General features: G+C 36.4%; 48 protein-coding genes, 5 tRNA genes and 2 rRNA genes (1 of these 55 running past the window's edge). 21 read left to right on the top strand and 34 right to left on the bottom strand.

Annotation, left to right across the window (positions count from 1 at the left end; translation table 11 throughout):
• The 7 genes from AC0INN_RS00275 to AC0INN_RS00245 all read right to left on the bottom strand — a co-directional run.
• Positions 1-479: the 5' portion of a TatD family hydrolase gene (locus AC0INN_RS00275; protein ID WP_172276600.1), read on the bottom strand. The gene continues 286 nt to the left of window position 1, outside the view; the window shows 479 of its 765 coding nt (coding positions 1-479); it begins with the start codon at positions 477-479; its stop codon lies beyond the left edge, outside the window.
• A 4-nt stretch (positions 480-483) separates the two neighbouring features.
• Positions 484-1,008 carry a DUF4269 domain-containing protein gene (locus tag AC0INN_RS00270; RefSeq protein ID WP_273650912.1) on the bottom strand — a complete coding sequence of 175 codons (525 nt, stop codon included), beginning with the start codon at positions 1,006-1,008 and terminating at the stop codon, positions 484-486.
• A complete protein-coding gene (locus tag AC0INN_RS00265; RefSeq protein ID WP_172276597.1) occupies positions 1,008-1,961 on the bottom strand; it encodes a GSCFA domain-containing protein in 954 nt (317 codons plus the stop codon). The genes AC0INN_RS00270 and AC0INN_RS00265 overlap by 1 nt, the downstream gene beginning before the upstream one ends.
• Positions 1,962-2,044: 83 nt before the next feature.
• Positions 2,045-3,016, bottom strand: a complete 972-nt coding sequence (locus AC0INN_RS00260; protein ID WP_172276595.1) for a polyprenyl synthetase family protein — start codon at positions 3,014-3,016, stop codon at positions 2,045-2,047.
• A 103-nt stretch (positions 3,017-3,119) separates the two neighbouring features.
• Positions 3,120-4,262 (bottom strand): inorganic phosphate transporter, encoded by a 1,143-nt coding sequence (locus AC0INN_RS00255; RefSeq protein ID WP_172276592.1) that lies wholly within the window; start codon positions 4,260-4,262, stop codon positions 3,120-3,122.
• 15 nt (positions 4,263-4,277) lie between these two features.
• On the bottom strand, positions 4,278-4,916 hold the full coding sequence (locus tag AC0INN_RS00250) for a DUF47 domain-containing protein (RefSeq protein WP_172276589.1): 639 nt from the start codon (positions 4,914-4,916) through the stop codon (positions 4,278-4,280).
• Positions 4,917-5,067: 151 nt separating this feature from the next.
• Positions 5,068-6,762 (bottom strand): DEAD/DEAH box helicase, encoded by a 1,695-nt coding sequence (locus AC0INN_RS00245; RefSeq protein ID WP_172276587.1) that lies wholly within the window; start codon positions 6,760-6,762, stop codon positions 5,068-5,070.
• A gap of 488 nt (positions 6,763-7,250) precedes the next feature.
• On the opposite strand from AC0INN_RS00245, the gene AC0INN_RS00240 reads away from it, so the two are divergent.
• The 3 genes from AC0INN_RS00240 (at position 7,251) to AC0INN_RS00230 (ending at position 10,374) form a co-directional block, all read left to right on the top strand.
• Positions 7,251-7,916 carry a DUF2461 domain-containing protein gene (locus AC0INN_RS00240; RefSeq protein WP_172276584.1) on the top strand — a complete coding sequence of 222 codons (666 nt, stop codon included), beginning with the start codon at positions 7,251-7,253 and terminating at the stop codon, positions 7,914-7,916.
• 175 nt (positions 7,917-8,091) lie between these two features.
• Complete coding sequence (locus AC0INN_RS00235) at positions 8,092-8,886, top strand: FkbM family methyltransferase (RefSeq protein ID WP_273650911.1); 795 nt, start codon at positions 8,092-8,094, stop codon at positions 8,884-8,886.
• Positions 8,887-8,895: 9 nt separating this feature from the next.
• Entirely contained in the window at positions 8,896-10,374 is a 1,479-nt protein-coding gene (locus AC0INN_RS00230; RefSeq protein WP_273650910.1) for a lipopolysaccharide biosynthesis protein, read from the top strand.
• On the opposite strand, the gene AC0INN_RS00225 is transcribed toward AC0INN_RS00230, so the two are convergent.
• The 4 genes from AC0INN_RS00225 to AC0INN_RS00210 form a co-directional block, all read right to left on the bottom strand.
• Positions 10,367-11,407 (bottom strand): glycosyltransferase family protein, encoded by a 1,041-nt coding sequence (locus AC0INN_RS00225; protein WP_306611134.1) that lies wholly within the window; start codon positions 11,405-11,407, stop codon positions 10,367-10,369. The genes AC0INN_RS00230 and AC0INN_RS00225 overlap by 8 nt on opposite strands.
• A gap of 22 nt (positions 11,408-11,429) precedes the next feature.
• Positions 11,430-12,278, bottom strand: a complete 849-nt coding sequence (locus AC0INN_RS00220) for a glycosyltransferase family 2 protein (protein ID WP_306611132.1) — start codon at positions 12,276-12,278, stop codon at positions 11,430-11,432.
• Positions 12,279-12,362: 84 nt separating this feature from the next.
• Positions 12,363-13,763 (bottom strand): aspartate ammonia-lyase, encoded by a 1,401-nt coding sequence (aspA, locus tag AC0INN_RS00215; protein WP_172276572.1) that lies wholly within the window; start codon positions 13,761-13,763, stop codon positions 12,363-12,365.
• 72 nt (positions 13,764-13,835) lie between these two features.
• A complete protein-coding gene (locus AC0INN_RS00210; protein WP_273650908.1) occupies positions 13,836-14,861 on the bottom strand; it encodes an N-acetylmuramoyl-L-alanine amidase in 1,026 nt (341 codons plus the stop codon).
• Between the two features lie 136 nt (positions 14,862-14,997).
• Here AC0INN_RS00210 and AC0INN_RS00205 point away from each other — a divergent pair.
• From AC0INN_RS00205 to AC0INN_RS00195, 3 genes are all read left to right on the top strand, one after another.
• A tRNA-Ser gene (locus tag AC0INN_RS00205) sits at positions 14,998-15,082 on the top strand.
• A 24-nt stretch (positions 15,083-15,106) separates the two neighbouring features.
• Positions 15,107-15,181 (top strand) — tRNA-Pro (locus tag AC0INN_RS00200).
• Between the two features lie 47 nt (positions 15,182-15,228).
• Positions 15,229-15,302 (top strand) — tRNA-Arg (locus AC0INN_RS00195).
• A gap of 244 nt (positions 15,303-15,546) precedes the next feature.
• Here the strand turns inward: AC0INN_RS00195 and AC0INN_RS00190 are convergent.
• The gene (locus tag AC0INN_RS00190) at positions 15,547-15,906 is read right to left on the bottom strand and encodes a winged helix-turn-helix transcriptional regulator (RefSeq protein WP_306611129.1); all 360 of its coding nucleotides are present in this window, start codon (positions 15,904-15,906) and stop codon (positions 15,547-15,549) included.
• A 157-nt stretch (positions 15,907-16,063) separates the two neighbouring features.
• On the opposite strand from AC0INN_RS00190, the gene AC0INN_RS00185 reads away from it, so the two are divergent.
• On the top strand, positions 16,064-16,798 hold the full coding sequence (locus tag AC0INN_RS00185; RefSeq protein ID WP_273650906.1) for an SDR family NAD(P)-dependent oxidoreductase: 735 nt from the start codon (positions 16,064-16,066) through the stop codon (positions 16,796-16,798).
• A gap of 61 nt (positions 16,799-16,859) precedes the next feature.
• Here the strand turns inward: AC0INN_RS00185 and AC0INN_RS00180 are convergent, their stop codons facing one another.
• Positions 16,860-17,696, bottom strand: a complete 837-nt coding sequence (locus AC0INN_RS00180; protein WP_306611127.1) for a helix-turn-helix domain-containing protein — start codon at positions 17,694-17,696, stop codon at positions 16,860-16,862.
• 160 nt (positions 17,697-17,856) lie between these two features.
• On the opposite strand from AC0INN_RS00180, the gene moaA reads away from it, so the two are divergent.
• From moaA to AC0INN_RS00155, 5 genes are read left to right on the top strand one after another with little or no spacing between them, the layout of a single operon-like run.
• On the top strand, positions 17,857-18,843 hold the full coding sequence (gene moaA / locus AC0INN_RS00175) for a GTP 3',8-cyclase MoaA (RefSeq protein WP_273650904.1): 987 nt from the start codon (positions 17,857-17,859) through the stop codon (positions 18,841-18,843).
• A 2-nt stretch (positions 18,844-18,845) separates the two neighbouring features.
• Complete coding sequence (locus AC0INN_RS00170) at positions 18,846-20,045, top strand: molybdopterin molybdotransferase MoeA (RefSeq protein WP_273650903.1); 1,200 nt, start codon at positions 18,846-18,848, stop codon at positions 20,043-20,045.
• A gap of 8 nt (positions 20,046-20,053) precedes the next feature.
• Positions 20,054-20,530, top strand: a complete 477-nt coding sequence (moaC, locus tag AC0INN_RS00165; protein WP_273650902.1) for a cyclic pyranopterin monophosphate synthase MoaC — start codon at positions 20,054-20,056, stop codon at positions 20,528-20,530.
• Positions 20,511-21,113 carry an NTP transferase domain-containing protein gene (locus AC0INN_RS00160; RefSeq protein WP_172276553.1) on the top strand — a complete coding sequence of 201 codons (603 nt, stop codon included), beginning with the start codon at positions 20,511-20,513 and terminating at the stop codon, positions 21,111-21,113. The genes moaC and AC0INN_RS00160 overlap by 20 nt, the downstream gene beginning before the upstream one ends.
• A gap of 18 nt (positions 21,114-21,131) precedes the next feature.
• Positions 21,132-22,172 (top strand): HesA/MoeB/ThiF family protein, encoded by a 1,041-nt coding sequence (locus AC0INN_RS00155; protein WP_172276550.1) that lies wholly within the window; start codon positions 21,132-21,134, stop codon positions 22,170-22,172.
• 8 nt (positions 22,173-22,180) lie between these two features.
• Here the strand turns inward: AC0INN_RS00155 and AC0INN_RS00150 are convergent, their stop codons facing one another.
• From AC0INN_RS00150 to AC0INN_RS00105, 10 genes are read right to left on the bottom strand one after another with little or no spacing between them, the layout of a single operon-like run.
• Positions 22,181-22,726 (bottom strand): DUF488 domain-containing protein, encoded by a 546-nt coding sequence (locus tag AC0INN_RS00150; RefSeq protein ID WP_172276547.1) that lies wholly within the window; start codon positions 22,724-22,726, stop codon positions 22,181-22,183.
• 20 nt (positions 22,727-22,746) lie between these two features.
• Complete coding sequence (locus AC0INN_RS00145; protein WP_172276544.1) at positions 22,747-23,664, bottom strand: bestrophin family protein; 918 nt, start codon at positions 23,662-23,664, stop codon at positions 22,747-22,749.
• The gene (locus tag AC0INN_RS00140) at positions 23,664-24,905 is read right to left on the bottom strand and encodes an L-lactate MFS transporter (RefSeq protein ID WP_273650901.1); all 1,242 of its coding nucleotides are present in this window, start codon (positions 24,903-24,905) and stop codon (positions 23,664-23,666) included. Before AC0INN_RS00140 ends, AC0INN_RS00145 begins: the two co-directional genes overlap by 1 nt.
• A 6-nt stretch (positions 24,906-24,911) precedes the next feature.
• Positions 24,912-25,400: a molybdopterin-dependent oxidoreductase gene (locus AC0INN_RS00135; protein WP_273650900.1), complete on the bottom strand. Its 489-nt coding sequence runs from the start codon at positions 25,398-25,400 to the stop codon at positions 24,912-24,914.
• A 37-nt stretch (positions 25,401-25,437) separates the two neighbouring features.
• On the bottom strand, positions 25,438-27,831 hold the full coding sequence (locus AC0INN_RS00130) for an FdhF/YdeP family oxidoreductase (protein ID WP_306611119.1): 2,394 nt from the start codon (positions 27,829-27,831) through the stop codon (positions 25,438-25,440).
• 27 nt (positions 27,832-27,858) lie between these two features.
• Positions 27,859-28,209: a DUF7009 family protein gene (locus AC0INN_RS00125; RefSeq protein ID WP_273650897.1), complete on the bottom strand. Its 351-nt coding sequence runs from the start codon at positions 28,207-28,209 to the stop codon at positions 27,859-27,861.
• On the bottom strand, positions 28,206-29,081 hold the full coding sequence (gene fdhD, locus AC0INN_RS00120; protein ID WP_306611117.1) for a formate dehydrogenase accessory sulfurtransferase FdhD: 876 nt from the start codon (positions 29,079-29,081) through the stop codon (positions 28,206-28,208). The genes AC0INN_RS00125 and fdhD overlap by 4 nt, the downstream gene beginning before the upstream one ends.
• 45 nt (positions 29,082-29,126) lie before the next feature.
• The gene (locus tag AC0INN_RS00115) at positions 29,127-29,543 is read right to left on the bottom strand and encodes a molybdenum cofactor biosynthesis protein MoaE (RefSeq protein WP_172276526.1); all 417 of its coding nucleotides are present in this window, start codon (positions 29,541-29,543) and stop codon (positions 29,127-29,129) included.
• 5 nt (positions 29,544-29,548) lie between these two features.
• Positions 29,549-29,791, bottom strand: coding sequence for a MoaD/ThiS family protein (locus AC0INN_RS00110; RefSeq protein ID WP_273650895.1), 243 nt, complete (start codon positions 29,789-29,791; stop codon positions 29,549-29,551).
• Positions 29,792-29,807: 16 nt separating this feature from the next.
• Positions 29,808-30,596, bottom strand: a complete 789-nt coding sequence (locus tag AC0INN_RS00105; protein ID WP_273650894.1) for a sulfite exporter TauE/SafE family protein — start codon at positions 30,594-30,596, stop codon at positions 29,808-29,810.
• A gap of 349 nt (positions 30,597-30,945) precedes the next feature.
• Here AC0INN_RS00105 and AC0INN_RS00100 point away from each other — a divergent pair.
• The 3 genes from AC0INN_RS00100 to AC0INN_RS00090 all read left to right on the top strand — a co-directional run bounded on the left by AC0INN_RS00100 (position 30,946) and on the right by AC0INN_RS00090 (position 32,214).
• A tRNA-Pro gene (locus AC0INN_RS00100) sits at positions 30,946-31,020 on the top strand.
• 9 nt (positions 31,021-31,029) lie between these two features.
• Positions 31,030-31,103, top strand: a tRNA-Arg gene (locus tag AC0INN_RS00095).
• A gap of 286 nt (positions 31,104-31,389) precedes the next feature.
• Complete coding sequence (locus AC0INN_RS00090) at positions 31,390-32,214, top strand: 5'-nucleotidase, lipoprotein e(P4) family (RefSeq protein ID WP_273650893.1); 825 nt, start codon at positions 31,390-31,392, stop codon at positions 32,212-32,214.
• 75 nt (positions 32,215-32,289) lie between these two features.
• Here the strand turns inward: AC0INN_RS00090 and AC0INN_RS00085 are convergent, their stop codons facing one another.
• From AC0INN_RS00085 to AC0INN_RS00050, 8 genes are all read right to left on the bottom strand, one after another.
• Complete coding sequence (locus AC0INN_RS00085) at positions 32,290-33,126, bottom strand: SH3 domain-containing protein (RefSeq protein ID WP_306611113.1); 837 nt, start codon at positions 33,124-33,126, stop codon at positions 32,290-32,292.
• A gap of 17 nt (positions 33,127-33,143) precedes the next feature.
• Positions 33,144-33,971: a 50S ribosomal protein L11 methyltransferase gene (prmA, locus tag AC0INN_RS00080; RefSeq protein ID WP_172276514.1), complete on the bottom strand. Its 828-nt coding sequence runs from the start codon at positions 33,969-33,971 to the stop codon at positions 33,144-33,146.
• 112 nt (positions 33,972-34,083) lie between these two features.
• Entirely contained in the window at positions 34,084-34,797 is a 714-nt protein-coding gene (locus tag AC0INN_RS00075) for a 3-ketoacyl-ACP reductase (RefSeq protein WP_172276511.1), read from the bottom strand.
• A gap of 143 nt (positions 34,798-34,940) precedes the next feature.
• On the bottom strand, positions 34,941-36,524 hold the full coding sequence (locus AC0INN_RS00070; protein WP_273650890.1) for a calcineurin-like phosphoesterase C-terminal domain-containing protein: 1,584 nt from the start codon (positions 36,522-36,524) through the stop codon (positions 34,941-34,943).
• Positions 36,525-36,567: 43 nt separating this feature from the next.
• Entirely contained in the window at positions 36,568-38,019 is a 1,452-nt protein-coding gene (locus AC0INN_RS00065) for a SusD/RagB family nutrient-binding outer membrane lipoprotein (protein ID WP_273650889.1), read from the bottom strand.
• Positions 38,020-38,030: 11 nt separating this feature from the next.
• Positions 38,031-41,003 carry a SusC/RagA family TonB-linked outer membrane protein gene (locus tag AC0INN_RS00060; protein ID WP_273650888.1) on the bottom strand — a complete coding sequence of 991 codons (2,973 nt, stop codon included), beginning with the start codon at positions 41,001-41,003 and terminating at the stop codon, positions 38,031-38,033.
• Positions 41,004-41,354: 351 nt separating this feature from the next.
• Positions 41,355-42,101 carry a glycerophosphodiester phosphodiesterase gene (locus AC0INN_RS00055; RefSeq protein WP_172276502.1) on the bottom strand — a complete coding sequence of 249 codons (747 nt, stop codon included), beginning with the start codon at positions 42,099-42,101 and terminating at the stop codon, positions 41,355-41,357.
• A 64-nt stretch (positions 42,102-42,165) separates the two neighbouring features.
• Positions 42,166-45,240, bottom strand: a complete 3,075-nt coding sequence (locus AC0INN_RS00050) for a TonB-dependent receptor (RefSeq protein WP_172276499.1) — start codon at positions 45,238-45,240, stop codon at positions 42,166-42,168.
• A gap of 242 nt (positions 45,241-45,482) precedes the next feature.
• On the opposite strand from AC0INN_RS00050, the gene ligA reads away from it, so the two are divergent.
• From ligA to AC0INN_RS00030, 4 genes are all read left to right on the top strand, one after another.
• Positions 45,483-47,489: an NAD-dependent DNA ligase LigA gene (gene ligA, locus AC0INN_RS00045; protein ID WP_172276496.1), complete on the top strand. Its 2,007-nt coding sequence runs from the start codon at positions 45,483-45,485 to the stop codon at positions 47,487-47,489.
• Between the two features lie 107 nt (positions 47,490-47,596).
• A complete protein-coding gene (locus AC0INN_RS00040; protein WP_306611106.1) occupies positions 47,597-49,879 on the top strand; it encodes a DUF7619 domain-containing protein in 2,283 nt (760 codons plus the stop codon).
• Between the two features lie 91 nt (positions 49,880-49,970).
• Positions 49,971-52,523 carry a DUF7619 domain-containing protein gene (locus tag AC0INN_RS00035; RefSeq protein ID WP_273650886.1) on the top strand — a complete coding sequence of 851 codons (2,553 nt, stop codon included), beginning with the start codon at positions 49,971-49,973 and terminating at the stop codon, positions 52,521-52,523.
• 114 nt (positions 52,524-52,637) lie between these two features.
• Positions 52,638-53,285 (top strand): MgtC/SapB family protein, encoded by a 648-nt coding sequence (locus AC0INN_RS00030; RefSeq protein WP_172284681.1) that lies wholly within the window; start codon positions 52,638-52,640, stop codon positions 53,283-53,285.
• Between the two features lie 24 nt (positions 53,286-53,309).
• Here AC0INN_RS00030 and AC0INN_RS00025 read toward each other — a convergent pair whose 3' ends face one another.
• A complete protein-coding gene (locus AC0INN_RS00025) occupies positions 53,310-53,792 on the bottom strand; it encodes a copper resistance protein NlpE (protein WP_172284679.1) in 483 nt (160 codons plus the stop codon).
• Positions 53,793-53,952: 160 nt separating this feature from the next.
• Here AC0INN_RS00025 and AC0INN_RS00020 point away from each other — a divergent pair, with 160 nt between their 5' ends.
• Both AC0INN_RS00020 and AC0INN_RS00015 read left to right on the top strand, forming a co-directional pair.
• Positions 53,953-56,091: a S46 family peptidase gene (locus AC0INN_RS00020; RefSeq protein WP_273650885.1), complete on the top strand. Its 2,139-nt coding sequence runs from the start codon at positions 53,953-53,955 to the stop codon at positions 56,089-56,091.
• 175 nt (positions 56,092-56,266) lie between these two features.
• Positions 56,267-57,061, top strand: coding sequence for an MBL fold metallo-hydrolase (locus AC0INN_RS00015; RefSeq protein ID WP_273650884.1), 795 nt, complete (start codon positions 56,267-56,269; stop codon positions 57,059-57,061).
• A 231-nt stretch (positions 57,062-57,292) separates the two neighbouring features.
• Here the strand turns inward: AC0INN_RS00015 and rrf are convergent.
• Together rrf and AC0INN_RS00005 are read right to left on the bottom strand one after the other, a co-directional pair.
• Positions 57,293-57,401 (bottom strand): 5S ribosomal RNA (gene rrf / locus AC0INN_RS00010).
• 160 nt (positions 57,402-57,561) lie between these two features.
• Positions 57,562-57,671, bottom strand: a 23S ribosomal RNA gene (locus tag AC0INN_RS00005); the annotation flags it as partial.

The following is a 57,671-nucleotide window of genomic DNA, read 5'->3' as shown; positions in this document are numbered from 1 at the left end:
AGGTTACCGGAAAAACAATGAAATATTCCTCTCAATTTCGGATGCTTTTTTCTTTCCAAGACTTCAAAAGTTTCATCAAAACTTTCCCTTGTATGGATTACAATAGGCAGATCCATCTCAATAGCCCAGTCGATTTGTTGTTCAAAAGCCTTTACCTGGATATCTAGAGTTGATTGATCCCAATAGAGATCAATTCCTATTTCCCCGATGGCAGGAAATGCTCTTTTATCAAGATATTCTTTAACAATTGCCAGTTCTTTTTCCCAGGATTCGGGTTTTACGTAGCAAGGGTGCAATCCCATCATTGAAAAAACCTGTCCAGGATATTCAGCTTCCAATTGAAGCATTTTTTCATGAGACTCAGAGTCAATAGCAGGAAGATAAAATTCCGTAATTCCTTTGTCTAAAGCCCTTTGAATAACCTCCTTTCTATCTTCATCAAATTCTTCAGCGTATAAATGTGTATGGGTGTCAATCATAATTTTAAAATTTTAATAGATCTTCATAAGGGTTTTCTAAATTCATTAATACACCGAAAGCCGGTTCCGTTTTTATCCCTTCCTTCTTAAGTTCTATAATCTGTTGTTTAAATTCCTCTCCTTTCTCCTGTAATATTGTGTACTCTGCTACCATATGGCGATAAGCATTTTGTTGCGTCGTCGGTTTATCTTGACCAAAAATCTCTATGGGAAACTCTTCGAGATTAAAATTGATCACAATAGATTTTTCCCCTTTTATCTCAATCTTTTCTACTGTGAAATGAATTCCTGGTGGAATAAGTTGAGAAAGGCGGATCGTTTCCAAAAAGAAATCTTCATCTTTAACTTCACAAATGATATCCAGATCGCTTCCGTCAATATCAATTTCAATAGGAATAGTTCCTGCAAGCAAGGGTGAGAAATCTTTTAGTTTTTCCAGGATCTGATATTTTGTAAGCACCAAGTGAGCCCTTTGCTGCCTCTGGTTACCGCTTTCCAAATAATCAATCTTTGTAAAGTCTGTTATCATTACTGGAATATCTTATGTTTTACCTTTTTCTGTTGAGCTTCAATTCTTTGCTTTAATTTTTCTCTAAAATCAACATATTTAGGATCTTTTTCATCTGCTGTCCTGTGTTGCAGGGCTTTATGGATTTTAAAATTTTCTTTGATAAACTCCTTTGTGTCTTCCGCAAAATAAGCAGCTCCAAATTTATCAAAGATATACTGAACAGCCTGAGAATTGGGATGAATCATATCTTCTTTATAAAAACGATAATCCCTTAAATCATCCATCAATATTTCATAAACGGGTAAATAATGACAGTTCTCAATCCCTGAAATAGCTTCATGTACTGCAGATATCAATTTTGATTTGCTTAACTGATTTTCCATCATACCGTCTTTGGTATGTCTTACGGGAGAAACCGTAAACAAAATCTGAACATCTTCTTTACAGATATCTTTCAGGCTAAAAATGGTCTGATAAATAGAATCTGTGATTTCCTGATGGGTTAGCAACCTTTTGTTAAAGAATTTTTGTGGAATTTTGTGACAATTGGCTACCAGCTTGTTTTTAGGCTGAAATTCATAAATAAAGGAGGTTCCATAGGTTATAATAACCCAATTAGTATCCTGCAAAAAGAGATTCCCTTCTTCTAAATGGCCATTGATCTTATCCAGTGTCTGATGAATATACCTTGTATCGAATTTCGTATGATGGTCAAGGGAAATAAATTCGTCATTAAACGTGATTAAATCTTCTTCTTCATAAAAGTGTGAATCATGAAGCCTTTGTATTGCGTTATTGATCGAAAACGGATTAAACAGGGTTCCAAACGGATTATTGACCGTCTGAAGCTGTCCCTGGTGAAGCAGATCCGACATCTCTGAGGCAAAACAGGAACCTATTGAAAATATTTTATCTTCAATTTCAATCTTTTTTGCAGATTCTTTGATGTCAACTTCGGTTCTGAATTTCATTGTAAATATAAGAGGCTAAAGCTAAAGGTGGAAGAAGAAGCCTAAACAACTCCTTACCAAAACCTTTAATAATCAGCGACTCATTAGCTTTCCCTTCTTAAAAGATAATTAGCGAGTTCTATGAATGGCTTTTTCTTTTCTTCAGGAATATTAATTTTTTTAAGATAACTCTGCCCTATTTCATTGTGCTTTTCAATTAAACGCAATGCTTTTTCATCTACTTTTGTTCTTCTGAAGATCTTTTCTACTCCGTACACCTTATCGATATTATCGGTTTTTTTAGAGTACCAGTGATCCAATTCTTTTCTTTCTTCCTCCGTGGCGTGTTCTCTTGCCAGAAGATAAAGTACAGTCTTCTTATTTTCATAAATGTCACCTGCATGTTTTTTTCCAAACTGAGCCTGATCTCCAAAAACGTCCAGGTAATCATCCATGATCTGGAAAGCAATTCCTATATGTTTTCCAAAATTAAAAATGGATTTGGCATCTTTAAAATTAGCTTTAGCAATTAAAGCTCCGATCTCAAAAGATGAAGCACTTAATACTCCGGTCTTATAAGTAATCATTCTGATGTAATCATCGAAAGTCACATCTTCCTGTGTTTCGAAATTAATGTCGTACTGCTGTCCTTCACATAATAGGAGCCCGGTATGGGTAAATATTCGGATACAGGCTTTAAATATTTCCGGTTCAAGGTCTTCAAAAAATTTATACGCCTTCAGCATCAGCCCGTCTCCGGATAAGATCCCTACATTAATTCCATGTAAAGTATGAATAGTAGGCTTATTTCTTCTCAGAGGAGCTTCATCCATAATATCATCATGAATCAATGTGAAGTTATGGAAAAATTCAATCGCCAAAGCCGGCTTAATAGCCTGTTTAAGATCACCACCAAATAAGTCACAAGCCATCAGAACCATAATAGGTCGCAGACGTTTTCCACCATGGGAAATGATGTAATTCATCGGTTCATATAATTCCGCAGGTTTGTCTTTAAAAGTGTACTTGGTAATAGCGTCAGCAACCAGCTGTTGGTACTTGTCTAAAAATTCCATAAAATCCAATAATTTCCAACAAAAATACGATTTTTCAAATCTTTATAAAACAAAAAACTTTGCCCATTTGGACAAAGTTCAGTATTGTATTTTAAATTAATATCTAGGAAAGAAAAGCGACCAAAAGATAAGTAACTGCCGCTACAATAGCAGAGATAGGAATCGTCAATACCCAAGCCCAAAGCAAGCTTACTGTAATCCCCCATCTTACCGCTGAAATCCTCTTCGTTAATCCAACTCCAATAATAGACCCGGTAATCGTATGTGTGGTAGATACCGGAATACCAAAATGATCGGTAATAAATAAGGTAATAGCTCCTGCAGTTTCAGCACTTACACCTTCCAGCGGGGTTACCTTTGTAATCTTGGTTCCCATTGTCTTGATGATCTTCCATCCACCACTCATTGTTCCCAAACCTATCGCCAGGAAAGAAACCAAAGGTACCCAAAGATAATGTTCTGCAAAATAATCAAATCGTCCGGCAGAAGGTATATTTAAGTATACAGGATCCTGTAAAATCTGTACATGGTAATAAATTAAAGCCGCACCGATAATTCCCATTACTTTTTGTGCATCATTCAGACCATGTCCTAGACTAAAGAGGGCTGAAGAAACAAGCTGTAATCTTTTAAAAGACTTATCTGCTTTATGAGGGTTTGATCTCTTATAAAGATGAACGATAATCAATGTGATAATGATTGAAATGACCATCCCGATAACGGGTGCCATAAAAATAAACAGGAAGATAGGAATTACTTTATCAAATTTAACCACACTTTGTGTTGTAACCTGATAAAATGCCTGTTTGAAAGTATCTATAAAACCCAGATTGGGCTGAGCAGCTGCTACATCATGATAATCCAGGATGAAAGCATGCATTAAAGCCGCACCTAAGAAACCACCAATTAGGGTATGTGATGAAGAAGATGGTATACCAAACCACCATGTTAAAAGGTTCCAGGCAATAGCTGCCACAAGACCTGAAAATATTACCTCCAGGGTAATAAAGTTTTCATTAACGGTTTTGGCAATCGTATTACCAATTTTAAATTCTCCAATGATGTATGCTGCGATAAAAAAGGCTGCAAAATTCCATAGTGCCGCCCAAAGCACAGCCTGAAAAGGAGTTAAAACTTTTGTAGAAACAATAGTAGCAATTGAATTGGCCGCATCATGAAAACCATTAATATAATCGAAAATTAAAGCTAAAGCAATAATAACCGTAAGTAAAATCGGAAATTCCATTTTTTGTTATATTGTTTATGCGTATTTGATCATAATGTTTTCAATAGTATTAGCTACATCTTCAGCCTTGTCGGTTACTATTTCAAGATAATTAAGTACAGATGAAACTTTGATGATATTGATAGCGTCGTTTGTTTCAAACAATTCTACCATTGAGTTGGAAAGTAAGTCGTCAGCAATATTCTCAATAGAGTTTACTTTGATACAAGCTTCTTTCACCTGATCCATATTTTTGAATCCTTTCAGGTTTTTCATTGCATTCTGAATTTCAAGACATGCCTTATGAATCAACAATGAGAAGTCTGCATATGCCTTCATTAAAGGCGATTTATATAAGAAAATATATTTTGTTGAAGCGTAGATATAATCTGCGATATCATCTAAACCTGTGGCCAAAGTGTGAATATCTTCACGGTCAAAAGGAGTTATAAAGTTTTTTCCAAGCTCAATAAAGATTTCGTGCGTAAGCTCATCATTTTTGTGTTCGTAGTCGCTCATTTTCTTCAACATAGAGTCGTCATTAAGGTCAAAATCTTTCACCCCGTTGTTGAACTCTTCAGACATTGCTACTAGATTTTCAGTTACTTTTTCGAAAAGCACGAAGAAGATTTTATCTTTAGGCTGAAAAGCGTGGAAAATATTACCAATTCCCATTTTTAAGTATTTATAATTCGTCTGCAAATTTCCTAAAAAAGCACCTTACCAAAAAGTATATAACATTAAGTTTTGTTAACATTGGTTTAAGTGCTGATTATCAAACAAAAAAACCGACTATAAGCCGGTTTATATTATATAAAAATGAGTTTTAATTAGCTTCTTCAGCTCTCATATCTTTTCCTCTGAATTTCATTGAAGAAATATTATTCAAAAGCTCTCCCTTAAATGATTTCTCAATTTCAAAGAATGAGAATTTCTCTAAAATTTCAATATCACCAATTTCAGCTCTCTTTTTACCATTTCCGGCAGTTGCTTTATTGATAATATCCAAAACATCCAGTTTCTTCAATTGATCTTTCTTTCCAAGGTTGAAGAAGAATCTTACCATATCTTCATTCTTTCTTCTAGGTTTTCCTCCACGATCTCTTCTGTCTCCACCTCTGCTATCACGGTCTCTTCCTCTGTCTCGGTCACGATCTCTTCCTCTGTCTCTTCTTGAGTAATCATCATCTCTGGTACTGAATTTCTGTTCAGCAAGATCATGCTTATCTTTATAGTACAATGCAAGATCTTTCAACTGGAACTGCAGTAACTGATGTACCAATTCTTCTTTCGTGAATTTGCTAAGATCCGGAATCAAGCTGTCGTCAAACTCAAATAAGTCTTCATGCTCCGTAAATAGCTTTTCGAAAACGCCTCCTACCTGCGCTTTGATGATATCATCACCTGTAGGGATTGTTTTTTCAACAATATCAATCTTTGTTGTTGATTTAATCTGTTTTAGCTTTCTGCTTTCTTCAGGCTTAATCAAAGCCATAGAAATACCGTCTTTTCCAGCTCTACCCGTTCTACCACTTCTGTGAACGAATACTTCAGGATCATCAGGTAGAGAGTAATGGATAACGTGAGTTAGTGAGTTCACATCCAAACCTCTTGCTGCTACATCGGTAGCCACCAAAATGTCGATATTTTTCAATCTGAATTTCTTCATTACCGTATCTCTCTGCGCCTGAGAAAGATCACCATGAAGTGCATCAGCTGCATAACCGTTCTGCATTAAGAAATCTGCCACTTCCTGAGTTTCCATTCTTGTTCTACAGAAAATAATGGAATACTGATTAGGGTTTGCGTCAATTAATCTTTTTAGAGCTTCTTTTTTATTACGATATCCTACCACATAGTATTCGTGCTTAATGTTCTTTTTAACTTCGTTAATAGAACCCACTGAAATACGGTGAGGTTTTGTAAGATAATTTTTAGAAATTCTTTCCACTTCTTTATTCATCGTTGCAGAGAATAAGAAAGTTTGTTTTGTTTCAGGAGTTTCACTTAAAATTGTTTCCAATTCATCTTTGAAACCCATTGAAAGCATTTCGTCAGCTTCATCTAAAACCAACCAATGGATCGCAGAAAAATCAAGTGCTTTTCTGTTAATCAAATCAATTACTCTTCCGGGAGTACCTACAATAATTTGTGGTTTTTCCTTCAAAGAACGTATTTGGTCCATAATACTGCTACCTCCGTACACTGCTGTAGATTTGATATTCTGCATGTACTTAGAGTAATTCTTTATGTCTTTAGAAATCTGAAGACATAATTCCCGTGTCGGACAAAGCACCAATAGTTGGATTTTGCGACTCGTATCGTCAATCATATCCAAAATCGGAAGCGAAAAAGCTGCTGTTTTGCCTGTCCCAGTTTGCGCAAGTGCGATCAAGTCGCGTATATCTGAAAGAATAAAAGGGATAGTCTGTTTTTGGATTTCTGTCGGGCTTTCATAACCCATTTCGCCAATAGCCTTAAGGATGTCAGGACTTAAATTGGACTCCGTAAATAAATTCATTAAATATTTTAAAATTTTTGCAAAGATACAATTAATATTTGACTTTATTTTGAATAAAGTGTTAAATAACGAATCTTAATTTCAGAATACTTTAATATATTTTTAATTTTTAAAAAATTAAACGCAAAAAATAAACCGTTATGTTAAAAAAATATTAAACAATATTTTTTTTTGTTAAATTGGATTGATTTTTTCGTGGAGATTAATGAATTTTCAAAAATAAAATCAGGAATTATAATTTTTTTATTTTAATATTCCCGAAAATTGCATGAAATATGTAAAAGAAAGATCTTCAATTATTGTTGTGAGACTTTCTGTTATGCAAACACCATTTGCCATTTCACTACAGGATTCTTTATCATATTTGCTGTCTTGCCATAAAAAATATAGTTTCTGGACATCATCCTGTTTTAATGCTTCAAATCCTGATCGGATTGAGGCATTGACATATGAATAGATTTACTTAAATTTGGTTAAAATTAAAAAACATGTCCGCCACCATTTCTACAAAAACCTTTGATTTTCTCAAAAAATTATCCAAAAATAACAACCGCGAGTGGTTTAATGAAAATAAACATCTTTACACCGAATCACAGGAAAATGTGGTTGCATTTCTGGAAGACCTTATTAAAGAAATGTCGGCGTTCGATGGAGAGCTTGCTAAAATAGATGCTAAAAAAGCTCTATTCCGGATTTACAGGGACACCCGTTTTTCAAAAGATAAAATACCTTATAAAACAAACTTTGGAGCGTCATTAGGAATGGGAAAAGGAAGCCAGAAAGGAGGATACTATCTTCACCTGGAACCAGGAAAGTCTTTTTTGGCAGGAGGTATTTACATGCCTGAATCATCAGTTTTAAAAGAAGTACGAAAAGAGATCTCCTTATATGCTGATGACTTTATTAAAATTGTTAATAACAAAGATTTTAAAAAGCATTTTCCTGAACTGGATCAAAGTGACCAATTAAAAAAGATACCCCAGGGATTCGAGAAAGAAGATCCGATGGCAGAATATTTAAAACTGAAAAATTTTATTGTTGTGTACAACATCAAGGATGAAACAGTTTTGGATAAAAATGCCGTTAAGGAGCTAACCAAAGTTTTCAAACTTATGAAGCCATTCAATGATTTTCTGAATACCCCTTTTCTGTAACTACAAGAATCTATTTTAAACATGCCTGAAATAAAAGAATTACAACCAGTTACACATTCTTTTAAAATAAAACAAGCATGTATATTTTAATTGAAAATCAACGCGTTAGATTTAAACAAAATTAACATGAGTTTAACATTTTTGATTATCTTTGCTTTCTGTCAAATAATCAAGGATGTCTTTATACCAAAGAATTGCAGAAAACTTACAGTACATCAGTCCAAGTTTTTATAAAAGCAGATATTTTAAAAGTTTACATCATCTTTCAAAGGATAACTTTTCAGCACGAAATGTAGAACCGGAGCTGGTGTGGATCAAAGAATATCTGTCGGAAGACGATGTGATTCTTGATATTGGTGCCAATGTAGGTACATTTTTATACCAGCTGGAACATAAACTCAAACCTCAGCATATTTATGCTTTTGAGCCTAACCATAAATTGTATACCCGCTTAAAAAGATTGTTTCCTTCTATGAATCTTCTTTCTTTAGCACTTTCGGATGAAAATACAGTTGCTGAGTTTAAAGTTCCCATCATCAATGGAAAAATGGTAGCTTCAAGGGGGACACTGAATACTTCGTATAAGGAAAAAGGTGAGGAAAAGAGTTACACAGAAAAAGTAACGGTCACAAAATTGGACGACTGGGCAGAAAAAGAAGGTCTTAAAAAACTGGATTTCATCAAGATAGATGTTGAAGGAAATGAGATGAAAACCCTGTTCGGCGGAAAGAAAACCATCCTAAAGTTCCTACCAACCCTTATGGTGGAAATGGAACAAAGACATCATGACAAACCTATTTGGGGAGAGATTTCCGAAGTAGAAAGCTGGGGTTATGAAGCGCATTATTTAGACCGATCCCTTTTCAGGCTTGAAAAGCTTACAGAAGAAATTTTGGTCCGAAATACAAGTGACGAAAAAGACAAAACGGAATATATCAACAACATTATTTTTATACCCAAAACCTTTTAAAATATCTTTATGAGTGTAGTAGCAAGACAAGGATTCAAATATTCCATTATCGGTTATATAGGTTTCTTGTTAGGTACCGTATCAGCCATATTCATCTTTCCGAGCAATTTTGAATTTTACGGAAAGCTTCGCTACATTTTGCCTACTGCAGAAATGCTTGTTCCCTTTGTTGTATTGGGAATTTCTTATTCTAACGTTAAATTTTTCCACAGGGTAGAAAAGGATGGCAAAAAGCAAAATATGCTTTCCATCTCACTGCTCACCATTCTGATTAATTTTGCAGTATTTGCTATTGTTTTCTTCATCATTCCGTTGATTTATCCCAAGTTTACAAAGCTTGAAGCCTGGAAAAGTAAGGAAATTATTTTACCTATGGTTTTGATTTTATCACTCTGCGCCCTATTCAATAAATACACTTCAAATTATAAGAGAATTGTTGTCTCCAATATCTTCGACAATATTTTCCCTAAAATAGCAAACCTAGGAGCCTTCTGCCTTTTTTCATATTTACTTCTGTCTCAGCAGATCGCTTTTGCGTTTTTCTTTGGTATGTTCGCATTGATGCTCTTAGGGTATATTTATTATACGAACAGGTTAGAAAAGATCAAACTCGACTTCAGTACCGACTATTTCAAAAAAAATAATTTCTGGAAAGAATTTACGAACTACAGTTTCTTCGGTTTTTTAGGAACCTTTGGAAATTATCTGGCGATTAACAGTTTCATGATCGGTGAATTCATGGGAATGGAAGAGAATGGGATCTATGCTGTCCTGTACGCGCTGATTTCGCTCATCTCTATTCCACAACTGGGATTATTTAATATTTCTGCTCCGATCATCAGCAAAACATTAGCGGAAGGGAATATGGAAGAACTGGACAGATTTCATAAAAAAACCTCATTATCATTATATTTTCTAGGGGCCATATTATTTTCCTGCATTATGGTAGGGTTTCCCTTTCTTACTCAGTTCATGCCCAAGAACGGAACAATGCTCAGGGAATATGAACCCGTAGTCTGGATTTGGGGTTCAGCGGTTTTAATAGATCTCGCAACAGGATTCAACGGAAATATTATTTCTCTTTCAAAATACTATCGTTTCAACATCATAGTTATGCTTCTTCTCGCAGGCTTAACAATAGGACTTAACTATTATTTCATTAAGCATACCGATTTGAAATTAATTGGAATTGCCTTGTCGACGGCCATTTCATTAACTACTTATAATGTCATTAAAATAGCCTTTAATTATTTCGTGTTTAAGGTTTCACCCTTATCAATTGAGATGATCTTTGTGTCTATTATCTGTACGTTAGCAATTACCGTGGCTATTGTATTGCCTACTTTCAATAATAATTTCATTAACCTGATCTACAAACCAAGCGTGGTTTTGGTGCTTATTTATATCGGAAATTATTTCACAAAAATATTCCCTGTTGAGGATTATCTGAATGCAGCTTTCATCAAAGGGATATTTAAGTTTAAATAAGACCATTTAAAACATCCCCGAGCTTTTTCCGGATACTTTCTTTGCTATAGTTCTTCTGAAAGTCAAAACTCTGTCTTTTAAGCTGTTGAAACTGCTCGGCAATGTTCTCATTTTCCGGAATGATAAAATCCAATTGCGAGGAATAGTTTTTAGGGAAAACAGCCAATTTTCCATATTTGATCGCATCTCCTACATTTCCGGTCATTTTGGTTTTTCCGTAAATCTCTATCTGATTGAAAAATTCAGTTTGCTGCTGAACAGGACACCATAATACATCTGCTTTTGCCATCCATAGGTCATAATCTTCTGCCGAAACCCTTTCTTTAAAATAATGTATGGTAATATTGGCAGGTAAATTCCCGGATAATTTTTCAAGCACTTTCAACTCTTCACCCTGAGCTTTCCCAAGAAATATAAAAGTGAATCTTTGATCTGTTTTTAAAGTCCGGATTGTTTTAAAAATATGATCATAATCCCTTCTTTTCTGAGAGACTCCTCCTGGAATTACAATATTGACATCATCCTGTTGAACCCTATTAAAATTGGAAGTATAAAACAGGGGAAGAAACTGATATTTACCCGTACAGAGCGCATTATCCAACACAAGAAGATGACCTGCATGCTGGTAAACTTTTGAAGAATAGAAAAGACCTTCTTTCCACCATAATTTAAGCCTGTAAATAAAGTCTTCTTTGAAAATACTTTTGATTAAGCTTAATTTTGAGGATTGAGGAAAATTCAGGTTATGGGTAATAACAGCAGCTTTATATTTCTGAACAATCGCGAGGAAAGTACTGAAATAACGATGTGCCGTCCCGATGATAATGATATCATACTTTTTTGCTTTCAGCTGATCACTGATCATGGAACTGTCAGACAAAAAAATCGTTTCGCCATCTTCCCTAATTTGATCTTTGATTTTTTTTGAAAAATAATAGTCTACCGTAAACTCTTCCGAACCTTTCATAATATCCATGAAAGCACGGGCAATTTCAGCATGTGTATCTATTTCTATGTAAGCTATGTTTTTCAAAATATTTTTATTTATTTTATTCTCAAAGCCATTTCTTTTTTAAAGTCTCCCATCGTTTATTATTAATAACCTTTTGTTCTTCTTTGCTGATTTTCAGTTCCAGTTTTTTAGACCTGCAGCTTTCATAGGCTTTAATGATAGAGAAAAAAAATGAAACAGATCTGATTTTCATCGCTTCCTTTAAGGATGCAACATATGCCAGAAATCTGTTTAGCCCAAGAAAGTAAAAATAACGTCCGTAATAATCCGATTCCCTGACTGTATAATCAGCTCCTTTTACTTTAATCAACTTTACTTTTAATTCCGGTAAAACGACTTCTTTCCATCCTAAATGCTCCAATAGTATAGAGTCTATATTATCCCAACCCAATGTTTCCCTTAATCCACCGATCTCAAGAAAGCATTCTTTGTGGTACGCCTTCAACGGGCCCCTTACATGATTTTTATTTGAATTTCCCTCATAAACCCAATCTCCTTCTTTTTCTACATACAGCAGACCACCTACCAAACCGTATTTGGGGTTATTGCTGAAAGATTTTTCTATTGTTTCAAGATAATTTTCGTCCAAAATAATATCCGCATCAAACTTGCAGATTATATCAAAATGATCCAAATCCTGAGTCTCCAATCCTTTTTTAAAAGCATTAACTACTTTGGAACCTGGCTGATGAGCCGACTTCTGCAGGTTAACTGTTTCAAAACGGGAATCTGTATCTGTATATCGTTTAATAATTTCAGGGGTATGGTCTGTGGAACCATCATTGGTAACCACAACTTTGAAATCCTTATAACGTTGTTGCTGTAAAGAATCCAGGGTAAATGGAAGATGATCCTCTTCGTTGTGTGCAGGAATGATAATTAAAAACCTCAATGTCCGGTTGTATTAAAAAGATCCCCACCTGAATATTTTCAGATGAAGATCTTATATTATTTTATTCTTAGGTAATAACCAATTTTATTTGTTATGCGGCATCAGCATGTTCTTAGGATCAAGAATTTCATCAAGCTTCTCCTGAGTAAGCACTCCTTTTTCAAGTACAAGGTTGTATACACTTTTTCCTGTCTCCAATGCTTCTTTAGCGATTTGTGTCGATTGTTTGTATCCAATATAAGGATTAAGTGCAGTCACAATACCAATGCTGTGTTTTACCATATTCAAACAAACTTCCTTATTAGCGGTAATGCCAACTATACATTTTGTACGAAGTGTATCCAAAGCGTTGGAAAGGAAATTAATGTTTTCCATAATCGCATGCGAAAGTACCGGCTCCATTACATTAAGCTGCAACTGTCCTGCTTCGGCAGCAAAAGTTACCGTAAGGTCATTTCCTATTACCTTAAAGCATACCTGGTTTACCACTTCAGGGATCACAGGGTTTACTTTCCCCGGCATGATCGATGATCCCGGCTGCATTGGAGGTAGATTAATTTCAAAAAGACCCGCTCTAGGACCTGAAGTCAGCAACCTTAAATCATTACATATCTTGGATAGTTTTACTGCAAGACGTTTCATAGCAGAAGAATAAATCACATAAGATCCTGTATCTGGAGTTGCTTCTACAAGGTTTGGTGCGGAAACAATCGGAAAACCGGTCAGCTGAGCCAGATTTTTAGCACAAAGAGAAGCATAGCCGATCGGAGCATTAATCCCTGTTCCAATAGCAGTCGCTCCCATATTGACCTCAACAAAGAGATCGGCATTATTATTCAGTTTAGAAATATCTTCTTCCAGATTAGCAGCAAATGCTTCAAATTCCTGTCCTAAAGTCATAGGAACCGCATCCTGAAGCTGAGTTCTGCCCATTTTAATAACATCGTGAAACTCCTCTCCTTTAGCACGAAAAGCGGCTACTATTTTTTCCAGTTTTTCAACCAATCGTACATTCATACGTAAAAGCCCAACTTTAATAGCTGTAGGATAAGCATCATTGGTAGATTGGGAAAGATTGATATGATCGTTTGGCGAACAATACTGATATTCTCCTTTGTTCTTTCCTAATTTTTCTAAAACCCTGTTGGCGATTACCTCATTCGCATTCATGTTGATCGAAGTACCGGCTCCTCCCTGAATCATGTCCACAGGGAACTGTTCATGAAGTTGTCCATCAATGATCTCATCACATGTTTCTGCAATCTTGAAATAAAGATCTTCTTCCAAAAGCCCTAATTCATAATTAGTCTTAGCCGCAGCTTTTTTTACAAAAGCCAATCCTTTAATAAAATCAGGATATGAAGACAGAAGCTGTCCCGAAATTTTGAAGTTATCGATCGCTCTCTGGGTTTGCACTCCATAATAAGCGTCCACCGGCACGTTAAGTTCTCCCAGCAAATCGCTTTCTTTTCTGAAATTTTCCATTACAGATTTTCTATTTTTTTATCGTTTAAATATAGCAAAAACGCATCGTTAACAGATGCGCTTTTTTTCATTTTATTTTACCGGATACTTCTGATTGAGAGCCTGCAATATGGCCCAGGTCTCAGCATCCATTATTCCATCATAATTCTGAGGGCGGAAATGATATTGAAAAGCCTCAATGGTTTTCTTTGTTGCATCATCCCATTTTCCGCTCGGCTCAATCCCGTACCCGAACTTCTGAAGTGCTGTCTGAATTAAAAAGATAAACGACGGCTCATTATATCGGGTTGTAAAATCGGTTTGTGCCAGTTCAAAGATACTTTGTTTTGCTGCTTCATCGTACCACATTCCTATCTGATATTCGTCATATAATTTTTTCCATGGAAACATTGGTCCCGGATCCTGTTTTCTGGTTGGTGCAATATCGGAATGGGCCAAAACATTGGTCGCCGGAATCTGGTATCTGGTGGCAATATCTTTTGCTAATGCAGCTACCTTTCTGACTTGTTCATCACTAAACGGGGCGAAAATCCTTTTTCCGGTCCCATCAGTAGTATATCCGGTATTTACAATTTCAATTCCAATCGAATTATCATTAAGGTTTTTATCATTTCTCCAAGAGCTTATCCCTGCATGATACGCCCGTTTATTTTCATCTACCAGTTGATAAATCTGATTATCCCCAATATTATTAACAAGATAATGTGCACTCACCGCTTGCTGGGTAAGCACAGTTATGGATTTATCATCCGGTAAAGCAGTATAGTGTAATATTAAATATCTCTGTCTGAAATTTTGCGCTATCGCAGGAAAATAGGTTTTTACTACTTTATATCCGGCCGGTTTTGCGGAGACAATGGAGCCGTAACTTGCTGTATTATCATTTTTGGTAGGATCTGCAATATTGGTTGTAAAAAACTCTACTCCATGATCACTTGTAATTTGTGGTTTCGGCTTATCTGCAACAGGAGTTTTAACTACGGTTTTTGGCTGTGTCACTGGATTTTTCGGCTTATATGTTGTTTTCACAACTTTCTTCTGAGGGGCACAAGAAAAAACAAAAGCGGTTAATCCGATGATATATAATGTTTTACGCATTAGTCTAATTTTTTAATCATTTATTAGCTCAAAAATACGCAAAATTTTCTTGAAATTTATTTGGTAAATAAAGAAATCTATTCTATATTTGCACTCGCAATAACGGAATAACGATCATTAAAAAATAAAGATAAAAGGAGGGTTGCCGGAGTGGTTAACGGAGCAGTTTGCTAAACTGTCGACGCGAAAGTGTCGCAAGGGTTCGAATCCCTTACCCTCCGCTTTTCTTTTTCTTACAATATACTCGGGGCGTAGCGTAGTCCGGTCATCGCGCCTGGTTTGGGACCAGGAGGTCGCAGGTTCGAATCCTGCCGCCCCGACTTTATTTTAATGCGCTTGTAAAACTAAGCGGGAATCAACTTTTTATGGGTGCGTAGCTCAGCTGGATAGAGCATCTGCCTTCTAAGCAGACGGTCAAAGGTTCGAATCCTTTCGCGCTCACTTTAAAACTCACAATTTGTATTGTGAGTTTTTTTGTATTCTATAACTTCAATTAATACATCATACTGGATAGAGCATCCCAGTTTTTAATCGGGACGATCAAAGGTTCGAATCCTTTCGCGTTTACTTAATTCGTTGTTTTGTTCCATTGAAACAGTCCAATCTGAAGGAATTATCATAACGCTTCCGCCGCCAAAATTCCGCAGGAAATAAAATAAAAGCTCTTAATATCGTTTCTTTATTATCATTTCTTCCCAACAATTACTTTTCGATGTTCGATTCCCCAATCAGCCAAAGTATCAATAATTTTTTTCAGCGTTAAACCATATTCTGTCAGCTGATATTGCACCGTCACGGGTTGAGTATCCTTAACCATTCTTTTTACAAGCTGGTTCATTTCCAGTTCTTTCAGCTCTTTACTGAGCATTTTATTGGAAATACCCTTTACGTCATTCAAAATATCAGAAAAACGCCGTTTGTTGTAATAACAAACCGATGATATTATTGAAATTTTCCACTTGCCGTTCAATACGTCCATTGCATCGTGAACAGCCATGATTTGTTTTCTGTTTGTCTCGTTATCAGAGCATTCAATTTCCGTCATAAGTTACTTTGTTACTCAAAAGTTACTGTTACTTTTAGTTACAAAGTTACTAAAATAAATTTATTCATTATAACTTTGCATCGTTAAAGAAATCGATTTCAAACACAAAAAAGTCTTAGACTTAAAATTAATTTTTCAATCATTCAAAATTTAAAAAATGGATTTTAAAAATAAAAATATAATAATCACCGGCGGAAGCGCAGGAATTGGATTGGCAACTGCCCAAACATTTATCACAAAAGGAGCAAACGTTTTAATAACAGGAAGAAATAGTGATAGCCTGAATGCAGCATCACTAAAAATTAATAGCCAAAATTTGAAAACCCTCGCGTCGGATATTTCGAAAATACCAGACATTGAAACGTTGGCAAAAGAAGTTGCGGAAAGCGGAAATAAAATTGATGTACTTGTGCTGAACGCAGGTATAGCGAAACAACACTCCATTGAAGGAACGACTGAAGAAGTTTTTGATGATTTGTTCAACATCAATGTAAAAGGCTTATTCTTTACTTTGCAAAAACTAATTCCGCATTTAGCAGAAGGAGCTTCCATAATCCTGATCTCTTCCGGAGTTTCAGTCAGTGGATATGCACAAATGGGAGCTTATGCTGCAACAAAAAGTGCCGTTGATGCTATTGCCCGTACAGCAGCAACAGAATTGGCAGACAGAAAAATCCGAGTCAATACCGTAGCTCCGGGATTAACTGATACCCCGATGAATCATCAAACACCTGAGGATATTAAAAATGCTATCGCAGCAGCGGTTCCGATGAAACGAATCGGGGAAGCTGAAGAAATAGCCAATGCTATTGTTTTCCTGGCCTCAAAAGAAGCGTCTTATATTTCGGGTTCGTACCTGTCCGTAGACGGAGGAGTAACCATTCGCAGATAATAAAATAGCAAACGGCATCCTTTAAAGATGCCGTTTTATTTAATTAAATAGATTATTAAACTTAACTCTTATCCATTGTTATTCTATAATTCTTCGGAGTCCAGCCTGTCTGTGTTCTGAAAAAATATGAAAAATGAGAGAAATTATTAAACCCAAGCTCAAAAGCTATTTCTTTAATTGATTTATTTGAACTATGTAATAATTTCTTTGCTTCCAATACTATTCTTTGCTTTATAAATTCCAATGGAGATATTTTATACTGTTTTCTGCATAGAACACCTAGATAATTGGGCGTAATACATAGCTTTTCAGCATAAAAAGCTACACTTTTTTGTGTTTTGTAATAGGTTTCGACCAGTTCATGGAACCGGAAAGCAGGGTTATTATGATCACTCAATGCAGATTTTCCATACATCTGCTCTATCCAAAGATTGATCATCAGAGCCAAAAGCCTCACCCTTGCATTAATAAGTTCAGGAAACACCATTTCCGAATGTATCTCTTTACGGATGGCATCAAATTCCATACTGAACTTTTCATAAGCTTCCTCGTTTGACTGGATCATTTCATAGGTACTGTGAGGGGAAAAAGTATGTTTTAATGTCGGAGAAAATGTTTCAAGAATAGAGTCATTAATGATCAATCTTCTGCCACTTGCATTTGAAGGCAGATCCCATATGTATTTTCTATTGGGAAGGTGAACAAATAATTGCCGGGAATTTAAAATATAGGTATCTATGTCGGTAACACAATTCCCTTTTTCACAGTCATCTAAAAGTATAATTGTAAAAGAATGATCGGGAAAACGATTAAGTTCGGAAGAACTTATTGTATCCTGATACACAACATACACATCTTTAATCTGATCTTTTACTGTTTTAAAATTATCGTGTGGCATTTTCTATTTTAATGACGGATAAAGTTACTTAAAATAGATATGAAGAAGAGTCTATATCCGGAATTGTGAAATAAATATGGTCTATTATCTGCAATTATAGAATTTCCCTTCCAGAAGGCAAACATTCAGTATATTTGTAATAAGACTTATTTTATTTAAAATGTTGACAGATAAATTTGGAAGGAATATCAACTATCTAAGGCTTGCTATTGTAGACCGGTGTAATCTCCGGTGCACGTATTGCATGCCGGAAAAAGGTCTTACCTGGATTAAGCAGAATGAATTAATGACCGATGAAGAAATGCTGAGGATCTGTTCGGTATTTACAGCCATGGGAGTAGATAAAATCAGAATAACGGGAGGAGAACCATTTGTCAGAAAAAACTCTATTGACCTCATCAAAAATATATCACAATTAAACGGACTTACTGATCTCAGTATAACCACTAATGGCCTTCTGACCGAGCCATATATTCCGCAGCTTAAACAATACGGAATAAAATCTGTCAATCTAAGTCTTGATACACTGGATAGGGACCGTTTTTTTAAAATTACCCGGAGAAATAGTTTTGATAAGGTCATGAAAACTTTAGATAGTTTACTACAGCATGATATAAAAGTAAAAATCAATACCGTGGTAATGGAAGGACAAAATACCGAAGATATTATTCCGTTGGTTCTGCTTACAAAAGGTCTTCCGGTAGAGGTGCGCTTTATTGAAGAGATGCCTTTTAATGGCAGCGAAACAGATGTTTCCCTGAATTGGAACTTTACAAAAATTCATAGCTATATAAAAGATCATTTTCCTGACATCCAAAAGACAGTTGATCCTAAAAGTTCAACATCATATAATTATAAGATTCCTGGTTTTGAAGGAGGTATAGGGATTATTGCAGCTTATACCCGTTCATTTTGCGGAGACTGCAACAGGATAAGAATCACCCCTTCCGGTATTCTGAGAACCTGTTTGTATGAAGGGGGCGGTATTAATCTGAAGGATGAAATCCGTATGGGAAAAACAGATGAAGAGCTGAAAAATATAATTATCAGCAGCATACACCAAAAACCAAAGGACGGTTGGGAAGCTCAAAAACTGAGTCTGACCGCATCACAAATACATCAGTCAATGGCAACTATAGGAGGATAATTATGGAAATGATCAGTGTACAGCAGGCAGAAAACATTATCTCTTCGCAGATAAGAGATTTCGGAACAGAAGATATTTCCTATGAAAATGCCTTGGGAAGAATTTTAGCAGAGGATATTTTGGCAGATCGTGATTTACCACCTTTTGACAGACCTACGGTGGATGGAATTGCAATCAGTTTCAAATCCTATGAAAAAGGAGTGCGCAACTTTACCATCAAAGCTGTACAGGCAGCAGGTGAAGCTCCGGTTTTTATTGACGAAGAAAATAACTGCGTCGAAATTATGACCGGTGCTGCATTGCATTCTTCAATGGACACCGTGATTCGTTATGAAGATATCCTGATCAAAAACAATGTGGCAAACATCAATATTGATGTAAAAAAAGGGCAGAATATCCACCTGAAAGGAAGGGATAAAAAAGTGGGAGAAATACTGGTAAAAGCCAATCAGGTTATAACACCGTCTATTCTCGGGATTGCCGCGTCCGTCGGAAAGACATTTCTGAAAGTGAAAAAGCTTCCGAGGGTGGCTATTATTTCCACAGGAGACGAAATGGTGTCACCTGACATAACCCCTACTCCATTTCAGCTGAGACGTTCCAATGGAATTACCATACAATCTGTTTTGGAAAAATATAGGATCAGTGCTGACTGGCTGCATTGGAATGATGATCTTGAACTCATAAAAAAGGAACTTTCCCAATGTATTGACCGTTACGATATTTTACTAATGAGTGGCGGAGTTTCTATGGGAAAATTCGATTATCTGCCCAAGGCTTGTGAAGAACTGGGAATCGAAAAACTTTTTCACAAAATAAAGCAAAGACCAGGAAAACCATTCTGGTTTGGAAAAAGCCGGAACGAAAAATTAATTTTTGCATTCCCGGGAAATCCGGTTTCCGTATTTATGTGCCTACATCGGTATTTTATTCCCTGGCTGGAAAAATCTTTAGAAATCCCGGAAACAGTACGGTATGCCGTTTTACAAAATGATATAGACTTTCCTTTTCCATTGCAATATTTTGCCCAGATAAAACTCAGTGTGAATCGATCGGGACAAGTAATTGCAGAATCAGTGAATACCAATGGTTCCGGAGATTTCTCCCATCTTGCAGAGACCCATGCATTTATAGAACTTCCTCTGGAAAAAAATGAATTTAAGAAAGGCGAAGTCTATACCATCTGGAAATATAATTTTTAATTGTACTCATGACAAATTTTTCACATCTTAACGAAAAGGAACAACCAGGTATGGTGAATGTGGGTGATAAAAAAGTTACCCACAGGAAAGCAACCGCCAAAGCTATTGTGGTAATTCCTGAAAATATTCTGGAAGCGCTTCAAAAGGATGACTTTAAAACTAAAAAAGGTTCTGTGTTTCAAACTGCCATCATTGCAGGGATAATGGCCGCAAAAAAAACAGGTGACCTTATCCCGCTGTGCCATCCTATTGGTATGGATAATTGTGAAATAGATATTGAAATCAATTCTCAGAATGAAATTGAAATCTACTGTACTGCTGAGATTGAAGCTAAGACCGGCATCGAAATGGAAGCCCTGACAGGGGCATCTGTGGCAGCACTTACCATCTATGACATGTGCAAAGCAATGAGCCATGATATTACGATCAAAGAAATACAACTCATCGAAAAAACAGGAGGAAAAAATGATTTCAAAAGAGACTGATTTCCCCAGACTCAACGGGCTGGTACTGGCAGGAGGAAAAAGCCGGCGAATGGGAAATCCTAAAGATAAAATCAACTGGCATGGCAAAGAGCAGAGGTATTATGCGGCTGATCTTTTAGCTCCATTTTGTGAGGAAGTCTTTATTTCCTGCAGACAGGACCAGCTGGAAAATTTTAATAGTGATTACAACGCCCTTACCGATACTTTTCTGGACATGGGCCCTTTTGGAGGAATACTTTCGGCATTGCGCTCCCAGAGAGAAAAAGCATGGCTGGTAGTAGCCTGCGATCTTCCTTTGCTGGATAAAAATGCATTAGAATTTCTGATACAATCCAGAAACCCTGAAAAAGCGGCAACAACCTACGAAAGCCCTTTTGACGGACTACCCGAACCATTAATTACGATCTGGGAACCTAAAAGCTATCCTCTGCTTCTGAATTTTTTAGGATCAGGAAATACCTGTCCAAGAAAAGTTCTTATTAACAGTGATACGTTAATCCTGAAACCAGATAACCCGGATTCTTTAATGAATGTAAATACTCCTGAAGACAAGGCAAAAGCACAGGAGATTTTAAGAAAATAAATTTAACTAAAGGCTGATATGAATACCTCTCTTGAACGTTATCATTGCCAGATGGCTTTACCCGGATTTGGGACAGCTTCTCAGGAACTCCTTAAAAATGCTAAAGTTCTCATCGTGGGCATGGGAGGACTTGGATGTCCTTCAGCACAGTATCTTGCTGCTTCTGGTATAGGAACGATTGGTCTTGCAGATGACGATATTGTTTCTGAAAGCAACCTGCACCGCCAGATTTTGTATACTCCGGATGATATCGGGAAATCAAAAGTTGACATTGCCACCAAAAAATTACAGCAACAAAATCCATCAGTGAAAATCACTCCTTTTAATTTTCGGGTAACTTCCGAAAATGTCATGGATTTAATTTCTGATTTTGATCTGATTATTGAAGGAACAGATAATTTTGAAACAAAATGCTTGCTGAACGACGCTTGTGTATTAACCGGAAAACCTTTGGTTTATGGTGCTATTTACCAATATGAAGGCCAGGTAAGCATATGGAATGTTATGCAGAAAGACGGTACATACTCACCCAATTACCGCGATGTTTTTCCTAATGCAGAAGAATCACAGGTTCCCAACTGCAGAGAAGGAGGTGTACTTCCTACACTGGCAGGAATTGTGGGATGCATGCAGGCAAATGAAGCTATAAAATATTTTACAAATCCTGAAGATTTATTGGCAGGAAAACTCTGGATGATGAATGTGCTGAACGGCAAAACCCAAATTATTAAATTAAGAAAACTTGCCGTACCCATTACAAGCTTATCTCAGACAGTTGAGATCATCACATTTGAACAGTTGATGCAGGATAAAGATCACTTTGAAATCATAGATGTCCGTACCCTAGAAGAGCATAAAGAGTTTAATATTGGAGGAGTCAATATAGCTGTACATGAGCTACAACATCATTCAGAATATATTTCCGGGCTTACCCGGCCTATTTTAGCTTATTGCCTATCCGGAAAACGCAGCGCAGAAGCAGTGAGGAAAATTAAAAATCTTTTTCCTGAGAAGGAAGTGTTTTCTTTAAAAGACGGTATTCACAAAATACACCGATAAAACAAAAACTAATCAAATAAACTTTCGTCGGAATAAAAAACTTTGCCATCACTTATTCTTGCCGGTGAAGTGTAAGGATGTTCTTCTGTTTTGCCGACATTCACTATATGCTCGACTTTCCAGCCCTTTGCTTTAAGATAATCTGACACCATAGCCCTGTGGCAGCTCCACCATACCGCTTCCGAACACATAAAAGCCGTAATTTTTTCCCTAGCAATATCTTCAAGTTTTTCTATAGCCGCTACAAATTTTCCGGTTTGCATATAATCGGCGTACCCACGGAAAGATTCATTCCGCCACCGACTGTTTATTGAATCCGGCTGTACCTTTCTCCTTCCTCCCAATTCTTCAAGATGAGCATATCCTATACTATTTTCGCGTAGGTGTATTTCCAAATTTTCTCTATTAAACCATGGATATCTTTTTGATCCCGGAAACCGCCGGATATCAACCAGCATCTCAATCTTAAACGAATTAAGTATTTCAATAAAGTATTCTAATGAATGAACAGAATGTCCAACTGTATAAATCAATTTCTTTTCTGAAGCTTCCATACCTGTCTTTTGAAAAGGGATCAATCAATAATATTCTGGGTATTCTTTCTGGAAACAGCAATATGTTCTCCCACCATCTCATGAATGGTCTCGTCAATCATGATACACATGCTGTTAAGAGCTAAATCATTCGCATCTGTTCCGAACGGCTCCTCGATTTCATCCGCTATCGCTTCAAATGCAACAAATGTATACGCAACAAATACAACAATAAGAGGGGTAAACCATCCGAGAGAATCTACAAGTCCGAAAGGCAACAGAAAACAGTATATATATACAGTCCGGTGCAGTAAAACCCTGTAGCTGTATGGAATAGGGGTAGAAATTATTCTTTCACAACCTCCTAAGATATCAGAAAGCTTATCAAAGTTTTCATCAAAACGCGCCTGCTGGATAGAATCCATTCCCCCTTCGTCTTTTAGCTTCTGAACCCATTCTGCAAGAAGGCGCATAATAACAGCCGGTTTATATTTTGATGCGGCAACAAGTTTCAGCTGATCTTCGTTAAGCCTGGATTTTAAATCTTCATAAGCGTCCGTTCCTCTCAGCTGATGTTTCAGTGCAAAAACAAATGCACCCAGCAACTGCACAAAATTGTGAACTGAATCCTGATCTTCCTTTATATTTTTCAGCGTGATGGCCTGGCGGGTCAGTGCCCTGGAAGTATTCAGCAGAGCGCCCCACAGCTTTCTTCCTTCCCAGAACCTATCATAGCTGGCATTGTTCCTGAATCCCAGGAATAAAGCCAGTACGAAACCGAACAAGGTAAGTGGTGCAGGATTTAACGGAACTTTAAAAGAGAAAATGATTCCATGAAAATAAGTGACCAATAAAGAAAGAATTAAAAGCAATCCCAACCGGGGAAGCAATGCAGGCAAAACAGAGCCGTGCCACACAAAAAGCATTCTGAACCAATGTTCTTTTTTTCTTATGATCATTATTTTTGTCTTTCTTTTTTCAATTGATTAATATTCATTTTCATCAGAACCGAAACAATAAGTGCGATCACGAACATTCCTGAAAAAACCTCTAAGGTAGTCGTTAGGGATCCTGTCTGTTTTTTAACATAATCATATATCGAGGGACCGGCTACCCCTGCTAATGCCCAGGCTGTAAGCACAAATCCATGTATTGCACCTAATTGTTTTGTACCAAATAAGTCTCCCAGAAATGCAGGAAGTGTAGCGAAACCTCCACCGTACATTGTGATAACGGTAAAGAGAATAGCAAGAAATAAAATTTCTATGGAAATTTGAGGTAAGAAATAATAAGCTAAAATCTGAAATACAAAAAATAAAATATAGGTATTAGCCCTTCCCAGGTAATCTGATAAACCAGACCAAAGCAATCTTCCAATCCCGTTGAATACGCCAATTAAACCCACAACTGCAGCTGCCTGCAAAGCGGTATAATGAAGTTTCTCCTGAGTCATCGGACTCGCTGCCGCAATAATTGCAATACCACAGGTAATGTTAATAAACATAATGATCCAGATATAATAGAATCGTTTTGTCTTCAATGCAGTTTTTGCATCTATATAGGCTATATCATTTGTTGCGGTCTTACTTTCGGAAGGATTAAACCCTTTTGGCAAATAACCTTCCGGCGGTTTTTCTATGTAACTTGAAGACAAAAGAATCACAACCAGATAAATACTTCCCAAAATATAAAAAGCATTAGAAACACCTACTTTTTCAAATAAAATTTGCATCAGGGGACCAAATATCAAAGCTGAAAAACCAAATCCCATTATCGCCATTCCTGTTGCCAGGCCACGTCTGTCCGGAAACCATTTTACCAGGGTGCTTACCGGTGTTATGTATCCAATTCCTAATCCTATACCCCCTATGAATCCATAGCTGATCAAAAATAAGGGCAGGGATACAAGTTGTACGGCCAGCCCGGAACCTAAGATTCCCACTCCGTAAAAAATTCCCGCAACAGTTCCACTTTTTTTAGGCCCTACTTTTTCTACCCAGGTGCCCATAAACGCTGCGGATAAACCAAGTAATAGAATGGCAATTTTAAATGCCCACTTTATGGTTCCTTCATCTATCTTAAAAATCTCCCCCACAGGATTTGTCATTACAGAATAGGCATACACAGAGCCTATAGAAATATGAATACCGACTGCAGAAGCAGCAATCAGCCAACGATTTTTAAGTTTCGATGAGTCCATTTACAATTAATTTTTTATTGAACTAATAAAAATTTCTCTAACCTGATAAGAACTTCTTGCCGGCTTCTTTTCCCCTTCCGCAATAATCCTGAGGGGACCTTTTTCCTTTGACAAAGGTTTCCCATCTACAGTATCTGCAATAATGACATTTTTATCCTGAATGGAAGCGTCCAGCTCTGCCAGTGAAAATAAAACCTGATAACCATCCGAACATTTTATCAGTACATATTTTGAAAGGTTTTCGGCTCCATGAAGTGCTTTTCCGGACGGAATCCCTGCCCTTTCCAAAACTTCCATGACAGGGACTCCTGTAAAGGTATGGGAGCTTCCGTCTTTATCCCTCAGTACAGCATCTTTTCGGGGCATTTTTGAAAGATCGGATAAGCTTAAATCCAAAGGATGGGCAACTTCACCTGAAACTTTTAATTGAAATGCCGTCTGAGCCGATAGCAATCCACAAAAAGAAAATATGAAAACAAAAAACAGTCTTCTCATGATTATAATCTGTTTAAACAATAAAGTATTTTAAACATTACTCCACACTTGTTCCGGCTGCAGCAATCACATGGTCATCAATCTTTTTAAAAATATCGGGATCATGTTTCCGGATTTTAATGCGGACATATTTGGAAGCCGGCATATTGGCTCCGTTAACTACATTATTGATGGACACCAAAACATTGGTTTCCGGGAAATAGGTCATGGTGCTTTTTTGTGGAATAGGATATTTTACGACAATAAAAAGCGGTGCGATCCTTTCGATACCATCATCATAGTTGAAAAGATCTACATGATCACCTTCTTTGAGGCCTGCCTTTTCAATATCTTTTTCATTCATCATCACAACCCTCCTTTCATTGAAGATCCCGCGGTAACGGTCATTTAAACCATAAACAACCGTATTGAACTGATCATGTGTTCTGGTTGTTCCCATCAGATATTCGTCATCTGCAAGCGAATTATCCGGTACAGCGGTAATATTGAAAGCCGCTTTCCCTGGGTAAAATTCACTGTTGAAAACACCATCTCTTGGTCCGTTCGGAAGATAGAAGCCTCCTTTTTGTACTACCCTTTTGTTATAATTTTCAAATCCGGGAATACATTGCTCAATATCGTGACGAACGGCATCATAGCTGTTAATAAACTTATCCCAATCCACAACTGAGCGTTCCCCTAACACCGCTTTCGCCATTCTGCAGGCAACATGGGTTTCATTGATCAGGTTTTTTGAAATAGGATCGAGAACCCCTCTTGACCATTCCACGACACCCATTGAATTTTCTGTGCTTACATGCTGAAGTTCCCCATTGATCATATCTTTTTCACTTCTGGAGATGACCGGTAAGATCAAGGCTTCCTTCCCATGGATAAGGTGGTTTCTATTTAATTTTACTGAAACAATCACAGACATTTCAAGACTGCGCATCGCTTCTGCTGTAAAAGTGGTATCTGGTGCAGCAGAAAGAAAATTACCTCCCATGCAGAACATAAATTTCACTTTACCTTCATGCATCGCTTTGAGTGCATTTACAACATCATATCCACCTTTTCTTGGTACTTCAAAGCCGTAATATTCCTGCAGCCTATCCAATTGTTCCTTTGTTGGATGATGGTTAATAAGTAACGTCCTGTTACCCTGAACATTGCTATGCCCTCTAACCGGACACGCACCTCCACCCTGAATTCCTATACTTCCTTTCATCAATAGGAGATTCACAATATTGTAAATCATTTCCACACCATTATGCTGCTGTGTAATTCCCATTCCCCAACAAATGATAATCCTTTTTTTTGAGGCAATCATTTGTGCAGCTTCTCTCAAGCTCTCAACCGGAATACCACATTCTTCCGATAAAAAGTTGAGATCATATTTTTTTAATTCCTCAACCAATTCATTAAATCCGGCGGTTTTGTTCGCTATAAAATCCTGGTCAAGAACTTTTCCCGGATTTTTAGCTTCTTCTTCCAGCACAAGAATTTGCAGTGCTTTTAAAAGCGCCATATCTCCATTAATCCTAACAGGAAGATACAGATCTGACAATTCATATGGTTTATTGAGCAGAGCCCGAACATCCTGAGGATTTTTGAATCCTTTTAATCCGGCTTCGGGAAGCGGATTGACAGCCATAATTTTTGCTCCGTTTTTCTTTCCTTTAGTTAGGGCGGAGAGCATTCTTGGTGAATTGGTCCCGGGATTCTGCCCTATGATTATGATAAGATCCGTGTCGTAGAAGTCTTCCAACTTTACGGTTCCTTTTCCAATACCTATACTTCTTGATAGAGCATAACCGGAAGTTTCATGGCACATATTAGAACAGTCCGGAAAATTATTGGTTCCGAATTCTCTGGCAAACAACTGGTAAACCCATGTTGCTTCATTACTTGTTCTTCCGGATGTGTAAAATATGGCTTCGTCGGGTGAGTCCAGAGCGTTTAGTTTTTCAGAGATTTTCTTAAAAGCATTATCCCAGCTGATTGGCTGATAATGCGTTCCTCCTTTAGGCAGATACATAGGCTCCGCTATTCTTCCCAACTGGCTGATTTCAAAATCTGTCATCTTTGCCAAATCATATACCGAGTTTTCTTTGAAAAAGTCAGCCCCGATCTTTTTTGAAGTCGCTTCTTCTGCTAAGGCTTTTGCCCCGTTTTCACAATATTCACCCAATCTGGAACGTTCGTCATCCGGGTCTGGCCACGCACAGCTTGGACAATCGAAACCATCAAACTGATTCATACTGAAAAGAGCTCTCCCTCCACGAAGAACAGAGGCATTCAGCACCAACTGATCCAATGAATGAACAACTGCAGGAACTCCTGCTGCCCATGCTTTTGGCGGTTTCAGCTTCAGATCCAGCAGTTTATAAGGTGGTTCTGCAGATGGCAATCTGCTGTCCTCTTTTTTATTGAATATATCTTTGTTTTCCATGATTTCTACATTTAAAAAGATGAAAAATTAGCATTTTATGTTCGGGTTGGGATAATTGTCACTTTGGTCTTCCACTGTATTATCAATACATACAAAATCTTTTTCTATCAAGAGTTTGATTTTTCCGGTCTGCCCTTCAAAACCGACTCTATCCGTGGAAATCCATTCCGTAATCATTGTTGCCGGCATTTTCAGAACAATCCTGTTTTCAATGAAAGCCGCCGAGAGATCCACATCTTCTGTTCTTTCGATAGAGTAAATAAACGGACGGTCCACAAATTCCGTAAAGCTGGAGATCATTCCGTCTTCTCCCAATTTTGCCACTTCGGATTGGGTAAGACGAAATCTCAACGAGTTATCTTTAATTCTTATTTTCATAATACATTTTCAATTTTAAAATGGCTGCCGGAATGGTAAATATTAAACCGGTTGTCCCGGAGAAAGCCTAATAAAGTGATATCAAATTCTTTTGCCAGATCTACCGCAAGGCTGGAAGGAGCTCCTATTGCTGCAACAATGGAAATACCGGCCATTGCCGCTTTCTGAATAAGCTCAAAACTGGCTCTTCCACTCAACACCAAAATTTTATCATGAAGCGGCAGAAGCCCTGCTGATAATGCATGACCGATGAGTTTATCCAAAGCATTATGTCTTCCCACATCTTCACGCAACGCCAGAAGGTTACCTTCCCGGTCAAAGATACCGGAGGCATGTATACCGCCTGTAGTACTAAAATTATTCTGGAAAGACTGTAGCTTTTCAGATAATTGATACAAGGTTTCCAGAGAAACCTCTATATTTTCTTTTGTCTGGTTATGAAAAGAACTCACTGTTCTTATAGATTCTATGGATCCTTTTCCACAAACCCCACAGCTGGAAGTAGTATAAAAGTTCCTGTCAGCATGCATAAGGTCAGGAATAAAACCTTCTGCAAGTTCAACAATGATAATATTTTCGCTGTTCCTGGCACATTCTGCCTGAGGAGCGTATATGCTTTCAATTTGTTTACGGTCAAAGATAATCCCTTCCGTAAATAAAAAGCCAGCAGCCAGCTCTGCATCATTACCAGGTGTTCTCATTGTTACAGATATATTCCTCGATTCTTTTTTATCTGCTAAATGATAGACCACCCTTATTTCTAAAGGTTCCTCAACAGAAACATCATCCGTATATTGGAAACTGCTGTTGTCCTTAACTTTGACGATTTCTATCTGCTTTACCGATTTATTTGATAACAGATGGGCTTTCATAATTTAATAATTGATACTTAAAGATACAAAATTTTATTCCTCAAATTACGGGTGCGCTGAAACCCACTCTTCTCCATTATCAAAAATTTCTTTTTTCCAGATGGGAACCGTTTTTTTTATATTTTCAATAATATAGCTGCACGCATCAAAAACAGTATTCCGGTGACCATCGCTCACCACGATTATCACTGCTGCATCACCAGGAAATAAAATTCCTGTACGGTGATGAATTACAATATTTTTTACCGAAAATAAGGAAATAGCTTCATCTGCTATTTTCCGCATCTCTTTAACCGCCATAGATTCGTAACATTCATATTCCAAACGGATGACAGCCTGGCCTTTCGTATGATTTCTTACCGTTCCTACAAATGACGCAATCCCTCCGCATGCAGGATCGGAAGCAAGGGTAAAGCAATTTGTAAGATCCAGTATATTTTCTGTTATTTTAATATCAACCATAAGTGTTACCCTCCGCTTACCGGAGGGATTATTGCTATTTCGTTAGAGACTTCAATGATCTGATTGTCCTCCGCATATTCATCGTCAATGGCAATAAAATAGGATTTTAATTTTTTAAGCTCCGGAAAAGCTTTCTCCAGAAATTCCTTGAGTACTTTGACGCTTGCTCCTTCATTTATTTCTATTTTTTTTTCTGAACCTCCGAAAATATCTTTCGTTATTCCGAATGCTAATATTTTAATTATCATTTTTACATTTAGCTTTTTACCAATATTTTATTAAAACATTTATCCCGGCCACCAGTATCAAAATAGCGGTCATTCTTTTGATGACCAAAGGATTCCATTTAAGGGACATTCTGGAACCTACCTGTCCACCGATAAATACGGCAAAACATAAACTCAGAATTCTGAAATAATCCATATCGGCAGAGAGTTTGGATAACTGTCCGAAAATCCCTGACACTGAATTAACCAGGATGAAAACACTTGATGTTGCTGCAATTTTTCGTGGAGTATCCCATTTCATAAGGTTTAAGAGAGGGGAAAGAAAAATTCCCCCACCAATGCCTACCAATCCAGATAAAAATCCTATTCCACCTCCCAGAAGTCCGTTTTTGAATAGAGAAGTGCCCGTACGTTCCGGGTGATCTTCTCCATTTTTTAAATCTGTTCTTATCCAAAGCAACAATGCCGCAATGATTAATGTAATCCCTAATATCAGAAAAAAGGTTTCCTGGCTTATTTTTAAAACCGCTCCCAGGAATGCCATAGGAACACTTACAATGGTAAGCGGTATTATTTTCCTCCAGTCCGTCTGGTTATTTCTGATGTAAATGAATACCCCTCCAATGACCACAATAACATTACAAATAAGTGCCGTTAAGCGTATTTCCTGGTAAGGAAGGTTATACATGGCAAGAACTGCAAGATAACTGGATCCTCCGCCAAAACCCACGGAAGAATAAATGAAAGCGATGATTAAAAAAAACAAAAAGATCTCCCAATGCCCCATATATTTTGCAGAAATTAATTTTCTTACAATAATACTCATTTTTAAGGCGCCATCCACGGTTGTTACATAAAGTTTCTGCTACAATTTGTGAGAAGAATGTTGTAAATTGTTTATTTAATGTATTGATTGTTTTGTGAGCAGATGATTTTGTCCATTTTTTACATTTAATAAATATTAACCATACTTACCATATAAAAGTAATTTGATTGACCTGCATTGCAAAACAAAAAATCCCTTATACATTTAACATAATGATTAAAAGCCTTATAGCAAGTCTTTCGTTTAATTAAAAAATATTTTATTGATTTTTATTTTTATAATTCAAAAAAACTCTATATATTTGCACCCACAAAAAACGAGGTAAAATTCGTTTCAGATGACCTTTAATCGGGGCGTAGCGTAGTCCGGTCATCGCGCCTGGTTTGGGACCAGGAGGTCGCAGGTTCGAATCCTGCCGCCCCGACTTTTTCAAGGGTGCGTAGCTCAGCTGGATAGAGCATCTGCCTTCTAAGCAGACGGTCAAAGGTTCGAATCCTTTCGCGCTCACTTTAAGACTCACAATGAAAATTGTGAGTTTTTTTGTGTCCTATAATTTCAATTAATACACAACAAAGGATAGAGCATCCCGATTTCAATCGGGACGGTCAAAGGTTCGAATCCTGAGTTTTTTTGTGCTCTATATTCACCATATTTTTATGTCATAAAAACACTGATTACATACTACTTAACCTTCTAAAATTTTCAAAGAGACAAATATTTTATCGGGCAATCCATCCATTTAATTGCAGCAAAAACCAATAAACCCTAAATTTGTTTTCTCTATATTAATTCAATGAAAAATTTTAAATTCATTATCGCAAACTGTTTGTTTGTGTTGGTATTATCTTGCAAAACAGCAGCTCCGGTTTCAAACGTTTCTGTCCAGGACGGTCCTTATCAAAATCTTGGGCGTGACGGAAAAATATACGCTGCGTTTTATCAGCAACGGGCAGCAGAATACGAAGCACTTTGTCTCCAGGCATATAATATAGCCAGGCTCCGTTTGGATGAAGCTTTACTACAAAAATCGGAAAAACCTTTAGCTATTGTTTCAGATATTGATGAGACTTTTTTAGATAATTCTTATTATGCCGTTGAACGTTCTAAGATGGGAAAGGGTTATGACCAGGCTACCTGGGAGGAATGGACCGCTAAGGGAATTGCAAAACCGCTTACGGGCTCTCAGGAATTTTACCAATATGCCGCTGACAAGGGTGTTCAGGTATTTTATGTAACCAATCGTTTGGAGCAGGAACGTGCAGGAACAGTAAAAAACCTGAAAAAATACAATTTCCCGCTTCAAAATGATACTAACCTTATCCTCCGTGCAAAGGAGAGCAGTAAAGAAAACCGAAGAGCTGATATTGCTAAAGATTATAATATTGTTTTATTGTTGGGAGATAATCTTTCTGACTTCTCCGGCATATTCGACAAAAAATCAGAAACAGAAAGGTCTGCTGCAGTAAAGAATTCAGCAAAGGATTTCGGAAAAAAATTCATTATCATTCCTAATGTTGGTTATGGTGATTGGGAATCTTCATTTTATAACTACAAATATGATTATACTGACCAGCAGAAAGACTCAATGATGTATAATGCAGTAAAAACTACTCCTTAAAATAAGAAAATCTTTTTTACAGTTTTATCTATACCGATAAACAACAAAAAATCCCGCTGTAAACCAGCGGGATTTTTATTTTAGTTGGTAAGAAGTTCCATTCCAGAGATAAGTTTTTGAGGAATATTTTTTCTTTTCCCTGTCTTTTTCATCCTTTTCCATTTCCTCCATTTTGAAGATAATACTATTAGGGGCTCCTCCTTTATCATTGGGAAATATAAAATTTTCACTGTGATAATAAACATCGGCATCTCCAACATTCATCAGCTGCGGCAATGCAATTAACTTTTTATCTTTAAACAATACATATTGATCGTAGCTGGCAATACCACACGCTTCCCCGGAAACCGCAGCTTTTAGGGTAAGCTCTACATTTTGCAGTTTATGGTTGCTTTCTAAGGTAAAATTTCCATAGCTCAATTCTTCCCCACGTCCTGTATTAAAGAAAACCTCATCTACAAGGGTATTACCTTCAAGCACTTTAATACTGGCTATATTTTGTTTAAAATTTTCCCCTGATCTTTTATCCTTTCTGTTTTCAGTTTTTGAAAGACCAAAAAGAAAATCATATCCGTTTTTATTTCTGTATCCTACACAAAGATTTCCGCCCCAGATGTACCCTTCAGCAACATGTTCTCCCTTCTGATAGGATATTTTATACCAGTTGGAAGACCTTTCTCCTAATTTTAAAACAATTTCTTCTTTCTTAAGAATAAGAATCTGCTGATTGGTTTGCAAAGAGTCGAGAATTTGTGCATCTACTTTAGGCTCTTGCCTTACCCTCGTCCAATCGGTAAATATTTTTTGTGTTTTATTTTCCTGAAAATTAAAAACCCCGTAAGGGTATTCCTCCTCCTGTGCTGAAAAGAACTGCAGAAGACCCAAAAATAAAACAGTGAAAAGAGATTTCATACAATAATTTTATATTCTTATTTTTCAAGCAATAAGCTTACCCACTCTTCTCTCTGCAGCTGTTTTTTTAACTCAAGGTTATTTGCCTTACATACTTCAAGAATATCATCTACATCGAAGAAGCACAATCCTGACAGCAATAATTTACCCCCGTTATTTAAAACAGAAACATAAGTAGGAATATCTGAAATCAAAATGTTACGGTTGATATTCGCCAAGATAACATCATAATGCTCTTTTCCTAGATTCTCTGCGGTTCCCTGCTCAATATCAAGGACAACATTATTTCTTTCAGCATTTTCTTTAGAATTTTCAACAGACCATTCATCAATATCAATAGCTTTCACATCATCAGCTCCCTGTTGCTTTGCATAAATAGCCAATACTGAAGTTCCGCAGCCCATATCCAAAACCTTTTTACCATGAAAGTCAATATCCATCATTTGCTGGATCATGAGATGGGTTGTAGGATGATGTCCGGTTCCGAAAGACATTTTAGGCTGGATAATGATTTCATGCATTCCGGGTACGGAATCATGAAATTCAGCTCTGATCAAGACTTTATCATCAATATTAATGGGTGAGAAATTTTTCTCCCATTCCTCATTCCAGTTGATGTTTGGCATTTCCTGGAAAGTATATTCAATTGTTACATTTTCATTTTCAAAAAGAGGCAGTGCCTTCAATTCATTTTCATTAAATAAATCTTTCTGGATATAACCCAGAATCCCTTCCAATTCTTCCGTAAAACTGTCGAAGCCTATTTCGATAAGCTCTGCCATTAATATTTCATTCCATGGTTGAAGCGGAGAAATTCTGAAGTTGAATTCTAAATAATTTTGCATGTGATCAATTTGGTACAAAAATAAAGAAAAGCGGGTTAAAACCCGCCTGTATTCATATAAAATAAATCATTCAGCAAATAGCTCATCTATCTGTATTGCTAAAGATCTTTTCTTATGGATTTGTAGAGAAAATAGAACCGTTTGCAATTAATGCTCTTCTGTTCATTTTCAGGATATCTCTTACCCATTCTGCGAAATCTTCCGGCTGAAGAACTGTTTCAGGGTTTCCATCTGTTAATCCTCCCTGAATGCTCATATCGGAAGCAATAGTACTTGGCGTTAAGGTTACGACACGGATATTCTGCTTTCTCCATTCTGCCATCATGGATTGTGAAAGAGAAATAACGGCTGCTTTTGAAGCTGCGTAAGCTGACATATTTCCTCCTCCTTTTAAACCGGCCGTGGAAGCAACGTTTACGATATCTCCTTCTCCCTTTTCTTTCAGAAACGGATATACTGCTTTTGCCGCATAATACACCCCAAAAAGATTGGTTTTAATAACCTGTTCCCAGGTTTCAGAAGGCATTTCTTCGATCGTTCCAAAATCTCCGATTCCGGCATTATTGATTAAAATATCTACACCTCCAAGTTCTTTTACTAAAGATTCGATACCTGCTTTTACTGCTGATTCGTCATCAACACTGAAAATAGCATACGCCGCATTGACCCCAATATTTTTAATTTCTTCAACAGTCGCTTTTAAGTTGGCTTCATTTCTGCCTGTAATGGCAACATTCACTCCTTCATTTGCCAAAGCCAAAGCAACTGCTTTTCCTAAGCCTCTTCCACCACCTGTTACAATGGCATTTTTTCCTTTTATGTTCATAATAATACTTTTTCGTCATACAAATTTACGAAAGCATATTTTGTTTAAAGATGAATCATGTGAATGTTTTTCGACGATATTCTTTAAAATAAAACCGGCTTACAGAAGCCGGTTCTCAGAAAGTATAGTAAAAAAAGAATAAATTAAGGAATAAGCACGGGCTCTTTCACTTCAAATTCTTCAGAAGCTGAAAACTGGTTTCCATACATATCCATAGCTCTCACTTCCACCTTGTGCTTCCCTAGTGCTAATTTATTAGTAAATCCACCGATCCATATGTGTTTTGCCATTTCAGGATTTGAGGGTCTTCTTCCCGGGAAAAGATTCTGTGTGGTATCCCATTTGAATACGGACAAAGCAAAATTAGGATCGATCGTTTCGTCATACTCCATATCTTTCCATTCCGCATTATCTATCCTGTACTCCACTTTATCTTTTTTACTCCCCATAAAGAAGTTGGCAAGAATTTTAGCTGATGTTTTTGATGGATAAGGAATGACCTTCGGAACATACAACTTGATCTGATAGTCATCAGGTTTACCGGCTGTTTTGTATTTAACTTTATACTGGTTATCCGCAAAACTTATGAATGAATATCCTTTGGCTGTTCCGTCTCTCATCGTAGAAGTAGGCAATCCCATTTCATCAGGAGTTCCGGAATACCAGTCACCACAAGTTGTTCCTACATTATATTCATGAAGGTCTTTGGCTCCATTCCAACCTGCTTTTTTGCCATAAAAGATCTGCTGTTGGATATGAGTATGTGCTGATAAAAGAAGCGCGTTAGGAAAAGGGCTTAAAAAATCAAACAATTTCTGACGGTCCGCATTTCTGAAATTATCTTCATTACTATGTTCCAACGGAATGTGGAAAGAGATCACAATCAGTTTGTTTTTATCCACCAGCTTCAGGTCATTTTCAATGAATTGCAGCTGATCATTTCGGAATCCTCCCCAATATCCTTTTCCGTCTCTCGGATCCGGATAAAGAATATCGTCTAAAATAATAAAATGTACATTCCCGTAATTAAAAGAATAATTGGCAGGTCCAAAATTAGCTTCAAAAGTTTCGTCTGAAAACTGATCTTCCTTTGCATCATAATTCATGTCATGATTTCCCATTACATTGTACCATGGTAAACCAATCTCTTTCATGACATCAGCATACGGTTTCTGAAGGCTCAGATTATCTCCTACAAGATCTCCAAGACTGATTCCCAGAACCGCATTCTTTTTTGTGTTCTTTACTTCATTTACAATTCCTCTTTTGAAATAATCCAGTTCTTTCTCTGTGTAAGGCTGAGGATCTCCGAAAACCAGGATATCAAAGTTTTTATCCTCCTTTTGTCTGTACAATGCAAAGTTGAGCTCTTTTGGTAACTCCCCTGTCGGCAGCGTTCCTTTGTATTTAAAATCCGAAGGAGATCCTTTTGGTTTGTAATGATAGTAATATTGAGGTAAATTATTACTATTAACAGGTGTCATGTAACCCGATGGTTTGATCACAAAAATGGTTTGATTTTCACTAACCGGTAAGCTATATCTTCCATTTTTATCTGTTAAAACAACCTGGGCACCGTTAGATACCGCTACTCCTTCGATTCCTTTCTCACGGCTTTCTTTTTTTTGATTTTTATTCATGTCTTCGTACACATAGCCGGATACGGAAGTTTGTGACCATGCCATTGCTGAAATCAGAAGGCATGGCATTAATAATTTAATATTCATAGGATGATTTATTTTTATTAAGATGTATTACTTCAGGTTTTTATTAGTTATTCCACCAGGTTTTAATATTGATATTATCTCCTCCCATCTGCTGAACAGCAGCCTGATAGTTTGCTGTATTTAAAACTTTTGGATTAGGTGGATACATCAACCTTTGGGGCAGATTCCCATTGTTAAGGAGACCTCCATTATTGGGAAGTACAGGAAAACCGGTTCTTCTCTTTTCAAACCATTGTTGCTGATCTACAAAGAACAATGCAATATATTTCTGAAGCATAATCCTGTCGATATTTCCATTATAAGCGACATTCGGATTCGCAAAATAATTTGCAGGTACAACAGCTCCCCATTGTTCTATTGCAGCCTTTACCCCATTTTCATAAAAGGTCTGGGCATTTCCCTGAATGATTCCTTTGTTTGCTAATTCCGAAAGGATGAACTGCAGTTCTGCATAAGGATAAATGAGAATATTCAGCGGAGCTTTTGCTAGATTCTGATTCATATTGGACGGTTGATAACTGAATATCGTTCCATAAGCATAACCTGATGGAGCACCTTTATACCCTATATTCTGCTGGCTGGTAATATCTTTAGCCTGGCCGAAAAACATAGCCAGACGTGGATCGTTATTCGCTTTCAGAGCTTCTACAAAAAATTCCGAAGCCGCTCTTCCTGTAGTAAAATCCTGAGGCCTTGCAATAGGAGGAAGAAGTGGTGATACTCCTGTAATATTGAGCTTTGCTGTCTCATTGTTATTTTGAAAGAGAGGATATGTGGCAGGATCATTTACAATCTCCTGAATTCGCTGATGAACATTTACTTCTCCGTTTTTCTTCAGGATTCTTGTCAGCAACCTCAACGACAAAGAATTACAAAACTTCTTCCAGTTTATAATCCCATTTGCATCCGATTCTGCCTTATAGAAAAGATCATTCCCTGTAAGTGGCTTATTGGTAATAAAAAGTGCATTGGCTGCTTTCAGATCATCCAGCAATCGAATATAAATGTCTTTTTGTTTATCAAATTTAGGCTGTGATATCCCATCGTCTAATCTTGAAGCTTCAGTAAAGGGAATATCACCATAGGTATCTGTAAGATTGGAATAAATCCAGGCATTTAATACCATAGCAATAGCCTGATAATTCTGATCTTTTTCTACTATTGCTGCCTCTTTCAGGTCTTTTACCTGTTTCAGCCATTTATATGAGTTATTCCAGAATCCGGCTCCTGTATTTTCGGTAAGATAATACCGGCTCAACGAATTTCCTTCATTCGGAAAATCAAGTGACACCTGCATAATGTCAAACGTAAAATCATTGGCCCGCATGTAATTAACGGAAGCCATGTTATATTGAATAGGAACAAGTAATTTAGCCGCTACCGGATCACTTATCCTGCTTTCGTCAATATTTACTTCATCAAGACTTCTGCTGCAGGAAACAGGGAAAAGACCTATTCCCGAAATTAATAATATGTTGAGTAATAATTTTTTCATGATTTTCAATTTTAAAATTTAACGTTAAGCTGAATTCCCACTGTTCTGGCCGTAGGTAGCTGTCCCATTTCCACTCCCGGTGTAATCTGACTGTCATTAAGAGTTGCAGCTTCAGGATCGAATAACGGGAACTTTGTCCACATCCAAAGATTTCTTCCAAATAATGCTATTGTAAGATCGGTCAGTTTAAGCTGCTCCGTTACACTTTTAGGAAAAGTATAAGATATTCTTGCATCCCTTAATTTGACAAAAGAGGTATCAAATGAGTTGGTTTCTACATTGGCTCTTCTGTAATAATCAGCGTAATAAGCCGAAACGGCGACACCTTTGGTGTTTGGTGAGTAAGATCCGTCAGGATTTTGTATCACTCCTTCTCCTACGATCAGACCATTCGGATTATCTCTTCCGATCAGGGTATGCGTTAATTTACCCTGTTCAGTCATTTTGTGATGCGACTGGGAATAGGCCATTCCTTTGTATTGTCCGTCAAAAGAAAAGCTGATGGTAAAATTCTTGTATCTGAACTCGTTTTGAAGACCGGCCCTCCATTTCGGATATGCATTTCCTATCTTTTTCATCTCAGTTGGCTTCGCTGTTAAGCCGTCACTTCCATATACAACCTGTCCGTCAGGTGAATACATCAGTCCATAGCCATACATATCTCCCAATGATCCACCAACTACTGCATTATAATACACCACTCCACCTACACTGCCTAAAGTATAAGGCTGTCCCTGAAATTCATCCGGAAGTGAAAGGATCTTATTTCTGTTCATTGACCAGTTCGCATTTACACTCCACGAGAAATTTTTATTTTTAACGGGAAAGGTATTTAAAGTCATTTCCAATCCTCTGTTTCGTACCTCCCCTGCGTTGATGGTTCTTTTACTATATCCTGTTTCATACAGAGCCGGGATATCAACGATTTGGTCCTTAGAATTGTTCTGGTATGCGGTAATGGAATAGCTGATCCTGTTTTTAATTATACTGAAATCCATTCCGGCTTCAATATTGGTAAGCATCTCAGGTCTCAGGTTAGGATTAGGAAATAAAGAGGGAGCCTCTACTGATCCGGAGAACACACTGTTGTTATAATATTTTATAAGTTTATAAGGGCTTGTGTCATTTCCAACCTTTGACCAGGAAGCCCTTAATTTCCAGTAATTGAACTGGTTTGAGCTAAGTTTGAATATGTCTGAAAGAATAAAAGAAAGACCTGCGGAAGGGTAAAAATAGGATCTGTTGTTTTTAGGAAGTGTGCTGCTCCAATCATTTCTTGCCGTAAGGTCAAGGAAGATCTTATTCTGATACCCCAAAGTCACCAAACCATAGGCACTATTGACCTGCTTATCGTTTGGAGTTGCAAATTTTGTAATGTTGGCAATGCCATTGGGCAGTGTATAAACTCCCGGCTTCAAAAGACCGTCGGCGAGATAATCATACATCGTGTATTCGGAATAACGGATATTTCCTCCTACTGATGCGCTGAAATCAAAATCTTTAAATGTATTTTTATAAGTAAATAATAAATCGTTATTAAGGTCCATCTGTTTAATATGCTGCTCCCTGTACATTCCCTGAAGATAGTTGGCAGAACTCCATGGCCTTTGCTGAGTACGTTCTTCATTGGTGAACTCCATACCGGATCTGAACATGACCTCAAAGTTTTTGGCCAATTTATAGTTAAGGTTTATGTTTCCTGTGATAAAATTCTTATCCACCCCGTTTAACATTTCGTAGGCGATCATGTATGGATTATCAATATAGGAACTGAAGGGATGGATCTGATCCACCTGGTATTTATCTTTTTTCCATATTGGCCGATACCAGGCAAGATCTACATTCGGGTTCTGGAAAATCATGAAATAGGAAATCGATTGATTGCTGTAACCTGTCGCAGGCAGGTTATCACTTGTCATTTTATTATAGTTGAACTTAACTCCTATTTTTAATTTTTCATTGATCTTATGGTCAAAAGAAATCGCTGCATTAAATCTGTCGAAACCCGTATTAGGCATCATCCACTCATTTTTAAGATACGTTAATGAGGACCTGAAAGAGGTATTTTCATTGGATGCCTCTACAGCAATATTGTTTGAAAATGTGCTACCTGTTTGCCAGAAGCCTTTGATATTGTCTTTGTATGGTCTCCATAGTTGTCGTTCCGCACTCTGACCTTCCAATGTGGGATCATATTGAAAATAATATTGGCCTGCAAATTTCGGCCCGAATGCACTACTTGTACCACCCGTATTTACTCCATCCGGTGAAGCTCCATACGAATAGAAATAATTCCCTTTCGAATCCTTTTGCATAGTCCCCTGACCATACTCATACTGATAGTCCGGCCATTTTAGCACTGTATCATAGCTTGAATAGGAATTTAAGGTAACCTGTATTTTTCCCTTTTTGGTTTTTCCGGATTTAGTTGTGATCATTACTGCACCTCCCGCACCTCGTGATCCGTATAAAGCTGCTGCGGTAGATCCTTTTAAAACTGTTATTGTTTCAATGTCATCAGGGTTGATGCTGTTGATTCCATTCCCGTAATCAATAGGTAAATCAGCTTTTGCTCCTGCTCCATAGGCTGAAAATCCGGTACCTGTGGTTGAATTGCTCAATGGAACACCATCCACTACGATAAGTGCATTATTCTGATCCATATTCATCGAGATATCACCTCTAAGTTTGATGAGTGAGCTTCCTAAAGGCCCCGCTCCCGCTGTTTGGATCTTCAAACCGGCAACTTTACCTTCAAGAGCCTGAGCCCAGTTATTATTCTGGGTTCTTAACAGCTCTTCAGATTTGATGGTTTCAGCAACATATCCTAAAGATTTATCGTGTCTTTTAATACCTAAAGCAGTAACGACCACTTCATCAATATTTTTAATGGTATCTTTCCTGGCTTTCTGTTGGGCTGTCAGGCTGGAACTAACTAATCCCAAAAATGATAAAAACAATAGTTTCTGTTTCTGTTTACGCATATCTTTTTGTTTGCGCAAAAGTAAAAGCTACTGGTGAAGATGGTTTTAATACTATTTTAACATTTATTAAAAAAATATTAAACACAATATGAACTCATTATCAACAAGGGTTTGTACTTTTCTGGTTAACAGTACATTAAAATGATGAATATTATTTAATGCGACATGCATAACTTATTTCATTATCTTTATTGTCTTTTTATGATACACTACTTTTACATCACAATAAAAATCTAGTAATCAAATACTTGATCAACAGAATCGTTCTCATCTGAATGTATATTATAAAAAAAGCAGCTTGCCATGGGCAAGCTGCTAAAAAATATCTACGTTTAAATAAACTTTTAAGGCCTATTTACCTTTTAACTGATCAGGAATATTTGTTGTAATAAAACCGATTCCCTGGCTTTTTAATTTCTCGTAAACCGCAATATCATTCACAGTCCATGAATTGGTAATTAAACCCAATGCTTTAGCTTCGGAAATCCATGTCGGATTTTTGTCGAAAACACTGTAATGATAGTCCATCCCGTCCAAACCTTCATTTTTAATCTGTTCCGGAGACAATTCTCCATTAAGGTATTGAACTTTAAATTTCGGTTCTGCCTTTTTAATTTCTTTACAAATATTCAGGCTGAAAGAAATAAATTCACTCTGAGATTCCAGTTTCAGGTCCTTTATTGTTTTGATTGTTTTTTGAACCAGCTCATCTTCCTTTTCTTTTGTCTTATCGGGCTTAATTTCAACGATCAGCTTAAGAGACTTATCTTTCTTTCCCTGTTTCAGATAATCTTTAAGGGTCGGGAAGTTTTCACCGTTTGAGAGCTTCACTTTTTCCAACTCTTTGAAGTCTGTTTCGGAGATTTCCATTTTCCCGTGGTGTTCATCATGGTTAACGACCAGGACTCCATCCTTTGTCATTCTCACATCGAATTCAGCTCCATAAATCTTAAGTTTTTGGGCATTCTCCAACGATTTTAATGAATTTTCGGTGGTTGGAGGTTGTGTTTGCCAATAACCTCTGTGTGCGATAATCTGGGTTTGTGCCTTCATTGCAACTGTACTTAAAACTGCTAACCCTAAGATAAAATTTTTCATAATATAATCAGATAATTAAAAATGTCAAAGTCCGGGACTTTGACATAAAGGTAGTATTAAAATTTTAGAAAGTATATTTCGCTCCTAACTGAATCTGGTAAGGATTACCTGATAAAGGTTCTAATCCACTGGTATTCAGTTTATATTGATATTGTTGTGTTGCTGCATCAAATCCTGTAATTCTATACAATGCTGTATTTCCATAGGATTTATTGACTCCCCACTCTTTATTAAGAAGATTGGCAACATTAAAAATATCAACTGAAAGTTCAAATCCACCAATTTTTTCAAACTTGATCTTCTTAGCAATACGGATATCCCATACTCCATAGAAACCGTTCTTACCTCCATTACGTTCAGCAATTTTGTTATTGTAATCGCTGATATAGTTTTTCAATGCTTTACCTACTTCAGGGTTATCAATTAAAGTCTGTGTAAGATTCGGGAATATGTATGCCAGATCGTTCGTATCAACAAAATCTCCGTTCGTATTTCCTCCGGAAGTCACTGAGAATCTAGTTCCTCCTATCCCTGAATATCGTATACCTACGGTAAATCCAAAAAAGGTAGGTGAATTCCCATACAATACCACTTTATTACGGAACTGATTATCGGAATATGTCATTCTCAGATTTCTCGGGTCACTTTCAACCATTGTGGATAAAGTTGCAGAATTGGCAACATTCCCATTATATGAGGTATTATCCTTGATATCAGACCATGTGTAGCTTGCTGTAATTTCTCCATCTTTGTAATAACGGTAACTTGTATCAAATACAAACGAAAACTGATTTACTTTCCCGTCGCTTACAAGTTCAAGTACCCTTCCGAAATTATTATTAATTCTGCCTGCTTTCCAATCAACAGTTCCATTGGCATTTACTGTATTCAAAGGAACAAAAACACCTCTTCCCCCTTCATTATTTAATGTAAAATAAGGATTGGCTACCATGTTTCTGTCATAATAGAAATAATTGTTTCTTCCTAAGGCAGCATAAGCAGCAACACCCGCTCTGAATCTTTCATTAAAGAAGTGAGTATAGGAGATATTCGCCTTATAAACGATTGGAATTTTAGCATCTTTACCTGTGTAATTAATGGTAGGAATCTGATATTGTGATAAAGTAGGAACAGTTCCGTAATCATTCCTATAGCTGGTGAAGTTCGGGACAGGAACATCTTTACCAGTCACATCTACCGTTGCCAAGTGTCTTCCGTCAAATACAAGGTTGTTGATCACCATATAATTGTTGATATCCGAAGAGAAGATTCCTGCACCAAATTTCAAGAAGTCTTTACTTTCTTCATTGATATTCCAGTCAAATTGAAATCTGGGTTGAATAACGAATGATTTAATACGGTTATCGGTTCTGATTCCCATTTGATCATATAGCTTTTGATTAAGCTCGGCTTTCGGATATCCACCATAATCCAGCCTTAAACCAGCCATTAAGTCAAGTCCTTTAGCAATTTTTGTTTGAATCTGACCATATACGCCAACATTCCAAATGTTCGATTTTACAGAAGAATCATCCATTAAAGGAACCTCTCTGTAAAACCTGTAAGGCGTAAGGTTATTAAAATTATCAATTCCTAAGAATTGAAACCTTCCGTTCACCTCGCTACCATAAATAGATTTTGATTTTGTGTACATCAGGTCGATACCTGCTGTATATTTAATCTTATCTGTATTATAGTATAAATTGTCTACGATCTGGAATACATTATTTCTAAAGCTTTCCTGTCCGAAACGGTGTCCTCCGATCTGGATATTGGTTGTAAGGTCCTTTCCATCAATGGTAGAAGGTACACGTTCTACAATTGCCCTTGGAACAGCATGCCCCAGCTGATTGTTCTGATAGCTGTTCTGGTAAGTATATAAATATTGTGCTTTTAATTCGTTGGTGAGATTTGATTTCAGATTTGATCTTAATGTTAATAATAAGCTATTATCAAGGTTTTTGTCATTTCCATAAGATTCAAAAAAATTGATGGCCGTGTTATCTGCTAGTCCGTTTTTATTAAAATCATAAGTAAAATTATTTCTTAAGGTTAATAAGTTTTTAGGGTTGATCTGCCAGTCTAAACGTAGGAATCCGGCATCAGAATTCCTAACTTTATCAAAGCTTCCGAATTGCGGAGTATTTCCGACACCATATTTAGCTCTCCCAATATTTAAAACCTGATTAAGTGTTTCATTGGTTACATTAAACCTTAAAGCATCATCTTTCGTTCTTACATCTGCAATGATCAAAGGCCTGGAATCCAATTGATGATCCCATGCGGCAAAGAAATGCAACTTATTTTTAATAATCGGACCTCCTAAAGATACCCCGAACTGTGAGGTTGAAAAGTCGTTTACCCTTTCATTTCCCCTGATATCATATTTGCTGGATAACCATCCTGTTCTCAGATATTCCCAGGCACTTCCCGTAAAGGTATTGGTTCCTGATTTCGTTACAGCACTTACCGTACCTCCTCCACTTCTTCCCAATGTAACATCATACTGGTTGGTCGTAATTTTAAATTCACGTACTGCTTCAATTGAAATGGAATAAGGTGCGCCACTTCGGCTGGTTGTAGATCCTGCAGAAGTTGGATTCTTGGCAGTCATTCCATCGATGGTAAAGTTGGTGGAAGATCCTAATTGTCCTGATAAATTCCCTCCCTTTCCACTTAACGGAGACAATTCTGTAAGATTGGTGAAATTTCTTCCATTAACAGGCAATATCCCCATGTTTTTAGCAGAAATAGCTGTTGCCGCACCAAGATTTCCGATCTTGTTTTTAAGATTTCCCGTTACAACTACAGTTTCAATTACCTTTTCATGATCCCCAAGATTAACATCTACGGTAACCTGATCTCCAAAATTGACATTGTAGCCCTCTCTTTTTTCATCGTTTACAATAACCGTATAAGGACCACCAAGAGGAATTTCTTTAAAAATATACTCTCCTTTTGAATTGGTTTCAGTTTCTGTTCTAAAACCTGTAGACTCATTAACGATGGTTACCTTTACTTTTTCCTGGGCTTTAGTTCCGGTGATTTTTCCGGTAATGGATGCCTGTGTGGTCTGTGCATAAGCCATTGTACCAAAGCTCAAAAACAATAATCCCAATACAATCTTTACTTTTCTCATCTTTTCAAATTAGCTGGGGCAAAGGTATTGGGTCTGTACAAGCTTGCTATTTAAGGAAATTTTAACATTTCTTTAATTAAATTAGAACGATATGTTAAGCTATTACTAACAAATAAAATAAAGAAATGGCAATCAACAACTTATCATGTATTACAAATTTTTAATGTATCCATATTATTTAATTATGTTATTTTCTTAATGATATTAGTTTTAGCTATTTTTGCTTAAAAGAAAAAATAGCAATGTCCGAAAACATTCAACAAAAGATAGAACAGCTTCGTAAAGAACTTCATCAGCATAATGAAAATTATTATTTACTGGATGAACCTACCATTTCAGATTTTGAATTTGACCAATTATTAAAGGAACTTCAGGATCTCGAAGCAAAGCACCCGGAATTTTATGATGCCAACTCTCCCAGTGTACGTGTTGGAGGTGGGATCACTAAAGTCTTTCCTACTATTCAGCATCAGTTCAGAATGTATTCCCTGGATAATTCCTATGATTTTGATGATCTTGAAGACTGGGAAAAGCGAATTATTAAAACAATTACCGGCCCCGTGGAATTTGTTGCAGAATTAAAATATGATGGTGCTTCTATTTCTATTTTGTATGAAAATGGTAAACTGATACAGGGAGTTACTCGTGGAGACGGTTTCCAGGGAGATGAGATCACTGCTAACGTACGTACTATTTCAGACATTCCTTTGACACTGAAAGGAGATTTCCCGTATCGTTTTTTCATGCGTGGGGAAATATATCTCACGAGAAAAAATTTCGATAAAATCAATAAACTAAGAGAGGAAGAAGGATTAGATCCTTTTATGAATCCACGAAATACGGCAAGCGGAAGTTTGAAGATGCAGGATAGTGGTGAGGTAAGAAAACGCGGGCTTTCTTCTGTATTATATCAGTTTATTTCCGAGGAAATTCCGGCAGAAACGCATTGGGAATTGCTTCAAAAAGCTCAGACCTGGGGTTTCAAAACTTCCCAGCAGGCAAAACTTTGTAAAACTTTAGATGAAGTAAAAGATTTCATTACTTTCTGGGATACAGAACGACATAATCTTCCTTTTGAAATTGATGGTATTGTATTAAAAGTAAATTCTTTACAACAGCAGAGACAGCTTGGATATACTGCAAAATCACCTCGCTGGGCAATGGCCTATAAATTTAAAGCTGAAAAAGTAGAAACGGAATTACAAAGTGTATCCTATCAGGTCGGAAGAACAGGAGCCATTACTCCGGTAGCTAATCTGAAACCTGTTCTATTGGCAGGAACCACTGTTAAGAGGGCATCTCTTCATAATGAAGATATCATTAAAAAACTGGATCTGCATGAACACGATTTTGTTTATGTAGAAAAAGGAGGTGAAATTATACCTAAAATTGTGGGCGTCAACAAAGACAAAAGAACAGAAAAAAGCAGGGAGATCGAATACATTAAACATTGCCCTGAATGCGGAACCGAACTTATAAAAGTGGAAGATCAGGCGATTCATTTCTGTCCGAATGAACTTCACTGCCCTCCGCAGGTAGTAGGAAGAATGATTCATTATGTTTCAAGAAAGGCTTTAAACATAGAAAATTTAGGGAGCGAAACCATTGAACAACTGTACCGGGAAAAATTAATTGAAAATCCGGCAGACTTTTACACTTTAACCAAAGAGCAATTACTTCCGCTGGAAAGAATGGCTGAAAAGTCGGCACAAAATATTATCTCAGGAATTGAAAAATCTAAGGAAATTCCTTTTGAGAAAGTATTATATGGAATCGGTATCAAACATGTAGGAGAAACAGTTGCCAAGAAACTGGTTAAAAACTTCCCTACTATTGATGACCTGAAAAATGCAACTGCCGAAGAATTGTGTCAGGTGGAAGATATAGGAGGTAAAATTGCATATAGTATTGAAGCGTTCTTCAATAATCCGGAAAATATTTTAATGATTGAACGCTTAAAAACCTATGGTGTTCAGCTTGAAAAAGGAGAAAATACCAATGAAGTTTTATCCCATGTTCTTGATGGAAAAACATTCCTGTTCACCGGAAAACTGTCTCTGTTCACAAGAGAATCTGCAGAGGATATGGTGGAAAAACATGGTGGAAAAAATATTTCCGCGGTTTCTAAAAACCTTAATTATCTTGTTGTGGGCGAAAAAGCCGGCAGTAAATTGAAAAAAGCTCAGGATATCGGGACTATTGAGATCCTTGATGAACAGCAATTTTTAGATTTGATAGAAAATCAATAAAAAAAACAGACATTTTAACAATAATTAAATAATAAGCCATTGATATATACTATTGATGGCTTATTTTTGCTTTTTAAAATAAAAAAATAACTACTAACTAGTAATACATGAAAAAAATCTACTTAATCATTTCTCTGATTATATTTGCTATGTTTCAGGCACAGATTGTGAATATTCCAGATGCTAATTTTAAAGCCAAACTTCTGTCAGCAAACACAACAAACGGGATCGCATACAACAATAACCACCAAAAAATTGTAATTGATACAAACGGAGATAGTGAAATTCAGGTTTCAGAAGCATTGAATGTATCAGAACTTTTTATTCCCGGTCAAACAGGTAATATGATTGCTGATCTTACAGGTATCAATCAGTTTACCAATCTTACGGCTTTAAGTGCTTTTAATAATGCTTTGACTAATCTTCAAATAACAGGATTATCCAACCTTACACTTATACATGTAGCCAACAACAATCTTACTAACGTTTCTTTTGATAATTTGAACAGTCTGCAGACTTTATCTATCGCTAACAATCAACTTTCTGGTTTCTCAATTACTAACTCCCCCAATCTACAAAGTCTCTCATGTAGTGGAAATCAATTAGTATCGGTAGATATTTCCAATTTCCCAAATCTGGTCACTTTAGAATGTAATAATAATTTAATTACAACATTAATTTTAAATAACAATAATAATTTGACAAACATTGTTGCTTCACATAATAAGCTTGTAACCATTCCGTTTGGGGAGGCTCCTAATGTGGCAAATTTATATATTGATTATAATCTTTTTACTACTATTGATGTGGGACAACTTACACAGCTTGGTAATTTTAATTTTTCTAATAATCCCAATCTCGTAAGCTTTAATATTAAGAACGGAAAAAATAACTATACTCAAGGAGCAACTCCATATTTTTCAAACACACCAAGTTTAAGTTATATATGCGTTGATGATATCGAGTTGGGAGCGATAAATGCACTGGTCAATTATTACAATCAGCCTAATGTTGTATTAAACTCATATTGTTCTTTTGCTCCCGGAGGAAATTCTTATACCATACAGGGAAGCACGAAATATGATTCCAATAATAATGGTTGTGACATCAATGATCCTATAAAAGCGTTTCAAAAATTCTCAATAACAAATCCTTATAATGCCGGTAATATGATAGCAAATGCTTCAGGAAATTATTCAATTCCAGTTCAAGCCGGCAATTATACCATTACACCTGTATTAGAAAACCCTACTTATTTTAATATTTCACCAACAAATGTAACTGCAAATTTCCCTACACAAACAAGTCCCCTTACTCAAAATTTTTGCATGTCCGCCAATGGAACACATAACGATCTAGAAATTATCATTATTCCTGTGACTGCTGCTGTACCAGGTTTTGATACAAAATATAAAGTTTTTTTCAAAAATAAAGGTAACACATCACAATCGGGAACTTTGGTTTATAATTTTGATGACAATCTAATGAATTATCTAAACTCCACGATTGCTCCAAACACTCAGTCAACTGGAATATTATCCTGGAATTTTACCAATATTTTACCCTTCGAGACTAAAGAAGTTACATTAACCTTTACATTAAACACACCAACACAAACACCACCCTTAAATGGCGGAGATCTATTGCACTACACAGCACAGATTAATGGAGGTACAGATGATACACCAACAGATAATATATTTACTTTAAATCAACCTGTAGTTAATTCTTTTGATCCCAATGACAAAACATGCCTTGAAGGAACCTCAATTGCACAAGCAAAAGTTGGAGATTACGTTCATTACCTAATCAGATTTGAAAATACAGGGACAGCCAATGCGAAAAATATTGTGGTAAAAGACGAAATTGATCTTACGAAATTCGATTTATCCAGTTTGATTCCTCTTAATGGAAGCCATAATTTTGTAACGAGAATCAATGGAAATGTAGTCGAATTTATTTTTGAAAACATTCAGCTTCCTTTTGATAATGCGAATAATGACGGATATGTTTCATTTAAAATCAAAACAAAATCTAATTTGGTTATCGGAGATAGTTTCAGTAATACAGCCAAGATCTATTTTGATTATAATGCGCCTATCATTACGAATACTGCTACAACTTCTGTTCAGAATACCTTAGGAACATCCGAAATTACTAATGATAAAGACCAGTTCAGTATCTATCCGAATCCGGTAAAAGATATTGTATTCATAAAGTCAAAAGAGAAGATTGTAAAGGCAGAAATCTATGATACAGCAGGAAGGATTTTAAATTCAATAAGCGTAAGCAATAATTCTGTCAACACCTCTGAACTTGCTAAAGGAAGCTATATGATCAGATTGTTTACAAAAGATCAGGTTATGGTACAGAAATTCATAAAAAATTAATTTCAATTAAGTATATTTTTTAGATACCATTAAATAGCAATTAAGTAATGCTAAAATAACTCACATAAAAAATGATAAACCAATAAAATTTATGAAAAAACTTTACCTCATTCTTTTCGTAAGTATTCTGCCTATATTTAAAGCACAAATCTTAAATATTCCAGATCCGAACTTTAAATCTTATTTATTATCTGCAAATAATACAAATTATATCGCTCTCGACGTTAACCACAATCCTGTTGCTATAGATCTTAACGGCGACAACGAAATTCAGGCTAGCGAAGCAAGTTTAATAAAAACTCTTGATATTAATGGAACAACGAGTACAGTGGGATCGCAAATCGGCGATATTACAGGTATTAAAAGTTTCACAAATCTTACGAAACTCTCTGTACAATTTATACCGAACAATAACTTCACCTCTTTTGATGTTAGCGGGATGACTTCCCTTACAGAATTATTTGCTGCTGGTTATTATCTTTCAGCGCTTAATGTAGATAATTGTACCGGTCTTAAGAAATTGAATATTCAAGGTGGAAATTTCCAAACACTTACTTTAAATATTCCCTCTTTAACACATTTGTCTATTTCAGAGTATTTAAATTATTTAAATTTTCAAGGTTGCCCAAATATCAAAGTCCTAAATTTAGAACGAGTATTGCTAAGTAATATTAATCTAAGCGGTATAAATAATTTAGAAGAAGTTACGATTTCAAGTTACGGTTATTCATGGTTAAATAATACTATAAATATTAGTGGCTGTAATGATTTAAAAAAAATCTCCCTTTTTGGCCCGGACATACAATCTTTATCTGTTTCCAATAACCCATTGCTCACAGAAATTACCTCCAATTATAGCACTACAGTTCCTAATGTAACGATATCTAACAACCCACTACTAAAAAGTATTTCACTGGTTGATAATGAAATTACAAACCTGACAGTAACCGGATCCCCATTGCTCGAAATTTTTGATGTTGATGAAAATGCTCTTAACAGTATTGATTTAACAGGTTTTCCTATTCTTACAACTGTAAAGTGTTCAGAGAACCAACTCACATTATTAGATTTGAGTTCTAATCCTTTACTTTCTTACTTAGATTGTTCGGATAACAATATAAAGATTTTAAATTTTAAAAATGGAGGACAAGGTGTTCCATATAATTTCAATATTGATGATAATTCAGAATTACAATATGTATGTTGTGATTTACAGCATACCAATGCTGTTTTATCCTACTTGAATATGTATGGTTATACTAATGTTAATGTTAATTCTTATTGTTCTTTTACTCCTGGTGGAACTTTTTACACCATAAATGGAGACACAAAATACGATTCCAACAATAATGGCTGTGATATTTCGGATCCAGGAAAAGCATTTCAAAATTTCTTGGTTACAAGTGGGTCCTCCACTGCTAATTTTATTGCAAATTCGGCAGGGGTCCATTTCATACCGTTACAAGCTGGAACTCACACTATTAGTCCTATACTCGAAAATCCTACTTACTTTAATGTCTCGCCAGCAAATTTAATAACCACCTTTCCTACTCAAGCAAGCCCATTTACACAAAACTTTTGTTTAACGGCTAATGGAATACATAATGATTTGGAAATTATGATTATTCCAATTGAATCAGCAAGACCTGGATTTGATACAAAATATAAAGTTGTTTACAGAAATAAAGGAACTTCGGCACAATCAGGAACCTTAGCTTATAATTTCAATGACAATCTAATGAATTATCTAAGCTCCACGATTGCTCCTAATTCACAGTCAACTGGAATCTTATCCTGGAATTTCAACAATATCTTACCTTTTGAGACTAAAGAAATTACAGTAACCTTTAAATTGAATACTCCTACACAGACTCCTCCTTTAAACGGTGGTGATGTACTGCATTACACAGCACAAATCAACGGAGCTACAGATGATACTCCTTCAGATAATATATTTACATTAAACCAAATCGTTGTCAACTCTTTTGATCCTAATGATAAAACCTGTCTGGAAGGCTCTTCTATCACTCAGGCACAAGTCGGAGATTATGTTCATTATTTGATGAGATTTGAGAATACAGGAACGGCCAATGCTCAAAATATCGTAGTAAAGGATGAGATCGATACTTCAAAATATGATATATCCAGCTTAGTTGCACTGAATGGAAGCCATAATTTTGTAACGAGAATCAATGGAAATGTAGTCGAATTTATTTTTGAAAACATTCAGCTTCCTTTTGATAATGCGAATAATGACGGATATGTTTCATTTAAAATTAAAACAAAATCTAATTTGGTTATCGGAGATAGTTTCAGTAATACAGCCAAGATCTATTTTGATTATAATGCGCCTATCATTACGAATACTGCTACAACTTCTGTTCAGAATACCTTAGGAACATCCGAAATTACTAATGATAAAGACCAGTTCAGTATCTATCCGAATCCGGTAAAAGATGTTTTATTCATTAAGTCAAAAGAGAAAGTTGTAAAGGCAGAAGTCTATGATATAGCTGGAAGGATTTTAAATTCAATAAGCGTAAGCAATAATTCTGTCAATATCTCTGAACTTGCTAAAGGAAGCTATATGATCAGATTGTTTACAAAAGATCAGGTTATGGTACAGAAATTCATAAAAAATTAAATCACTTTACATCAATAAACGAAAGACTGCCTTAAGAAGCAGTCTTTTTTTATATGCTTGAACGATCACGTAAGAATTTATTGTATTTTTATTCAAGGTTTTAATTATACATCCATGGATTTTCTACAAGATCACTATTCCATTCAAAATGAACTGATACTGATATTTATTTCAGTTATGCTCGGGCTTTTTATCGGTGCTGAACGTGAATATAGAAATAAGTCTGCAGGACTTCGCACGTTTATTCTGGTATGTTTTGGATCTTGTCTTTTCACCATATTATCAATCAAAATAGGAGTTCAGAATCCAGATCGTCTGGCAGCCAATATTATTACCGGTATAGGTTTCTTGGGAGCAGGAGTTATTTTCAAAGGAGATAATAAAATCGATGGAATTACAACGGCAACAACCATCTGGGCAACTGCTTCAATAGGAATGGCTGTCGGTTCAGGATATGTATACTTTTCGTTGCTGGGCACTACATTGGTTCTTCTTGTCTTGAGCTCGTTAAGTTATTTGCAGAATTTTATCGACAATAATCATAAAATCAGGGAATATAAAATATCTATCTCCGCTTCTGATCACATCAGTCATTGTGAGGAATTATTCAGGAATAATCATTTAAAGTTTCTTATCATGAGACAGCAATATTCCAAAGACAGTTTAATTACGACCTGGAGACTTACGGGGAATACCCGGCAACACGAGCTTTTGATTAAGCAAATGATGAATGACCCTAAAATTATGTCCTATCAATTTTAAAATAAAAAATAAAGGCAGCAGCCTTTATTTTTTCTTGAAAACATACAGATCTTTATTGGGACCGGTAATTTCCTTTCCATTCAAATCAAGCTGAGTAAGATGGTTTTCACCGACCTTGTATTTGTAATTAGCGGATTTTCCTTTTAAAGTCACAATACTGCCCGTTTTATCCCACTCCAAGGTTCCTTTATCTTCATTCTTTGATTTTCTGTCGATATATTCTTCTGTAATATGGAACGTATTATCCTTATTCAATGTGAGAGAAGTTTTGATCCCCGGGCAATCTGCACATGGAACCACAGCCTCATAAGTTCCGTTCCAATCCAATGAATTCTGAGAGTTATGCCCATCAATCAAAGCGTTGCCAGCCACTGAATCCAATGGTTTTTGGATCGAAGCTGAATCTGTTTCCGGGGCAGAAAATATTTCTCTTTGTTTTTCTTTGGGTGAACATGAAGCCAGTAATATGGCCAGTACAGTTCCGGATAAAAAAGTTTTGTTTTCCATAAATATTATTTGTTTCTGGTCATTAAATAACGGGATCCATCCCATTATATTTTTTAATACAAAATATTAAATGCCATTATCTATGAATCTACCTCGTTTTCAGGATGACTTGTAACTTATAATCCTAATTTTCTTCGTAAATTGGACAAAATTTTTGATTATGATAAAAAAGATACTTTTATCTGCATTTCTTTTGCCTGCCGCAATGGCTTTTGCCCAACAATATGGGGGAATGTGGATTCCAACGGAGCTGAATGAAAAGGAAATGAAAGACCTGGGAATGAAAATCTCTGCAAAAGACATCTTCAATCCTCAAAAGGCCAGTATTAAGGATGCCGTTGTTCAATTTAACGGTGGCTGTACAGCAGAAATTATTTCTCCAAAAGGACTTTTATTAACCAATCATCACTGTGGCTTCGGACAAATTCAGGCACATTCTACAGTACAAAATGATCTTCTTTCCAATGGATTCTGGGCAACGAATATGAGCACCGAGCTTCCTAATCCCGGATTAAAAGTAGATTTTATTGTAGATATCAAAGAAGTAACCAATCAAATTCTGGAGGGTACGGATCATCTTTCCGAACCTGATCTTTCAAAAAAAATCAACAACAATATTGAGATATACAAAAATTCTCAAAAAATAGAAAATTATCAGTCTATCACTGTAAAGCCTATGTATTATGGAAATAAATACTATGCTTATACAATAGAAACTTATAAAGACATCCGTTTGGTAGGAGCACCGCCACAAAGTATAGGAAAATTCGGAAGTGATACGGATAACTGGGTATGGCCAAGGCATACGGGAGATTTCTCTATGTTCAGAATTTATGCAGATAAAAACAATAAGCCTGCAGAATATTCCAAAGATAATGTTCCTTATGTACCTAAACATTTTCTACCTGTTTCCATCAAGGATAAGAATGAAAATGATTTCACATTTGTATTTGGCTTTCCGGGAAAAACCACTGAGTATCTTCCATCAATTGCAGTTGAAAAAATCATGAATGAGATTGATCCTGCAAAAATTGCAGTCCGCGATGTCGCTTTAAAGACTTTGGATGAAAAAATGCGTGTGGACAATGCAACACGTATTAAATATGCTTCTAAATATGCTTCAGTGGCAAATTACTGGAAAAAATGGATTGGAGAAGTAGAAGGCCTGAAAAAGTCTAATGCTGTAGAAAAGAAAGTAATGTACGAAGGATCTCTGGTAGCTAAAAATCCGGAAATCAAAACAACATTAGACCAGCTGAATAAGCTATACACTGAGCAGGCTCCTTATGCTTTAAATAATGCCTATTATTCTGAGTTAATTAAAAATGCTGAGACATTAGCATTAGCTAATATGTATTCCAACTATATCTTATCCGTAGAAGCAGGAAGAATGGATGAGAAGGAAATTACAGCATTTAAAAATAAGCTGACTTCTTTCTATAAAGATTACAGTCCGGAGCTTGATGCAAAAGTAACTGCAAAGCTCCTTGCTCTGTATGCCAACAAAACAACCGCTCAGTTTTTACCAGCGGGATTTGATAAATTTAAAAACGAAGCACAGAACATTCAGAATATCGAAGAGATTTCTAAAAACTCTATCATTACCGGCAGAACAGCTGTAAATGGAGCTTCTTTAAGTGCAGATATTGACAAGGCATTTTCTAATCAGGATAAACTGGTAAGAACATTAAAAAAAGACCCTGTTTATCAATTATTTTCAAATATCAAAGACACTTATTCAAAAACAGCTGATCCTCAGTATACCTCAATCCAGACAAAAATTGATGCGCTGCAGAAAAAATTCATGCAACAGCAAATGTCGACCGATAAAGACAGAAAATTCTTCCCTGATGCCAACTCCACACTTCGTGTGACTTACGGTAAAGTAAAAGGTTCAAATCCGAGAGATGCTGTTTCTTATGGTTATCAAACTCATTTGGCAGGAGTTATAGAAAAATACATTCCGGGGGATTATGAATTTGATGTTCCTAAAAAGTTAATCGATCTTTACAATAAAAAAGATTTTGGAAATTATAAAGATAAGGGAGGTGATGTTCCTGTAGGATTTACGGCCACCAATCATACCACAGGGGGAAACTCAGGAAGTCCGGCTCTTGATGCTTACGGAAATCTAGTAGGATTAAATTTCGACAGACAATGGGAAGGAACTATGAGTGATATTAATTATGACCCCCGTTTTAGCAGAAACATTATGGTTGACACCAAGTACATTCTATTCATCATTGAAAAATTTGCCGATTCCAAGTGGCTGATTGATGAAATGAAAGTTATCAAATAATTCTTATCCATAATAAGATGTTTTAAACCCTATCTAAAGTTAGATAGGGTTTTTAATTGAAAAGATAATCTTTCCTTATCCAGGAGCAGTTAAGCGCAATTTAAGGATAGGTAAAATCTATATAAAATAACATACCGATCACTGAACAGTATGTATTTTTAATAAAAACTTTTTTATGAATGATAACCATCTTAAAATGTGTACGGAATGTGGTATACAATATCCGGAAAGCTATCAGGGCAATCTTTGCCTAATTTGTAATGACGAAAGACAATCAGTCCCTCAAAGCGGACAATCGTGGATTACCCATGAAAAGCTTCTGGAAAAGCATAGCATAAAAATTAAAAAACTAAATAATAACCTTTACGAACTGGTTGTTAATCCGAGGTTTTCTATTGGACAGCGGGCCTTGCTGGTACTTTCTAAAAACGGAAATATATTATGGGATTGCATTCCCCTTCTTGATGAAGCGGCTATTGCATTTATTAATTCTAAAGGGGGCTTAAAAGCTATTGCTTTCTCTCATCCGCACTATTATTCCAATATGAAAATGTGGGCAGATACCTTTAATTCTAAAATTTATATTCATGAAAACGATAAAGAATGGGTTGTAAATGGAGGTGATTTTGTAGAATACTGGACCGGTCATCAGCTTAATCTATGGAATCAATTAAAGCTTCACAATATTGGTGGCCATTTTGAGGGAAGTTCTGTCATAGAAATACCATGGATGAGCGAAAACGGAACGCTTTTAATTGGGGATACCATGTATCTTTCCCCATCTATGAATCATTTTGCCACAATGAGAAGCTATCCCAACAGAATTCCTCTTCCTTTGAACGAAATTAAAAGAATTGAAAAATGTTTTGAAGAAATAAACTACGATACCATCTACGGCTTTTATTCTTATCAGAATGTAGAAAAGAATGCCAGAGAAATTGTAGAGAAGTCATTTAGCAGATACCAGTGAGGAGTGAGGAGTGAAGAATTATGAATGATAAATAATAAATGATGATTGATATTTGATGGATGATCTTTTATCATTTATAATTCATCATTGATCAGTTATTACTTATTAATAGCCACTTATCATTCATCAATGATCATTTATCTTTTATTGCTATGGTATGGTAGGTATAGATATGTATAGTTATAAAACAAAAAAGTCTCATACAAATTCATGTATGAGACTTTTAATAAAAACTGGCGGCGACCTACTCTCCCGCTTGTCGCAGTACCATCGGCGCTGGTGGGCTTAACTTCTGTGTTCGGAATGGGAACAGGTGAGCCCCACCGCTAAAACCACCCTAAAGAAGGTATATAAGATATCAGAGGCTAGATTTCAGATTTCAGACTCATTATAAAGTCTGTCATCTGATGTCTTGTATCTGACATCTGTTTTATCGGTAAATTTCATCACAAAGGCAAAACCAGTATTGCACTTATAAGACTTGAATTAGTGTAACCTATAGGCTATAAATCTACGGGTAATTAGTACTACTCGGCTATGCTGTTACCAACTTTACACCTGTAGCCTATCAACGTGGTCATCTCCCACGACCCTTAAAAGATGTCTCATC

Source organism: Chryseobacterium subflavum, assembly GCF_055762745.1.
This window is presented reverse-complemented; position numbering and strand designations above follow the sequence as displayed.

Coding starts and splice junctions, on each gene's coding strand:
- AC0INN_RS00270 (WP_273650912.1), bottom strand. CDS start 1,008: ATGATAACAGACTTTACAAAGATTGATTATTTGGAAAGCGGTAACCAG.
- AC0INN_RS00265 (WP_172276597.1), bottom strand. CDS start 1,961: ATGAAATTCAGAACCGAAGTTGACATCAAAGAATCTGCAAAAAAGATT.
- AC0INN_RS00260 (WP_172276595.1), bottom strand. CDS start 3,016: ATGGAATTTTTAGACAAGTACCAACAGCTGGTTGCTGACGCTATTACC.
- AC0INN_RS00255 (WP_172276592.1), bottom strand. CDS start 4,262: ATGGAATTTCCGATTTTACTTACGGTTATTATTGCTTTAGCTTTAATT.
- AC0INN_RS00250 (WP_172276589.1), bottom strand. CDS start 4,916: ATGGGAATTGGTAATATTTTCCACGCTTTTCAGCCTAAAGATAAAATC.
- AC0INN_RS00245 (WP_172276587.1), bottom strand. CDS start 6,762: ATGAATTTATTTACGGAGTCCAATTTAAGTCCTGACATCCTTAAGGCT.
- AC0INN_RS00240 (WP_172276584.1), top strand. CDS start 7,251: ATGTCCGCCACCATTTCTACAAAAACCTTTGATTTTCTCAAAAAATTA.
- AC0INN_RS00235 (WP_273650911.1), top strand. CDS start 8,092: ATGTCTTTATACCAAAGAATTGCAGAAAACTTACAGTACATCAGTCCA.
- AC0INN_RS00230 (WP_273650910.1), top strand. CDS start 8,896: ATGAGTGTAGTAGCAAGACAAGGATTCAAATATTCCATTATCGGTTAT.
- aspA (WP_172276572.1), bottom strand. CDS start 13,763: ATGGAAAATTTCAGAAAAGAAAGCGATTTGCTGGGAGAACTTAACGTG.
- AC0INN_RS00210 (WP_273650908.1), bottom strand. CDS start 14,861: ATGCGTAAAACATTATATATCATCGGATTAACCGCTTTTGTTTTTTCT.
- AC0INN_RS00190 (WP_306611129.1), bottom strand. CDS start 15,906: ATGACGGAAATTGAATGCTCTGATAACGAGACAAACAGAAAACAAATC.
- AC0INN_RS00185 (WP_273650906.1), top strand. CDS start 16,064: ATGGATTTTAAAAATAAAAATATAATAATCACCGGCGGAAGCGCAGGA.
- AC0INN_RS00180 (WP_306611127.1), bottom strand. CDS start 17,696: ATGCCACACGATAATTTTAAAACAGTAAAAGATCAGATTAAAGATGTG.
- moaA (WP_273650904.1), top strand. CDS start 17,857: ATGTTGACAGATAAATTTGGAAGGAATATCAACTATCTAAGGCTTGCT.
- AC0INN_RS00170 (WP_273650903.1), top strand. CDS start 18,846: ATGGAAATGATCAGTGTACAGCAGGCAGAAAACATTATCTCTTCGCAG.
- moaC (WP_273650902.1), top strand. CDS start 20,054: ATGACAAATTTTTCACATCTTAACGAAAAGGAACAACCAGGTATGGTG.
- AC0INN_RS00160 (WP_172276553.1), top strand. CDS start 20,511: ATGATTTCAAAAGAGACTGATTTCCCCAGACTCAACGGGCTGGTACTG.
- AC0INN_RS00155 (WP_172276550.1), top strand. CDS start 21,132: ATGAATACCTCTCTTGAACGTTATCATTGCCAGATGGCTTTACCCGGA.
- AC0INN_RS00150 (WP_172276547.1), bottom strand. CDS start 22,726: ATGGAAGCTTCAGAAAAGAAATTGATTTATACAGTTGGACATTCTGTT.
- AC0INN_RS00145 (WP_172276544.1), bottom strand. CDS start 23,664: ATGATCATAAGAAAAAAAGAACATTGGTTCAGAATGCTTTTTGTGTGG.
- AC0INN_RS00140 (WP_273650901.1), bottom strand. CDS start 24,905: ATGGACTCATCGAAACTTAAAAATCGTTGGCTGATTGCTGCTTCTGCA.
- AC0INN_RS00135 (WP_273650900.1), bottom strand. CDS start 25,400: ATGAGAAGACTGTTTTTTGTTTTCATATTTTCTTTTTGTGGATTGCTA.
- AC0INN_RS00130 (WP_306611119.1), bottom strand. CDS start 27,831: ATGGAAAACAAAGATATATTCAATAAAAAAGAGGACAGCAGATTGCCA.
- AC0INN_RS00125 (WP_273650897.1), bottom strand. CDS start 28,209: ATGAAAATAAGAATTAAAGATAACTCGTTGAGATTTCGTCTTACCCAA.
- fdhD (WP_306611117.1), bottom strand. CDS start 29,081: ATGAAAGCCCATCTGTTATCAAATAAATCGGTAAAGCAGATAGAAATC.
- AC0INN_RS00115 (WP_172276526.1), bottom strand. CDS start 29,543: ATGGTTGATATTAAAATAACAGAAAATATACTGGATCTTACAAATTGC.
- AC0INN_RS00110 (WP_273650895.1), bottom strand. CDS start 29,791: ATGATAATTAAAATATTAGCATTCGGAATAACGAAAGATATTTTCGGA.
- AC0INN_RS00105 (WP_273650894.1), bottom strand. CDS start 30,596: ATGAGTATTATTGTAAGAAAATTAATTTCTGCAAAATATATGGGGCAT.
- AC0INN_RS00090 (WP_273650893.1), top strand. CDS start 31,390: ATGAAAAATTTTAAATTCATTATCGCAAACTGTTTGTTTGTGTTGGTA.
- AC0INN_RS00085 (WP_306611113.1), bottom strand. CDS start 33,126: ATGAAATCTCTTTTCACTGTTTTATTTTTGGGTCTTCTGCAGTTCTTT.
- prmA (WP_172276514.1), bottom strand. CDS start 33,971: ATGCAAAATTATTTAGAATTCAACTTCAGAATTTCTCCGCTTCAACCA.
- AC0INN_RS00075 (WP_172276511.1), bottom strand. CDS start 34,797: ATGAACATAAAAGGAAAAAATGCCATTGTAACAGGTGGTGGAAGAGGC.
- AC0INN_RS00070 (WP_273650890.1), bottom strand. CDS start 36,524: ATGAATATTAAATTATTAATGCCATGCCTTCTGATTTCAGCAATGGCA.
- AC0INN_RS00065 (WP_273650889.1), bottom strand. CDS start 38,019: ATGAAAAAATTATTACTCAACATATTATTAATTTCGGGAATAGGTCTT.
- AC0INN_RS00060 (WP_273650888.1), bottom strand. CDS start 41,003: ATGCGTAAACAGAAACAGAAACTATTGTTTTTATCATTTTTGGGATTA.
- AC0INN_RS00055 (WP_172276502.1), bottom strand. CDS start 42,101: ATGAAAAATTTTATCTTAGGGTTAGCAGTTTTAAGTACAGTTGCAATG.
- AC0INN_RS00050 (WP_172276499.1), bottom strand. CDS start 45,240: ATGAGAAAAGTAAAGATTGTATTGGGATTATTGTTTTTGAGCTTTGGT.
- ligA (WP_172276496.1), top strand. CDS start 45,483: ATGTCCGAAAACATTCAACAAAAGATAGAACAGCTTCGTAAAGAACTT.
- AC0INN_RS00040 (WP_306611106.1), top strand. CDS start 47,597: ATGAAAAAAATCTACTTAATCATTTCTCTGATTATATTTGCTATGTTT.
- AC0INN_RS00035 (WP_273650886.1), top strand. CDS start 49,971: ATGAAAAAACTTTACCTCATTCTTTTCGTAAGTATTCTGCCTATATTT.
- AC0INN_RS00030 (WP_172284681.1), top strand. CDS start 52,638: ATGGATTTTCTACAAGATCACTATTCCATTCAAAATGAACTGATACTG.
- AC0INN_RS00025 (WP_172284679.1), bottom strand. CDS start 53,792: ATGGAAAACAAAACTTTTTTATCCGGAACTGTACTGGCCATATTACTG.
- AC0INN_RS00020 (WP_273650885.1), top strand. CDS start 53,953: ATGATAAAAAAGATACTTTTATCTGCATTTCTTTTGCCTGCCGCAATG.
- AC0INN_RS00015 (WP_273650884.1), top strand. CDS start 56,267: ATGAATGATAACCATCTTAAAATGTGTACGGAATGTGGTATACAATAT.